The organism is Chitinivibrionia bacterium (assembly GCA_009779925.1).
GTDB lineage: Bacteria > Fibrobacterota > Chitinivibrionia > Chitinivibrionales > Chitinivibrionaceae > WRFX01.
The window spans coordinates 1-55,155 of the sequence record WRAZ01000011.1; the positions used below are offsets into that span (position 1 = coordinate 1).

The following is a 55,155-nucleotide window of genomic DNA, read 5'->3' on the forward strand; positions in this document are numbered from 1 at the left end:
CAAAATAAGTTCCTGCTTCCGTCGGTAAAGTGCCGTTGGAAAATTCGCCGCGGGCAGTTCTCGACCACAAAATAACTTCGTTCCCGCCGCCGATATTTCCGACAATTTCAAGCCCGTCTCTTGTGGTGTAAGTCAAAGTCGGAGAAATTTCCGCTCGGATAATGCTGAAATTTCTTGTCGCACCCGTCAAATTTATATTCGGATTACCCGCCAAACTTGCGGTAGCCGTATAATTCCCGACATCTTTGGTCGCCTCGCTTGTAATTGTTATCGGCAACATCATTCCGTTTTTCGTTCTTGCGGTTGCGGCAGGCATTTGGATTGCGCCGTTATATGCAAAACTCGTCCTTTCTTCCCAGATTACTTCGATATCTTCGGGCTCACCCGCAACGCCGTGCGCAATAAGATTTTTGAACGAAAAAGTTATAGGAGAAGTATATTCATAAGGTCTGAATCTAAATCCGATAACATTTTTGGTGAGAACGCTTGGTCTTACTCTTTGCCAATTGCTACCACCTATAATCGGTTCAAACATTCCTAATTCAAAAAATCCTAATGGTGAAAAACTTGTTTCATCAGCAGCCGGAATCTCAGTGCTTTTCGGTTGCCCCCCTTGAGGAAAAGGAATTTCTCCTTGCGTAGTTAAGAGCGAAAAGAGCCAGCTTTCATCGATGAATGCCTCAACAAATTCAAGACCTCTGTATCCGCTCCAATCGCCTGCAAATTCGTAATCCACGTATGCGTCTGCGGCGTTAATCGTGAATGTGAAAAATTCTTGGTCTCTGCCGTTTACCGTTGCATCTCCGCTTGTCTTCCAACCGTCAATATCATTTGTCAAATCGCGTTTTCTGGGGTCTTGTTCAAGTCCGTAAACAGTAAATTCAAAAATTTCCGCAGTCGTGCCGACGCCCCATAGATGCGTGTTCGGCATAAAAATAATCCCCGACAAAGCTCTGAACCTGCTATCTAAATTTGTCTGCAATATCGGAAGGGAATTAATCCAATCGGGCTGCCTGAAGTCGCGCGGGTTTAATATTGCAGTTCTCGGAGTTGGAGAGGCAGGCAAAATTACTTCAAAACCGCCGGGGTGCCCCACATCAGCCAGCAATAAATGCAGATTTCGGCTTGATGTATAAGTTATCTTCATTCCTGTAACTTTGCTCCAATCCCCGTCTGTTATATGCTCCACGGGAGCCCACGCGTGCTTCATCTCGCATCCGTCCCAGCCGTGAATCCTGCATTCGCCACTCGGAAGCGACGGAGTGCCGTCGCAACTTTGATTTAAGGCATAAAAAAAGTCCATTTTCATACTTTCGCCGTTGCGTGTCATTGTGGTATGCGAACCGAGACCGTCAATTCCGTCAGGACCGCGAAGAGACAAAGGGTGGTCGATCCATTTCGCATCCAGCAAATTAACTCCCGCACCCGCATTAACACTGCCGCTCGCAAAATTTGCGACAAGTCGTGTAATTTCGGCAGTTGCAGTTCCTCCTGCGGGATTGAGTGCAGAGTTAAACGCTAACCCTGTAATATAATTTAATATGCTTCCCAAAGGTTTTATTAAATGCGGGTGATTTACTTGAACCCAAGTATCTTGTCTGAAACTCCACAAATCAAGCGTTCTTGTGTGCGTTCCTGCAGGTAATTCTACTGCAAAATTGTGTCCGATGGCTCCATCGTCATCAACAATGGTGAGGATAATATTGGTGCTTGCAGTGTAAGTTATCTCAATACTTCTGAGATTGCTCCAATCCTCCGCCCCATCGGAAATAAAGACATTTCCCCAAGGGGCATTAGTCCAATCAGAACTGAAAGGTTGCCAAGTCGCGCGCCACGCAACTTTGCCGCTCGAGAGAAACTTACCTCCAACGGTATCAAGAGGAACTAATACCATATCAGGGTGAGGAGCCACATTGCCTCTACCCGAATTACTCAACCATTCTCGACTCCCGTCAAGCAAATCCACTCTTCCCGTGAGCATCTGCCGCTCACCGCCAAAAATCACACTCGCGACAATCCCTATTGCCGCAAAGACCTTAATTAGTTTGCTCATAAGAACAACCTCCTTTTTAAGTTATGTTGAAAAATATATTGAAAAAACGAATATCTGCTATTTGTGCTTTTTACCCACATAACACACCCCGCTTCTATATACCGTAGGTATATAGTATAGATTTTTTGCAGAGTGGTGAGATATGGGCGAGTATTAAGAGAGAGAGAGAGAGAGAGAGAGAGAGAGTAATTTCGACCTCTCGCTGTTGTCAAGGGATTTCGGCATTTTTGTGCATTTTGCATTCTTTTCTCCTCGGTTTTTGGTTTTTACTTTTTTCTCAAATTTCTTGATAGATAAAATATATTGTGGCGAGGGTGAAGTGGGGGATTATTTTTGGTTTTGGTGAAGATTGTGGGGGAAGGGAGAAAATGTGTGAAAAAGGCGCAGAGATAATCTTTGCGCCGCTGGTTGGTTTGGTGGGGTCAGTATTGCAAACGCAGAACGTCGTCGATGAAAAGACCTGTATATCGCGCTACGGTGTTGGCATCCACGCCGTCGTTCAGCATATTTACGGCAACTTGTCGCATTCCTTGAGTTATTCCTTGAGTTATTCCTTGAGTTATTCCTTGAGTTATTCCTTGAGTTATTCCAAGTTGCATTCCACGCGCTCTTTCTTCATCGCCGCGCACTCTCAAAGCATCTTCTGTTTTCCATTCTGTTAACAACATATTTATAACCTCCGATCCTTTATCGTTGAAATAAGTGTTTAATATGTTTTTCTCCAAGCAGTCCATTATCGCCTTTTTTATTGCCTCGTCTCTACTCATATTTTTTTCATAATTGCGAGCCATTGCTATGAACATTTCGTATCCTTTCAATGTTTCGCTTCTTTCCGCAAACTGAGGGTTTTTGCCTTCGTTTATATTGTAAACTTTGACAATTAGTTCAAGTTCCGACAATGCTCCTTCTTTTTGCTCAAACATATCCGACAATTTAAGCGTTTCTTCGTCAGGGTAATCCGTTTTTCCGTTGTATAAAACAATAAATTCGGGGCGCGGAATAGTAATTCTGTTTTGTTTATACAAAGTTTCCGCTTCTATTATCTTCTCATAAACCCGTCCCATATAAAGCAACATTCTAAGCGGCATATTCGGGTTTATTGTCGATTGGTGCTCTATTAAAACAACGAATTTGTTGTCTATTACAAACGAAATATCGTTCATCTGTTCCATATACAGCACGTTTTCCAACGTTGTTATTTGTATCTCCGTGTCTTCTCCGTAGTTGGTATTTTGTATCGCATTATACAACTCCAAAAGTTTATCTTTTTCGCCGAACAAACTTGTAAAAACACTGTCTTTATATTCCCTGTTTGCTTTTGCGCTCATTTTTTCTCCCTGAAATTATGCCGTCAATATGTAAAAATACATTATTACCGCAACAATTTACGAAAAAATCTTGAAAAACGGAGAATTTACGATGTTTATATGTTTGTTTGCGCGCGGATGTGTTTCTCACAAAAAAAACTTAAAATTCACGATTTTCTAAAAAAAGATCTCACATTATCCGCGCAAATAGTATTTTTCCTTGCAAATTGTTGTATTTTTACAAAAAAACGGAGAAAAGAAATGTTTCGCCCCGAAATTAAAGTTTACGATTGCACTATTCGCGACGGCGGTTTGATGAATTCGTCGAAATTCTCGCACGAGACCGTAAGAAACGTTTATAAAGCGTGCTGTGAAGCGGGAGTTGATGTCGTGGAACTCGGATATAAAAACAGTAAAACGATGTTTTCGCCCGAAGAATACGGTGCGTGGCGCTTTTGCGAAGACTCGGATTTGATGAAAATTATTGACGGGATAGATAATCCGAAAGGCACGAGAATTGCCGTTATGCAGGACGCGCACAAGGCGTTTGCGGAAGACGTGGCGCCAAAAAGCGAAAGCCCTGTCGATATAATTCGCGTGGCAACTTACGTAAAAGATATAGACAAAGCGATACATTTGGCGAACGAGGCACACAAAAAAGGCTACGAAACAACCATAAATATAATGTCGGTTTCGACGGCGATTGAGCGGGAGCTCGACGAGGCGTTGGCGCAAGTTGCAAAAGAAACAAACGTTTCGGCGTGTTATATAGTGGACAGTTTCGGCGCGCTTTACTCGGAAGACATTGATTATTTTGTCGATAAATTCAGCGGAATTTTGGGCGATATAAATAAGGTTGGAATTCATTGCCACAATCAACAGCAACTCGGATATGCAAACACGATTGCGGCGATAATAAAGGGAGTAAATCACCTTGACGGAGCGCTTTACGGCTTCGGAAGAGCGGCGGGAAACGCGCCGACGGAACTTTTGATTGGCTTTTTGAAGAACCCTAAATACAATATTCGCCCGCTTTTGGACGTTATAGGCAAAGAAATTGTAGGGCTTCAGGAGCAAATGAAATGGGGATATTCTATTCCATATATGGTCGGCGGACTTCTTAACAGGCACCCCGACGCGGCAATGAAGATGATGAAAATTCCCGATACCGACCCGAATAGGTGTGATTTTGCTCGCTTTTACGACGAAATGGCTAAGGAAGATTTTTGATTATTTGTTATTAAAATAAATGCAAATTGTAAACTACTGAGGTAGTTTGAATTTTGCAAGGCAAATTTTCGGGGGTGTATAGGCTTTCGACGGTTTGCGGGCTCTTTGAACTGTATGTAGCAGATGATGGTTGGCTGCTTTAACAATCCGTCAAAAAATAACTGCAGAAGACTATTCTTACGCGGTAGCGGCTTAATATTAGCCGTGCGTCTTGCAGGGGATTGGCGTTCGTTTCTTGTGGGACGTAAAAACTAAGGACGATCGGCGGTAAGGTACATCGGGTTATCGCTTAAATAAACGATGTGTGAATATTATCAAGCGTGTCAATTCGCGTGGTTTTATTCGAGATTAAAAGATTGACTAAACATATAGTAGTTCACTGAAAGCGCATATCGGACAGGGGTTCAATTCCCCTCACCTCCACCACTCCTTGCCGTCTCCTTGCCGGAGGGGCTGTTTGTAGCCGGGATTGGTTTTTGAACGGCTTGGTTGCAGAATTTGGAGTTTTGGCTTAGAGACAGCAAAGATTTGCGAAGTTTTCGGGGCATTAGCGCAGTTGGTAGCGCACCTGCATGGCATGCAGGTGGTCAGGGGTTCGAATCCCCTATGCTCCATTTTTTTTGTTTTGTTATTTCCAACTATTTTCTAATAAAATCCGCAAAAACACTGCTTAAAAACAACAAAATCACGAAAAATCATTCAAAACCGCAAAACGCGTCGTCAAAATATTATTTTAGTAGTGATAATTTTTCACTTAACACAAAAAGAGAGGTTTATATGTCTAGCTCAGTTTCACTTAAATCGCCTGTCCAACGCAAAATTTTGGTTATAAATTGCGGGTCGTCGTCGCTCAAATTCACGCTTTACGACACCGACAAGGAAGGTTTCGCCGCAAACGGTCAGGTTGACAGAATAGGTACGGGAAAGCCGATGGGGCTTATATACGACAATGTAATATTGGAAATAAAAGACGACATTCAAGCGGGCAATCACGCAGATGCATTCGCCGCAATGCTGAAAGAATTGACAAACTGCAATCACGGCGTAATAAGCGACCCGAGCGAAATTGACGCGGTCGGACACAGAGTTGTTCACGGCGGAGACGCATTTTTTGAAACCACGCTCATAACAGACGATGTTTTGGCGAAGCTCGAAGAAATTTCGGGACTTGCGCCGCTTCATAATCCTGTAAATATTATCGGCATACACGAGGCTATGAAAGTGTTTCCGAACGCAAAACAAGCGGCGGTTTTCGACACGGCTTTCCACAGCACAATGCCGAAACACGCGTTTCTTTACGGGCTTCCTATCGAATACTACACCGAAAAGAAAATCCGCAGATACGGTTTCCACGGGACGTCGCACTATTTTGTTTCGCTTAAAGCGGCGGAATTTGTCGGCAAAAATCCCGAGGAGCTCAAAATTATCTGTTGCCACCTCGGAAACGGCGGCTCGGTTTGCGCAATCGACGGCGGAAAATCGGTCGATACTTCAATGGGGCTTACTCCCGCGGAAGGCATAATTATGGGAACAAGAGCGGGAAGCATAGACCCTGCGATTTTGCTTCATTTAATGGACGCCTACAATATGTCGAGCAAAGACCTTAACGCAGTCCTTAACAAAAAATCGGGACTTTTAGGACTTTCGGGTGGAATTTCAAACGATATTCGCGACATTAACGCCGCCGCCGCGGAAGGAAACGAAAAAGCTATAACCACGCTGAGAACATTCGGCTACAGCATTAAAAAGTATATCGGCGCATATTTGGCGGCTTTAGGCGGCGCGGACATACTAATTTTCACAGGCGGAATAGGTCTCTGGAACGACGCAGTTCGCGCAGAAGCAGTAAGCGGACTTGCAGGTTTGGGAATAGAATTAGACGAAACAAAAAACAAAAGCGCCAACGGCACCAAAACAGTAGCCGAAGCGTCAAGCGATAAATCCAAAACAAAGATTTTGGTTATCAGAACAGACGAAGAATTGGTAATAGCAAGCGAAACTTTGGCGAAGTTGTAATTTGCGATATGATAATAGGGCGAAAGATTTTTCGCCCAAAGAAAACAAATAATACGCGCTGATGAAACTCAAGAGAACAAAAAAAACACACCCCGCAAATTCAAGCGAGGTGTGTTTTTTTATTATCCACAACTCAAAGAAAGAGCCAAATACCAGCAGCAATTAGTTTGAATTGTGGGAGAAAGCGATGCGAAAGCCGCCGCAGTTTGCCCGAACAGCAGAGCCTCGTAAGCCACGATTAGCCACACGCCCCCAAGATGCTTCGATTAAAAAACTGCCGCCGCGTGTTCCACCAAGATCGTTCCATAGAGTACTCGTAAACTCCCAAACATTGCCGCTCATATCGTAAATACCTAATTCATTCGGAGCAAGCCCGCCAACAGGTTGTGTCATTGCTGTCGGTCTATTGCCGTTATGCCAAGCAACATCATTCGCTGTATTACTTCCCGCCCAGGTAAAATCCGTACCGCCATTATTGCCGCCGCGCAAATTTCCACCACGCGCGGCAAATTCCCATTCACTATCTGTCGGTAAACGACCGCCTACGCGCTCTAAGAAACCGTCGGCTGCATTTATATCATTCCAACTTACCCTTTCCACAGGATTATCTGGTAAGTTAGTAGAGCCGACTGCCGCCCCACCTCTAAAAAACGACGGAGTAGCGCTTAATGTAGGGTGCCCTGTCATTACAGCTTGATACTGCGCTTGCGTTATGGGATACTTACCTATCCAAAATCCGGTGCTTATTGTATTGCTGAAACCGACTGTAATAGGAGTTGTTGTGATACAGGCGCCAGCCATGAAAGTTCCGGGCTCTACAAAGATGACCTCTATTGAAGTTCCACTTACAGTTATTGTTGCCGCTTGACCGTTCACTGGGTTTGACGGAAGCGTGTTAGGTCCATCGCCACCGCCGCCGCCTCTGTTATCATCGTCATCTGAACACCCAGTCCAGAACATACTTGCGGCAAACACCGTTGCCAAAACCAAGAATTTTTTGAAATTCATAAAACACCCCTTAAATTAAAATTAAAATAACCATTAGTTGCAAATTTATACGGAATGTTTCAGAAAAACTCAAAGCACACCCCGTTTGTCATAAATTCCTGTGATACGAGGTTATCTCCAAAACCTATTTAGTCAGAAATATATGAGAAAAGGGTGTGCTTGCTATGCAGATACACACGCTATCTCATTTTCTCACTAAATTGAACATTGGAGATATTCGTATCAGAGAAAATGAAAAAATCATTTTTTAGTCAAAGAACAGAGAGAAAATACTATTTGGGCGATAGTTATGTGAGTGAAGATTTCTACAATTGCGGATTTTGTTGCTATATTGTTTTGGCAAATGATATTTTTATTTTAGAAAAGGAAGAAAATTATGCCTAACATATTTGAATATTTGGGAATCGTGCTGTATTTTTATTCAAGCGAACACGAGCCAATTCACTGCCACGGCAGATACGGAGAATTTGAAAGTAAAGCAGAGTTTTATATAAGCAACGGCGAAATAACCGAAGTAAAAATAAAAGAAGTAAAGGGTATGAAACCGCTCAAAGGCGCAAAATTAAAAGACTTTAAGGAGTTTCTTAAAAATCATTCGCCGCAAATAGTTGCAAAATGGGTGGATTTCTTTGTTTATCATAAGGATGTTCCTTTTGAAAGGATAGAAAAGCATCTATGAAAATAACCGTAGAATACAACAGTGATAACTCTTTTTTTCTCCCACAAATAAGGCAAGCCGATTTTGCGGGTGCTTATTCGGTTTTGCTTACATTTAGCGACGGTGTAAAAAGAAAAGTGAATTTCGGCGGATTTTTGAAAAAATCTCTGCATCCGACAATTCGTTCTTATTTAGACGAAAATAATTTCAAAAAATTCAAAATTGAACGCGGAAATATTGTTTGGGGTAAGAACTGGGATTTGGTTTTTCCTGTAGAGCAATTATACGAAGGTAAAATAAAAGTATAAAAAAATAAAATTTACTGCGAAGAATAACAAAAAAAGACGGTCGGAAATTCCCCAGCCGTCTTTTTTATTTACAATGCTTATTCAACTTACTTAAAGGGCAAGAATGAAAAGTCGGGGCTTATTCCGACAATTCAAACTTTATCGCACCTACAAACTCCGCCAAACAGCAGATTTTTCTGTATTTTGCCATTTTCCCACAATTTTTCTTCGCTCTTGACAACAATATCGGCATTTTATTATTTCAACCACTGTTTTAATCAGTGATTAAATCGATGATTGAATTTGTTTTTTTTATATAGTTTCGGGCTTTGGGGAAAATGAAGAAAATTACAGAAGTATTATAAACACTTGATTTATTCGGTGGCATTTAATTATTTTATATATGATTGAATTCCTAAAATAATTAAGGAGGGCATTATGTTTTCACTTCAAAAAAACGTAAAAACAAACACTAATACAAAAGACGGCAATTTGCTGGCAAGCGTTCTCCGTTTGCAGATTTCGCGCCCGGTTAATTATGACTGGAAAAAAGATTATGCCGAAGCATTGGGAGAGAAATATGCGCGTATTCATTGATGCAAATATAATTATTGACGTTTTGCTTAACAGGCAAGACCTTTACGAAGACGCTTCTAATGTTTTGAGAATTTGCGAAGAAAAGAAAACTGCGCTTGCTCCGCATACCATTTCAAATATATTTTTTATTACGAGAAAAGATTATACGCCCAAAGAAAGAAAATCAATGTTGCTTGGAATTCTTGAATATATAGATATTGTCCCTACGGGGAAATATCAAATTGTTCAAGCGCTGAAAAACGAAAACATAGACGATTTTGAAGACGCTTTGCAGCTTGAATGCGCAAAAGAATTTAATGCTGATTTTATCGTTAGCAGAGATGTTAACGGATTTTCAAATACCGATATTGAAGTAATTACTCCGAAAGAATTTGTAAGAAAATTCGGTTAATTGTAAAAAGTGCGGGATTTGTATTTATTTTAATACAGTTTTGGGCTTTGGGGAAAATGAAGAAAAAAATACAAAAATTTACAAAAAAAGACGGTCGGAAAATTCCCAACCGTCTTTTTATTTATTTGAACTTCAACTTACTTGTTGATAATCCACTTTTTATTCCACATCACAAGAATTGCGCAAGCGATATACAATGACGAGAATGTTCCGATTGTGAAGCCGAAGGTAAGCGCCGCGGCGAAATTTTCCAGAACGTTGCCCGAGTTGAAGAACACGAAGAATATCGACAAAACAACCAAAAGCGTTGACCCGGTCGTTACTATGTTTCTCTTGAATGTCTCGTTTATACTTTTGTTTACAAGGTCGTCAAAACTCATTTTCTCGAACGCTTTGTCGGCGAGATTTTCGCGAACGCGGTCGAAAATAACGATGGTTGAGTTTATCGAGTAAGCAACAACCGTAAGAATTGCCGCAAGAACGGGAATAGAGAATTCCCAACCCGTTATCGCGAAAAGACCTACCGTAAGAAATGCGTCGTGAGCAAGCGCCACAACAGAGGCAATTCCGTATTGATACTTAAAGCGAATTGCCAAATACAAAACTATTACGGCAATCGAAAGAAGTATGGCTTTAAGCGCGTCCGCCTGCAATTCGCGTCCGATACGAGGTCCGACGGTTTCTACTCTCAGGACTTCAAAGGGCTTTCCTTCAAAGTTTTGCGCCAAAACGTTTGCTACTTGCTCGCGCACGTTAATGCCCTCGCCTTGCGCTTTGAGCGTTATTTGCATTTCTGTTCCTTGTGTTTCGCCGATTGAGCGAACGAGGCGTACTTCGGGAGTTCCCAGACCTAAGGTCGATACTTCCTGACGAATTTTGCCTATATCGGAGCGAACGTCGTCTTGAAAGTAGATTTGCAATTCTGTTCCGCCGACAAAATCCACCGAAAAATTAAGTCCGCCGCGTGCAATCAGGGCAATTATTGTAATCGCAATAAGTATGCCGGAAATAGCAAAGGCAATTTTTCTGTTCCCGATGAAATTTATGTTGGGAACTTTGAAATTTGTAGTAGTTTTTTCCATTTTTCTTCTCCGTTTCTCTTATATGCTCAATTTTTCAACCTTACCGCTTGCTGTTGCAACACGGAAAACGGTTTTGGTGAATGTGAGTGCGGTGTAAAGCGACACCGAAATACCAATCAACATAGTCAGCGCAAATCCGCGAATTGGACCCGAGCCGATATTATACAGAATAAGCGCGACAAAAATCGTTGTGATATTCGCGTCGAAAATCGCTCTGAACGCTCTTGCGTATCCTGCTTCTATGGCAGTGCGCGGCGCTTTTCCGACTTGCAACTCTTCGCGAATTCTTTCGAAAATCAGAACGTTTGCGTCAATCGCCATACCTACTATAAGTATTATACCTGCAATACCGGGAAGCGTTAAGGTCGCCGATAATCCCGCCATAATTCCGAGAACAAAAAGAACGTTGAGAACTACCGCGATAATTGCGACAAATCCCGAAAGTTTGTAGCGGTAAAGCATAAATATCGACACCAAAATAAAGCCGATAAGAAGCGCCCACGAAGCCCGCATAATAGAATCGAAACCCAGAGAAGGACCGATTACGCGCTCCTCAACAATTTCGATTGGAGCGGGAAGCGCACCTGCCTGCAACACAACCGCGAGCGCGCGCGCTTCCTCGATGGTGAATTGCCCGCTGATTTGCGCGCGACCCAAAGAAATTCTTTCGTTGATTGTCGGCGCGGAGTAAACAAAATCGTCGAGAACGATTGCCATTCTTTCGCCTACGTTGCGCGAAGTTATACGCTCAAACTCTCTTGCGCCGCGATTATTGAAAACCAAACTCACCACGGGGGCGGAAGGTCTCATAGGGTCGCTTGACATCTCCTCGCGCGCGCTTTCTATATTTTCGCCGCCCATAGCCGCTTCCGCTCTTACAAAATACAGGCTAAAAAAGCGCTGTCCTGTTCCTCTGTCCGCCGAAGCTCTGTTGCTGCGTAAAAATCTTGAAGTCCCGAAGCCGCCGCGCCTGAGTGCGTCAATTACGTCTTGGCGCGCCAAAATTTCCATAACCGCGCTTATGTCGCGCTCGCGAACTCTTACATCGCCGCCGTGTCCGAACAAATAATCGGAAAATCTGCTGACCTGCGCTTCTTGCTCTTCGACTTCTTCATCTTCGCGAGCGGTGGCTCCTGCGAATAATCTTTCTGCAAGGCGCTGTTCTTCGCCGACTGCTTCCGTAGGCTCTTGGGCATTTTCGATTACCTCTTCGCCTTCGCCGCCTGCGCCTGTAGCTCCTCTTGCCGCCATTTCGTTGCGCAACGCCCTGTCAATTATGCCGACCGCGTTCATAAACTCCGCGTCGGAGCGCAAAACGTGAAATCTCAGCTGAGCGGTCGATCCAAGCACCTCGCGGGCAATGGTTTCGTCGGTCAAGCCGGGCAATTCAACTATAAGACGGTCGCGCCCCTGCTTTTGAATATTCGGCTCGCTCAACCCCAAACCGTTGATACGGTTTTCGACAATCGTAAACGCTCTGTCGAGCAAATCGTCGTCGTGTTGGTTTTCGCGTGTTCGCTGAACTTCCAGAACAAGTCGCATTCCCCCCTGCAAATCAAGCCCCAGATTTATAATTCTGTTGCGTAGTTGCGGGTCCTCGTTAATAATTCTTCGTTGCTCTTCCGCCGAATGACCGTAAAGTCTAATGGACGGATAAAGCGTATAAATCGAAGCGCCAATAAAAAAAACTGTGAGCATTATAGCCCAGATACTGCTTTTTCGCATAGATAAAACCTCTCAATTTTCAAAAAAACAACGCCGTTTTCACGGGTAAAATATTAAATCGCAAAGGTAAAATGCGGTATTAAATGAAAATGTGAGGTATTTTGTGTGAAATTTGTAGAAAATTAAGAACAAAAAACGGCAAATAGTAATTTAACACCACAAAAAAACTTCTTCACTGTATAGTTTTCTCTAATTTTTATGAAAACTAATTTTTCACCATTTATAAAATCGTCGTATAACCCCATATGCTCCCCATTATCCAAGTAATCCATTTTTTTTGTTTCAAATAACGGGAAGAAAATACATTATACAGAGAGGCAAATATTATTTTTCTTAAAAAAAGGAAAATAAATGACAAAAAACAAAAATGAAATTATTATTTATCAAAGCGAAGACGGGCAAACAAAGGTTGAAGTTTTACTTAACAACGATAATGTTTGGTTGCCGCTCGATAAAATCGCACAAATTTTCGGACGTGATAAATCGACTGTATCAAGACACATAAAAAACATATTTGAAGACGGCGAACTTGACAAAAAAGCAACTGTTGCAAATTTTGCAACAGTTCAAACCGAAGGCACAAGGCAAGTTATGCGGGACATAGAGTTCTATAACTTGGATATGATTATTTCTATCGGCTATCGTGTAAATTCACAAAACGGCATTCTTTTTAGAAAATGGGCGACCGAAATATTAAAAGAATATATCCGCAAAGGTTTTGCAATGAACGACGAACTGCTGAAAGAAGCGGGCGGCGGGAATTATTTTAAGGAATTGATTAGCCGAATTAGGGATATTCGTTCAAGCGAGAAGGTTTTTTATCGTCAAATTTTGGATATATACGCCACAAGCGTTGATTATGACCCAAAATCCGAAACTTCAATCGAGTTTTTTAAGTTGGTGCAAAATAAAATGCACTATGCGGCACACGGAAAAACTGCCGCCGAATTAATAGTCGAACGCGCAAGTTCCGAATTACCGTTTATGGGATTAACCGCCTTTAAGGGCAAAAAACCAACAAAAAATGAGGCAATTATCGCAAAAAACTATCTAAACGAAAAAGAAATTAAGGCGTTAAATTTAATAACTTCGATGTATCTTGATTACGCGGAACGTCAAGCGCAGAAAGAAGAAGTGATGTATATGAAAGACTGGGTTGTCAAACTTGACACATTCTTAAAAAACAACGACGAAAATATTTTGCAGAACGCAGGAAGCGTCAGCCGCGAATTTGCAGTTGAACACGCAAACAACGAGTATGATATTTACAGAGAAAAAACAAAAAACGAATTAACTCAAGTCGAGCAAGATTTTCTTGAAACCATTCGAGCAACTTATAAATTGTTAGAAAACAAAAATTAACGCCTCGGCAGTCGGCAATGAAGATGTTTGGTATTTTTTGCAATTTTGCCCAAAAACAACATTTTTACAACAAGCAAATATTATTTTCCAGATAACCACAAAGAATGAATTGGTGAAGTTTTTCTGTAAAACTTTGTCAATTTGTTTGATTTTTAACGCTTGAAAAAGCGTGATTTTTTTGTATGTTGCAACAAAACGACTTATGGTCGTTCTGTTTGGAGTTGTAGCATACACGTCTTTCCGACAAAGGCAGTAGCAGTAATAGTATCAACGTTGTTGGCAAATGGGGAGTGGAAATTTTTGGAGAAAGATTTTATATGTTTGAATTCACTGCCAACAAAATGTATTTCCTTGATGATGAAACCGGTGAAAGAGACTACGATGAAGAAGCTGCAGATTATAAAATCGAAGGAAGTAAAATAATGTTTGGAGAAGGAGGAACGTGGTTTGAACTCGGGACTTATTCCAACGGAAAAATAGCATTATCCGCAGCAACTTTCGGGATGTCTTTTGAACTCGTTAAACTAAATTAAGTTTACTGCAAAAAAGTTATTAAATAAAATCAGAAATCATAGGGGCGGGAAAATTTCTCACCCCTTTTATTTTGGCATTTAGTATTTTTGAAGCATAAAACCAAAAAAGAGGAAATATGGAACAGAAAAACATAGTCATCAAGGGCGCTCGGGTACACAATCTTAAAAACATTGACGTGGAAATTCCGCGGAATAGTTTTACCGTGATTTCGGGGCTTTCGGGGAGCGGAAAGTCGTCGCTTGCGTTTGATACGCTTTATTCGGAAGGACAACGCCGCTATGTCGAAAGTTTGTCTGCATACGCGCGGCAGTTTTTGGGGCTTATGGAAAAACCCGACGTGGACAGTATCGAAGGGCTTTCTCCCGCGATTTCAATTGAGCAAAAAACGGGCGGGCACAATCCGCGCTCTACCGTGGCAACCATCACCGAAATTCACGATTATTTGCGCCTGCTTTACGGAAGCATAGGCGAGCCGCATTGCTATAATTGCGGAAAGCCGATAAGCAATCAAACCGTGCAGGAAATGTGCGACGCAATTCTTTCTTTTGAGGAAGGAACAAAAATCCAATTGCTCTCCCCTATTATAATAGGAAAAAAGGGCGAACACATCGACATCATAAAACACCTGCGCGAAAACGGCTTTGTAAGGGCGGTAATCGACGGCGAAACCAAAATGCTCGAAGACGAAATTACGCTCAACAAACAGCAAAAACACACGATAGAGGTCATTGTCGATAGATTGGTAATGAAAAAAGACATCGGACACCGCCTCACCGACTCGGTCGAAACCGCGCTTAAACACTCCTGCAACGCGAGTTTAATTGTGGATAAAAATGGCGAACGCGTGCTTTTTTCCGAAAATCTTGCCTGCCCCGACTGCGGAATAAGTTATGCCGAAATTTTGCCGCGAAATTTTTCGTTCAATACACCTTTCGGCGCGTGCCAGAGTTGCAGCGGGCTTGGATTTGTCAATGATTTCGACTTGGATTTGGTTATCACGAGCAAAAAAAACCAGCTTGTGCATTCTATTGCTTCTTGGAACGGAATTAGTTATGCGGCGAGTTATAATCGGCAGATTTTTTATGGGCTTTGCGATACATACAACATAGACAGAAAAGCGAGCTGGAACGATTTAACCGAAGCGCAGAGAAACATTATTTTGCACGGAAGCGGTTCCAAAAACATAAAAACTTCGTGGAGCAACAAGCCTTTTGAAGGGGTAATTCCAAACCTGCACAGGCGCTACAAAGAGACCGAATCTGGCGCAATTCGCGAGTGGATTGAGGGTTTTATGATTCAAAAAACTTGCCCCGATTGCGGCGGATTTCGACTTAACAAGGAGTCGCTTTCGGTTTTAATCGGCGGCAACGTAGGGGCGAAAAATTCGTCTCCGGCGATGAATATCGGCGAATTGTTGCACAAAAGCGTCGATGACGTAAAAATTTTCTTCGATAATCTTAATTTGGACGAACGACAACAATTTATCGCCAAGCAGATTTTGCGTGAAATAAATTCGCGGCTCGGATTTTTGGTAAATGTCGGGCTTGGATATTTGACATTAGACAGAATGGCGCAAACTCTCTCGGGCGGCGAAGCACAGCGCATACGGCTTGCCACGCAAATCGGGTCGCGGCTTACGGGGGTAACCTATATTTTGGACGAGCCGAGCATTGGACTTCACCCGCGCGATAATTCCAAACTTTTGAGCACGCTTTTGTCGCTTCGGGACTTAGGAAACACGGTTGTTGTTGTAGAACACGACGAAGAAACGCTGAAATCCGCCGATTATTTAATCGATATAGGACCGCGAGCAGGCAGACACGGCGGCGAAATTGTCGCGGCAGGCACTCCCGCCGAGGTTATGGCAAACCCGAATTCGCTTACGGGCGGCTATTTGTCGGGGCGGCTGAAAATAGAATTTCCGAAAGAGCGAAGGACAGGAAACGGCAATTCCATTAAAATAATTAACGCGAGCGGCAACAATCTCAAAAACGTAAACGCCGAAATTCCGCTTGGGACGCTTACGGTCATTACTGGCGTTTCGGGAAGCGGAAAATCCACGCTCATAAACCACACGCTTTATCCTGCGCTGTCAAAATTCCTGCACAAAGCAAAAGAGCACCCCTTGGAGCACGAAAAAATCGAGGGAATGCAGTTTTTGGACAAAGTTATAAACATAGACCAGTCGGCAATCGGGCGCACACCGCGTTCCAATCCCGCGACATACACAAAATTATTCGACCTTATTCGCGATTTATACGGCTCGCTTCCCGAAAGCAAAATTCGCGGCTACGACAAAGGGCGCTTTTCCTTTAATGTAAAAGGCGGGCGTTGCGAAGCGTGTCAGGGCGACGGCGTAAGCAAGATTGAAATGCACTTTTTGCCCGACGTTTTTGTGGAGTGTTCGGAATGCCGCGGAAAACGCTACAACCGCGACACATTGGCGGTAAAATTCAAAGAAAAAAGCATTGCCGACGTATTGGAAATGACGGTTGACGAAGCGTTGGAATTTTTTCAGGCGCTCCCCTCTTTGCGCAAAAAAGTCGAAGTTTTGTCCCGCGTAGGACTTGGCTATATTCATTTGGGACAGCCCGCGACAACGCTTTCCGGCGGCGAAGCGCAACGCATAAAACTCGCCTCCGAACTAAACCGCCCCGCAACGGGAAAAACGATTTACATTCTGGACGAGCCCACAACAGGACTTCACTTTGAAGACGTAAAAATGCTTATGCGCGTATTGCAAGAATTGGTAGATATGGGCAATTCGGTGGTGGTTATAGAGCACAATTTAGACGTAATAAAAAGCGCCGATTGGATAATAGACCTCGGTCCCGAAGGCGGCGGCAAAGGCGGTCGAGTAGTCGCCGTGGGTACTCCCGAAGAAATCGCGGGGAATATGGCGAGCACGACGGGGAAGTATTTGGGGTGAAAACAAAAATGAATAATAAAAAACAAGAAATAGTAATTCGCAACAGCACTGCGGAATTTTTAACTTTTGCCTATCAATCAAAAGGCGACGACGTAGAAGTCCGCGTTCAAGACGGAAGCGTTTGGCTTTCTCAAAAAAGTTTGGGGATGCTGTTTGAAACAACACCTGAAAACATACTTGTTCATCTTAAAAACATATTTAAAGACGGCGAACTTGATGAAAATTCAGTTGCTAAAATTTATTTAGCAACTGCCTCAGACGGCAAAAAATATAACATAAAACACTACAATCTCGACGCGATTATCGCTGTCGGTTATCGGGTAAATTCCGCTCGGGCAACTGCGTTTCGTCAATGGGCGACTACCGTTTTGCGCGACTTTACTCTTCGCGGCTATATAATCGACCGCAAAAGAATGGAAAACGGCGCGTTCCGCTGACAATGGCGGATTGGGCTAAACACTTGGACTTAATTTTACAGGCAAACGGCAAAGATATTTTGGAAGATACAGGCTCAATTACAGCCGCATTGGCAAAACAACACGCAGAAAACGAATTTGAGAAATATCGCCCAATTCAAGACAAGTTATTTCAGTCGGATTTTGACAGGGTCTTGAAAGAATTGGAGTAGATTAAACAATTTGGTATTATTAAATAATATATATTTTTGATTTTTCCCCTCACTTTCATTGTGCCAAATATTATATTTGCGAACAGAAAATTGATGCCGATAAAAAAATAATAAAGATGGGCAAAATGGCAAAAAATGGGCTAAACACTTGTAAACACTTGACTTTTGCGATGGACAAAACGTATTTTATACTATATACATTTGTATATATTCTCGCTGTCTCGCTGTCTCGCTGTCTCGCTGTCTCGCTGTCTCGCTGTCTCGCTGTCTCGCTGTCTCGCTGTCTCGCTGTCTCGCTTCTAAGCGAAAAATAATTTTTCAGAATTTTTTTTATAAATTTGAGCGCAAGGCCAACTCTTTGCGCTTTTGGGTATTTAGTGTTTTTTTTAACTTTAATTTTTTAAGGAGGACGTTTTATGAAAAAAGCGTTTTGGTTATTAGGTTTATTGATTAGTGTAGCGTTGTTTGTAGGCTGTTCAGACAACGACAAAGGCGGTGGTGATACTGCTTTAGGATTGCCTTCAGTCCCCAATGCGACAGGTGGAGAATTAACAGCGCGTCCTACTGCACCAAATGTGGTAGTAAATGAAAGCAACTTAAACGATTTTGCCGAAGCGTTCAGTATGATGATGGCAAGTGGTGGCTACTACTCGCCTGAACAAAACTCTACGAACAAAGCAAGATCTGTTAATACTAACAGAAGAGCAAGATTAGGGGCTACAAACTCTGACAGAACTGCAAGGTCTTGGAGCCCTGTCTATTCTGATAGTGGCGAAGAAACAGAGCTAGGAGATTATAGTGGACGAATTGATATCGTTTGGACGTATAATATGAGATATAAAGAAACTGCTAACGGCGAAGAGTGGAATGCTAACGGCACGGGTATGGCAAGATTCTTTAACTTTTCACATAACGGCAACCTATTTCTTGGCGGCGCATTAGGTGCTGCATTTTTAGATAATGGCTATGAAAACGAAACAGGCTGGGGTGATACATTAGAAGACAAAGTTAACGGAACGCTTCGATTTAACGGTGCATTTGAAGGAAGTATTACTTACAACAATGTTCACATAAGACAAACTTGGGGCTATAGTTATATAACCAATGATTACACTGACGATTTCAAAGTACTTGGCGGTTCGTTAACTATAAACAGCGGTGGCAGAACCTTTAGTATTGACGCTGAAGAATTCAAAGATTTTTTCTCGTTGATGCATTTTTGATTGACAACTGTTTTTTTTATAAGCAGTTTTTTAATCGGGTAGCCTCAAAAGAGACTGCCCTTTTTTGTATTTTTTCTTCCGTAGAGACGCAATGCTTGCGTCTCAAACGGTCGGTTGGGCAGGGTGGTTGAATTACAATAATCGTGCAAAATCGCCTATCTGCCTGACACCGTCGTTTTTTCATTAGTTGTTTTTGTGGTTTTTTTTAATTATTAACGATTATCTATCGCCACGGCAGGGGTAGCCGAGCGCGTTAGAATATAGTTTGCTTGGTAATATTATTAAATAAATATATTTTTTATTTTTTTCCTCACTTTCACTGTGGATTCACAAGAAGCGAGTTCATCGACCTTTGGCGCGCGAGACGGTATGAGCAGAGAACATTGCGGAATGGCGTGGGACTTGTGGGATCCAAATGATTGCGGCGACGATGACTGAGAACGGCTACGTTTAGCAGTTTACTTAAAGGGGACGAGGTTTTTCTCGTCTCATTTGTTTGTTTGCGGAGGGGGGGGGAATCGACCTATTTGGTATTATTGAAGCAGATTTGAAATAGCGTATAACGGATAAATTTCGACATTATCAATCCGACCGAAATTTTCGATAGAAGTTCTTATTCCAAGCGCGCTTTTTTTCTCTTCCATAAATAATCGCAAACTCGGCATCGCGCCTTTGCTTCCCGATTTTACCTCTATCGGAATAATATTGTTGTTCTTTTGTATAAGATAATCGACTTGCGCATTGCTTTGTTTTTTTTCTCTGTGCCAACAATATAATTGACACGGTATATGACACGATGACGCTTTAAGTATTTCCAAACCGACAAACATTTCTGCCAAAGCGCCCATATTTATGGTCTTAAAATCTTGTGCTATAATTATTTGGGAAGAGTCAAATCCAAGCATTCGCAAAAACATTCCCGTGTCTAAAAGCAACATTTTTCTTCGCTTGTAATTTGCTTCTGCGCCCAAAGGAATACCATTTGCCGAACTATGCACAACAGGAATTACAAGTCCCGCCATTATCAATAATTCAAGAGATTGTTTTACTTGGTTGTTATTCAAATTTGAGACCTTTTCATAAACAAACTTAGAGTCAATTTGATTGGCAACCGATTCAAATACATTTTCGATATGAATGCCGGACATTCTTTTTTTGTATTTTGCAAAATCGCTTCTGAATGTGGTTATCAAATCGTCAATTACTGTCTGACTTTCAAGCAAACTGTTTGTTGCAATATATTTTGCAATTGCTTCGGGCATTCCGCCGGTAATAAGAAAAATCTTGAATATTTTTTTTAATTCGTTGTGTATAATATCGGAAAGCGGTTTTTGCGAACTTGCCTTTCTGTAAGCTTCAACAAGCATTTTTTCTTTTTTTGCGAACATAAATTCTTCAAACGAAAAAGGATACAGAAACAACGAACGTATTCTTCCAACTGCGAAAGACGGCATTTCTTCTATGGCGAATTCCAGCAGAGAACCTGCGGCTATCAAATGCAACTCTTGGTATTTTTCATAGAAGTATCTCAACTTTGCCAAAGCCGCAGGACAACTTTGTATTTCATCAAAAAACACAAGTGTTTGCCCTGCCGTGATTTCTTTCTTATAGAACAAAGATAGCTGTTCACAAATTTCTTGCGGTGAATTAAACTGCTCAAAAAGTATATGGACAGCTTTATCGTCGTCAAAATTTACTTCGATATATGTTTTGAACGATTTTGCCAAATTGCGAACAGCAGACGATTTACCAACCTGACGAGCGCCTCGTAAAAGTAGCGGCTTTCTATTTTTCTCATCAGCCCAAGAGCGTAAAACCACGTCGATTTTTCGTTCAAAATAAGTGTTTTCTATCATAACTCCTCCTGTTTCTACAAAAAGTCAAGGTGAATTTCATCAAATATACACAAAAAGTCAGGGTAAATATAATACAATTACTGCAAAAAGTCAAGGCAAAACGCGAAATAGTTTATTTTTATTTAATTTTCCCCTATCCACTTTCGGCATAATGTATTTTATGCCGCACATTTTGGGATTTTTTGGAGATTTTTTAGTGATTATTACCATCGACGGACCTGCGGGAAGCGGGAAGACCAGCACTTCTAAGGCAATAGCCGAGAAAATCGGTTTTCAATGTATTGACACAGGGGCGATGTATCGTGTTATTACGTTAAAAGCGTTGCGTGAGAATGTTGCGTTTACCGACGAAGACAAAATGGGTGAATTGACGCGAAATACCAAAATCGAATTTGAGGGCGTTGTTCCTAATGTAAGAGTGATTATGGACGGCGAAGATGTGTCGGAGGCTATTAGGTCTGATGAAATTACAAAGAACGTTTCCGATTACTGCGCGGTAAAAATTGTGCGTGAATTGCTTGTGGAGCAACAGCGAGAAATCGCAAAGGGCAAAAATTCCATAGCCGAAGGACGCGATATGGGAACTGTTGTTTTTACGGGAGCGGAACTTAAAATTTATATGATTGCAGACGTAGCGACAAGAGCCCAAAGAAGACAAATGGATTTTGAAAAATTGGGGATTAAAAAAACGGTTGAAGAAATTGCGGCGGATATTGAAACGAGAGACAAAAAAGACAGCTCGCGCGCAAATTCACCGATGACAAAGCCAGAAGACGCAATAGTAATTGACACTTCGAACTTGAAATTTGACGAACAGGTGGAGAAAATTATTGCATTGGCAAAAGAAAAAGAGAGTTTTTGATATTTTTTACTATTAACCTTAACCAAAAATTGGAGAGCGCCTATTATGGCTAAAACCAAAAAAGTTTTAAAAGCAGTTGACGCAAATGGCAACAATGTGGACTTGAAAGAATTCGAAGAAGGCTTTCACAGCACGGAAGAAATCACTCGTATTTTGAACGAGTACAAAACAAAAGGCGACGAAATCGGCTCGGTAGTTGATATTGTTCCCGGCGAAATCGTGAAAGGAAAAATCCTTCAAATCAACGACAAAGACGTATATGTGGGTATCGGATATAAATCCGACGGAGCGGTTTCTACTGCTGAATTCCGCAACTTGGAAGACCTCAAAGTCGGCGACGACATCGAAGTTTATGTCGAAAAACTTGAAGACAGCGACGGAAATTTGGTGCTGTCAAAATCTCGTGCAGACTTCTTGCGCGTTTGGGACAGAATTAACGAAGCGCACGATAACAAAGAAATCGTTCAAGGTAAACTTACAAAAAGAGTTAAAGGCGGAATTGCCGTTGACTTGTTTGGTGTGGATGCATTCCTTCCCGGCTCGCAAATCGACTTGCGCCAAATCCCCGACTTGGATTCTATTTTGGGCAAAACTTTCGACTTGCGCGTAATTAAAGTGAACAAAACTCGCAGAAATATCGTTGTTTCACGCAGGGCGCTTTTGGAAGAAGAGCGCGATAAGCAACGCGGTGAAGTTATCGCAAAAATCGAAAAAGGTCAGGTCAGAAAAGGTATCGTTAAAAACATTACCGATTTTGGTGTATTTATCGATTTGGGCGGCGTAGATGGTCTCCTTCACATTACAGATATGTCGTGGGGCAGAGTGAACGACCCGAAAAATCTTCTTCAGCTTCACCAAGAAGTCGATGTTATGGTTTTGGATTTCAACGAAGAAAAAGACAGAATTTCGCTTGGTCTTAAGCAACTTCAAGACCACCCTTGGAAAGACATTGACGACAAGTTCCCAGAAAACTCGCACGTTAGCGGAAAAATCGTTTCGGTAACAGAATACGGCGCATTTATGGAGCTCGAAAAAGGCATAGAAGGACTTATCCACATTTCCGAAATGTCTTGGACACAGCACATTAAACACCCGTCGAAAATCGTTTCGGTTGGCGACATTGTTAAGGCTGTCGTTCTTAAAATCGACAAGGAAGCAAACAAAATTTCACTCGGTCTCAAACAACTTATGGAAGACCCGTGGAAAGGTGTGCGCGACGAGTTCCCGATTGGCAAAATAATGAAAGGCAAAATCAGAAATCTTGCGGCATTCGGCGCCTTTGTCGAGCTTAAAGACGGAATTGACGGTCTCATTCATATTTCGGATATTTCTTGGATAAAGAAAATCCTTAATCCGGGCGAAGTGTTCAAAAAAGGTCAGGAAATCGAAGTTAAAGTTATCGACATCGACGAAGACAAACACAGAATTTCTTTGGGTATCAAACAACTTACCGAAGACCCGTGGAACGATTTGGCGAAAAAATACAATATCGGCACAAAATGCGAAGGCAAAATCGTCAGAATTCTTGACAGAGGTATTGTTGTTGAATTTGAAGACGGCGTAGAAGGCAACATTCCGACAAAAGAAATCGGCTCGCAGGTGGAACACCCCGCGCTTATTTTCTCAATCGGCGACAAAGTTCCCGCAGAAGTTATCGAATTTGACTTGGACGGACAAAAAATCGTACTTTCGATAGCAGAATATTTCAAAGGAAACGCAGGCGAACTCGAAAAGTTCAAAGCCGCGCACCCAATTAAAAAAGGCTTGACTTTGGAAAAAATCCGCGCTGACGAAGAAGCGGCAAGAAACGCTTTGGAAGCAGACGATGACGACGAGGACTAAGAAAGTTGAGGCGTAATAGCTTAAACTGAAGAATAATCAGACCGTATATCGGTCTTTTAAGAGGCGCAGGAGAATTTCTGCGCCTCGTTTTTTTTGATAATTTCGCCAAACCACAAAACACCAAATTCACCCCTCAAGCATAATCTTATTACTCGTATGTTTAGCCGCTAAAATGTCCTTTTGCTTTGCCGTGGAGAAACTCAACAAAAAATCACTAAATCCCACAAAACCAACCATCGGCGCAAAGATTATCTTTGCGCCTTTTTTCACACGTTTTCGTGTATTTTTTACATTTTCAAGATTTTTCCGCAGGTTGCTGTGGGAATATCGTATATTACCTCTGCCAAAAATTGAGATTAGTAGGGATTTTTATCCTTATTTTTCGTTATTAGTTGTATTTGTCTATCTGTAGAGATAGTCAGCGAAATAATCCTTTGGGGTTGTTCTGCCTGACTGGCTGTTTTTTCAACTAAAACGATAAGGTATAATTCTCAATTTTTGGCGAAATAAGAATTTCGGCAGAACAGCCTTGCTGTTTTTCTGCGTTAAGCTTGGAAAGTTGGTTTATAACAATATAAATTAGTAAAGAGAGGTTGTTAAATGGGAGAAATTACAGTGAATTCTTTTAGCGAGTTTCATCAAGCGATTCAAAAATTAAGGCGCAAAAAATCTCTGATATTTCGTGGCTTATCGGACGTTAATTATGAACTTATTCCGTCTATTTGCAGAGATGGATCAAAAGCCGAACGATTAAAATTAGTAGAGAAAAGATTGTTTAACATGTTCAAAAAATCAGCGATTGCATATATTAAAACGGTTCTTCCTTCCAATGATTGGGAATGGCTTGCGCTAGCGCAACATTACGGATTACCAACAAAATTAATGGATTGGACTTATAATCCGTTGATTGCGCTCTTTTTTGCGATTGAAGAAAAGGAAAAGGGGGTAGATAGATGTGTGTATGTCTCTTGGAATTATGAAAATTTAATAAATATGGATATTAATCCATTTAATCTTAGCGACAAAATAAATAAAACCCAATACTATATTTATCAGCCGCCATATTTTACAGAACGGGTTATTACACAATCCAGCGTTTTTACGATTCACCCGTTAGATAATTATGGGTGTAATACAAACGACATTTGCAAGATAGTAATAAAAGAGGATTGTCGGGAGGAATTAATGGACTCAATTATAAGATACGGAGTAGATTATAAAACTATTTTCCCTGATTTGGGCGGCTTATGCAAGGATATTACGCTATTTTCTTATCGTTGGGAAAAAGAATCGTAAAAAAACAGAAAAAGGAGCGTGGTATGAAAAATGAAAAAAAGGAAATCAAAAACAATGCAAGATTAAGACGATCAGTAAAAGCAAGTTGTCGCATCGCATATTCTTCGCAAATTAACACAATCTCAAAGGAATCAGACATTGTTGAACATGAAAAGGTTGCTTTTGTTGCAGACAATGCCAAATCTGTTAGAAAAGCCAAGAAAAAACACAGTGCAGCAATCGCATATCACTGTTCTCAAAAGGCAAGAGTAAAAAAACGTAGTAGATTTTTGGTAGAAGCACAGTCGTCAGAAGAAACTGTCAAAACTTCCGTGGATATTTTGAAAGAACTAAAAGGAGGAGAGTAATATGCCAAATACAGCCGAGTGGATAATGGCTATAGCCTCAATTATTGCTAGTATTGGAGGCATATTAGCAGCTTTAGTTGCGGTATGTCAGATTCCTCAATTAAAGAAACAACTGGAGAACGGTAATAGTGAATTAAGGAATGCTAATTTGCAATTGAAAAACACTGTATTGACCAACATTCTGTCGTTAGAAACAGAAATGAATATCAGAAAAGAAAAGGTAGATGAGGTGGGCTTCGAGTATGAAAAACTTAAAAATGCGGGAAAACTGACTGATAATCTTAAAAACGTCTATAAAAGTCGCATTAATGCGGCTCTTGAAAACTGGTTTAACTCTATTGACAGATTATGTTTTTGTATAAAAAACGAATATTTGATAGAGAAAGACTGGAAAGCGGAGTATAGAGATTATATCATTGATGTTGTTAAAGGACACGAAGGTAAATTTGGTGTTGCGTCGAAGTATAAAAACATTGTTGATATAAACGAAAAGTGGTTGAGGGTGTAAGATAAAAAAAACAAAAATTTAACAGCGTTAAAAAACGCAGAAAAAAGAGGTTGGTATGGTTAAGATTAAAGTGTTTTTATTGGCGGTGATGGTTTTCGCAAGTGTGGTGTGTGCAGGTGTTGGCGATGAGGTTTGGTCGCAGGATGGCGATATTGAATGGAATATTCACAATTATGTGCTTACTATTCGCGGTGATGGAAAGATGCCTAATTATAACTTTCAGGAAACTGCACCTTGGAATTCACATATTTTTTCTTCCGCGATTATACAAAATGACGTAACAAGCATAGGGGTAAATGCTTTTAGTGATCATCGCGGATTAAGAGAAATATCTATTGGGAACTCTGTTCAAACTATTGGAAACTATGCGTTTTTCGGCACCAACTTAACTTCTGTAGTTATCCCAAACTCTGTAATGACTATTGGAGACTATGCTTTTGCCACTCTTAACAATTGGACTATGCCTTTGACTTCTGTGGTTATCCCAAACTCTGTAATAACTATTGGGGTTGGAGCTTTTTCAGGTAGCAATTTAAAGGAAATAACCATTCCAAACTCAGTGACACGTATTGAACGGTCCGCATTTTTGGGCAACACTAACTTGACAACATTAAACTTAAATGCCGATAATGTTAGTTTTGGATGGGAAGCATTTGGTAATACCCCTAATTTAACACGGCTTAATATTGGTGCTCAAGTAGCAACGAGACCAGTAAGAGAACTGTTGAGATTACCTAATTTAACTTATATTAGCGTAGATGCTCAAAATATTGCACTAAGTTCTTATGATGGCGTTTTATTTAGTAAAGAGAGAGACACTCTGATGAGATTTCCTAATGGTCGACAAGGCGCTTACGTTATTCCTAATTCGGTAAACACTATTGGAACTATAGCATTCGAGGCTGCTACCTTATTAACAGAAGTAACCATACCAAATTCGGTAAACACTATTGGAACTATGGCATTCGAGGCTGCTACCTTATTAACAGAAGTAACCATACCAAATTCGGTGACTAGTATTGGCGATCGCGCGTTTGCGAGTATGCCAAATTTAACAACGGTAAATTTTAATGCTGTAAATATTGCTCACAATAGATTATTATTTTCAGGTAGCAACAGCATAACGCAAGTTAATATCGGCGACCAAGTGACAAGAATCCCTGGTTCTGCTTTCAGTAGGCTAACCAACTTAACAGAAATCATAATCCCAAATTCAGTGGTTAGTATTGGCAGTAGGGCGTTCGAGATGACTGGTTTAACTAAAGCAACAATAGGTAATTCAGTATCTTCTATAGAAGATATGGCTTTTAGTAATACAAATTTAACAGAAATTACAATTCCCAACTCTGTAATAGATATTGGTAATAGTGCATTCGCGAATACAAATTTAACAGAAATTACAATTCCCAACTCTGTAATAGATATTGGTAATAGTGCATTCGCGAATACAAATTTGACAGATGTCTCCATTCCCAATTCAGTAACAAGTATCGGGCGGGAAGCATTTGCAAATAACACTAGTTTAAAAACGGTATATTTTAATGCTAACTTAACAAGTGTTGGTTGGGGTATGTTTTCGGGGGCTAATAGTATAGCACGAGTTAATTTCGGCGACGAAGTAACTACAATACCAAGTATTTTTAGAGGGGTAAACAGTTTACAAGAAGTCATACTTGGTAATTCGGTAACAACCATAGAAAACTTTGCGTTTGAGAATACTGGATTAACCGAAATCACCATTCCAAATTCAGTAACAACCATTGGATACGCCGCGTTTCGTGGCACGCCAAACTTAACAACTGTAAATTTTAATGCAGAAAATATTACCAATATGGCGGGTAATGTGTGGCGTATTTCTAACCATGTTTCAGAGCTATTCAATACAAGTATAACCACCATCAATATCGGAGACAATGTAACGGTAATCCCAGCTAATGCTTTTGTGGATCTACGAGGGATAAATGAAATAGTTATTCCCAATTCAGTGACGACTATTGGAAGTAGGGCGTTCGACGGTGCCACTAATTTAACAGAAATTACAATTCCCAACTCTGTAATAGATATTGGTAATAGTGCATTCGCGAATACTAATTTGACAGAAGTCTCGATTCCCAATTCAGTGACGACTATTGGAAATGGTGCGTTCGACGGTGCCACTAATTTAAAAGAGATTACTATCGGTAATTCTGTAACAAGTATTGCGCCTTATGCATTTGTTCGTACAGGTCTGAGAATAGTAAACTTTAACTCAAAAAACATGGTTGAAGCTATGAATTTGGTATGGGGTGAAGGCGAAAGTAATATACCTGCAATTATTCAAGTAAATATCGGTGACAGTGTAAAAGTAATTCCTAGTAATGCTTTTCGCAATTTATCAGAGTTAACAGAAGTAGTTATTCCTAATTCAGTAACAAGGATTGGGGCTATGGCTTTTGCAAATACAGGTTTGACGGAAATAACTATTCCCAGTTCAGTGGCAGATATTGAATATCGTGCATTTTGGGGAACATCTTTAACTTTAGTTAGAAACACGGCAGAATCTCCGCAACGTATTAGCCAAGATGTGTTTTTAGACTTAGATATAGCAAGTGCAACACTTTTTGTTCCATATGAGAGTTTAGTTGCTTACAGAATGGCGCCTATTTGGCAAGATTTCGGAAATATTGTTGCTCTAATCTATGATTGGAGCGAATGGAGTGAATGGAGAACAACCGTTATGGCAAGTTGTGTTCTGGCAGGAAGCAGAGAAAGAATAAGGATCTGCCGTACGCATAGTATACAAGACAGAGAAATTGAAGTCATTCCTACTCTTAACCACAGTTTTCTCGAAACTTGGACGACAATAACTCCTGCAACTTGCAACACTGCAGGCTTAGAGCGCCGAGAATGTTCACGCTTTGCAACTTGCGGTCATTACGAAACCCGTCCAATCGCTCCGCAACCTTGCGGTGGTACATATTGCAATATTTGCAATCCCAAATGCGGAAATTACCCCCGCACTTGCGGCAGAAGCGACTGCAACGAGCCACACTCTTGCAATGATGAAAATTGTATGATTTGCAGACCTAATTCAATCCGCCCCCGCGAAACGGAAAACCGCCAATACGGCATTATCCTCGAAGAAAATCCCGTCTCCGATTCTGCGGTAATCTTTATCCGAACTCCCGAACAAGCAACAATAACCTTGCGAATTTTGGATAATTTGGGCAATGTCGTATTCACGGAAACCGCTGCGTACGGGCGGGTTGGGAGACAGGGTCTCCACTTCGTATCAAACCCGCCCATACAAAACGCCGTCGATAACGCAATCATTTGGAATTTGACCAACCCCTCAGGCAGGTTTGTCGCCAACGGCACGTATTTGGTGGTGGTGGAGGCGACAGGTATCAGCGGAAAGGTGTACCGATATTCGGCAAGAATCGGCGTGAACAGGTAGAAAAATGTTTTTTTAACACGTTTTTTCAAGGGCGAAGAGAAATACTTCGCCCTTTTTTATTTATCCAGATAGCATTATTTGCAGAATATAAACAGGAAAATTTATTTATTGTTGCACGAGACGTGTGGATTAAATTATTTTACTGTGTTAATTTAATGTAAAACTTTATTAAACCGAAAACGGGAAAAGGTTGTATGAGCGAAGAAGTTATAGAAAAAAAGCGAAAATACGCGCGAAATTTGAAAGCTAAACGAGAAAAATTCGTAGGATTTATGAAAAGAACAGTCAATAACATTATTGTCTTAAATGAAAAGAATGTAAAAGATATGCCGAAAACTCATTTGCTTGCTTGTTGCGCGCACAGAAGCCATTTGGACTATCTTGTTCTGGGATTGAAAATTCCCGAATTCGGCGCGTCTCAAATTCGATTTGCCGCGGGCGACAATCTTACTCGCATACCGTTTCTGGGAAGTTTGTTTCGCTCGGTCGGCGCGTTCTCGGTTTATCGCGGAAAATCGTCGCAAAGAACTTATTTAATGCAACTTACCCATAAAGTAAAAATGATAGTTGCAAACGGCGATACTGTTATAGTGTTTCCCGAAGGCGGACGAAGTTATAACGGAAAGATGGGCGATATAAAGTCGGGCATAATTTCGGCGGGCGTTTTGGCGCAGAAAGAAAATCCGAAGCAACCTATTTACTACCTGCCTTGCGGTATAAATTACACAAACCTTCCCGACATCCGTGCATTCGATTTGCTTTTTAAGGCAAAAAAAATACGCGATAATTCCGAAAATGTATTCACTAAAACTTTGGGGAGTATTCTTTATTATTGGGCGGACATAAAAGTGTTTTTGGGCGATTGGATTTTCAAAAAAAAGACTGACATATATCTTAACGTAGGAAAACCTGTCGCATTATCGAGTATTACCGACGTCGAGAGCAAATATCGCGCAGAGGGAAAAACGGCGATTGCGGCAAACAAAGACGCCATAAACGATTGCGCAACTTGGCTTGAAAAACGCTTTTACGAAATTTTCCCGATACTTCCGCTGAATATTACGGCGTATCTCTTCAAAAAATACGGACGAAAAGGCTTAAGGGAAGAGCAGGTCGAAAAAATGCTGACCCAAATCAAAAAAATGTCGTTTTGCGTGGATGCTTTGAGCAATATGGACACTAAGCAAATCCTCAGAACGGGAATTTCACAGCTCAAAGAAAACGGAGCTACAGGCGGGATTTATCACGTTCGCTTAAAAAGAAAAAATCGTCTCGATTATTTTGCGGCGTTTTTGGAATCAGCAATAGAATATTACGAAAAACAGAGCGAGGCGTAATATGGCATTTCGTAATTATTTGATAAGCGACATTATTCTGGACGTGGACAGCGACTTCAAAGACGAAGCGTTGGACTTTGTTGTCAAAAGAATGTGCAAAAAAGCAAAGATTGCGAAATACAAGCCGATTATCGACGAAATTTTGGAGCGCGAAGACAACGTGTCTTCTTTTGTAGGGCAAGGCGTAGCCATTGTAAAAGCAACCGCCACCATAGAAAACGATTTTGCAATAATGGTCGCCCGAAATTGCGAAGGAATAAGTTATGACGCCGCCCGAAAAGCAAAAGTAAATATTTTAGTGGTGGTTCTTATAAATAAAAATGTCAGCGAGGAAAAAGTTATAGAATTAACCGCAGACATCGCAACATTTTTTAAGGATATTACGATTAACGCCGCTGTAAAAAGCGAGGAAACAGACACTATTTCGGAACTTTTCCGTGAAAAAAACGAAGAAGAAGACGGCGAAAAAAAGACAACAAAAGAGCCGCTTTTATCATCTGCCGCAGCCCTTGCCCGTGAAATAAACGCAAAAGCGATTTTGATTTTTGCCGACGCTAAACAAGATGTGGAATTTCTCAGAAATATCCGTATCCGCAAGCAAATAATAATTATAACGGCAAACAGAAGCAGATTTCCCGAAAACCTGATAGATTACGATTTTGTGCAGGCGCCGGCAGGAAAGGCGAGTGGAATGGGTCAGATAAAAATCGGAATAATGCTCGCCCTCTCTCGAAATTTAATAGCGCGCGAAGACACTGTCGTTTGCATTGCAGGAGCTCCGGGAAAAGATGTATTTAATCTTATTTCGGTAGTCGATATAGACAAAGAATTTGACTTTTTCTTCACACACACGCGCTCGCTTACTCCGCCCGACGTAAAGCCCGAAGTTTTGGAGCGGGTCTTGGGACTTGCAACCGAAATCGGACTTGAGGGGCGCGAGGGCAGGTCGATAGGCACAATTTTTGTTTTGGGCGACAGTGAAAATGTGGATGACCACATAACGCAACTCATAATAAATCCGTTTAAGGGCTACAAAAAGAGCGAGCGAAATGTGCTCGACCCCGCAATAGAAGAAACTATAAAAGAATTTGCCAGCATCGACGGCGCGTTTGTGGTCGATGGAGGCGGCGTAGTGATTTCGGCGGGAACATATCTGAACCCCACTTTCCCCGACACGGGAATGATACCCGAACTTTTGAGCGGATTGGGAGCGCGGCACGCGGCGGCGGCTGGAATTACCGTCTGTACCAACGCCATAGCGATTGTCACTTCGGAATCCACAGGACAAGTTACGGTTTTCAAAAACGGCTCAACTGTTTTGACACTTTCTAAACAAGGCGGACTGTAAGAATGAAGCTGAAAATGAAGAAAAGAGTTCTCGTTTTCAAACTTATTATCGCGGTAGCAATTATCGCGGTAGCAGTCGTCAGTGCAAGACCTATCAGAGCGATTTTTTTTGACAGAGCGCAAACAAAAAGCATAATGAAAAGCAAAATCGCCGAAAAAGATTCGCTTCAAAACATATTGCGAGGAATAAAGGAAGACCCCAACAATTTGGAAAGAGTTGTTCGCAACAGCGGTTATTCACGGAAAAACGAAACTATGTTGAAAATTATAGCCCCCGACCGAGAAAGCGAAAACAGAAGAATTGAAACAGGTTTATTTTTGGGAATTGCGGCGGCAACAATAATTTTGCTTATAATACTTTTTGCCGTTCCCGTAAAAACCAAAGAAGAAAAAAATAAAGAGGAAGAACGTCCGTGCAATCAGACGGATACGCAAGAATAAAAGAAGAAATCCTGAAAAGAGCGGACATCGTATCTACGATAGAGCGTTATGTTCCGCTTAAAAAATCAGGAAATTCCTATATGGGTTTATGCCCTTTTCACAACGAAAAATCACCGTCATTTTCTGTCAGTCCCGACACAGGAAACGGTGGAATGTACTACTGTTTCGGTTGCCAAAAAGGCGGCGATATTTTTAATTTTCTTATGGAAAAAGAGGGTTTTTCGTTTACGGAAGCATTGAAATCTCTCGCAAGCGAGTACGGAATTCCGTGGAATATAGAAAACAGCAAAAAAGAAGGGGACGAATACACCTCGACTTCTAATCGTTTTACTCTGCTTAAAGCGAGTGAATTTGCCGCCAATTTTTTCTACGACGAAATGAAAAAAAGTGCGTTTGCCAAAGAATACTTTAAGAGCCGCGGCATTTCGGGAGAAACTGCCAAAGAATTTCGCCTCGGATTTGCTCCAAACTCTTACGACGCACTACTTTCGGCGGCGAGAAGAGCCAAATTTGACGAAAATTTGCTTATAGAAGCCTCGCTTATAAAAAAGAGTGAATGGGGCGTTTATGATTTTTTCAGAAACCGCGCAATTTTTCCGATATTCGACACTTCGGGCAGACCCGTTGCTTTCGGCGGGCGGGCAATGGGCGACGAAATGCCGAAATATCTGAACTCTTCAAACTCGCCGCTTTACGACAAAAGCCGAATTTTTTACGGATATTATCAGGCGCAGAACGAAATTAAAGCCGAAAAAACCGCGATTTTGGTAGAGGGTTATATGGATATGATTTCGCTCTATCAGAACGGAATAAAAAACGCCATCGCCCCCTGCGGAACAAGTTTTTCGCAAGAACACGCTGTTTTTTTGAGCAGAGTATGCCAAAAAGCCATAGTTGTTTTTGACGGCGACAAAGCAGGAATAAACGGCGCAAAAAAGATTATAGAAAAACTTCTGCCTCTAGAAATCGATGTGCGCCACGTTTTAATTCCAAACAACCAAGACCCCGACGATTTTGTGCGAAAGAACGGAAAAGACGCATTTTCAGAACTCGTAAAACATTCGCAGGACGGATTTTCTTTTTGTGTAGAGCAAATAGAAAAAGAACGAAACGTTGCCACTCCCGTCGGAAAAAGCAAGGCGCTCAAAGACATAACACCAATGCTTGCAGAGATTAAAAACGAAATTATTCTGTCGGATTTTATCACAAATATTTCGATGCGGTGGAAAATCGCCCCTACCGAAATTAAGCGCAGTATTTACAATTTGCCAAAGAACCCAAACACTGCCGCGCCCGCGTCCACATCTGAAAACTTCAACTTTCAGGACGAAAACAAGCGTGTTTTTTATACTGAAGAAGGTAGAATATTGCAACTTCTTTTTTGCTACCCAAACATTCTTGCTGAAATAAAAAACGAAACAGAAGACGATTTATTTTGCGAAGCCCTTGTAAACAGATTATTTTTACTTATGAAGCGCGGTAATCTTGACAAGGACAACTTCCTCAGAAATGAAAATTTATACGGTCAGGAAACAGCGTTTTTGCTTACATTGACAAGCGAAGAAAGCGGCGTGCAAAACGAAGATGAGGCGAGAGAACAGGTAAATATTAAGTTAAACAGATTGCGAAAAATTGACCTGCAAAAGAAAAACGAACGCTTAAAAGACCTGATAAGAGAAGAGAGCGACGAAGAAAAAAGAATAAATATGCTTGCAAAGTTAGCAAAAAATCAAAAAGAAATCGCTGCCCTGCAAAAGAAAAAAACGGAGTTAAAATGAGTTTGAGTATTGACGAAAAATTAGAACATTTGTTGAAATACGCAAAATTGCAAGGTTTTGTGGGCATTTCGCAAATAGAAGAAATAGCCGACAATGTTGAGAATGATGAAAATATTTTGCGCCAAAAATTGACGGACGCAGGCGTTGAGATAAACGTTTTTTTGCGCACTCCAACACCAAAATTCGGATACAGAACAGCTGTATATCACGATAAAAAAAGGACTTCTTTCTCTCTGACAACCCGAATTGACGAAAAAGGAAACACTTCTATTTTAACTCCGCAAAAAGAAAAAGAATTATTCCAAAAAATGACTTACGCACGCAATGAAATTTTGAAATACGACTCCGAAAACACTGAAATCAGCGAAAGCGCACAAGCAAAACGTAATAGTATGAAAGAAGAATATTCCACATATAAACGTGAAATAATAGAGGCAAACATCCGCCTTGTTTTCAGTATTGCAAAGGAATACAGCGCCGCACACAAAGGAATTTTAGACATAAGCGACATAATTCAGGAGGGAAATATAGGACTTATAGACGCGGTCGAAAGCTTTGACTGCGAGCGAGGAATTAAATTTTCGTCTTGGGCGGTTTGGTATATCCGAAGGCAAATTTGGACAGCGGTAAATTCTTTTAAGAAGGGTGTTTATGTACCTGCAAAGACATCCACACAATTACATAAAATTTCGATTTTTGAGGAAAGATACAAGGCGCAAAAAGGCGAAAACCCGTCTGTTTACGAAATTGCAGAAGAACTTGGCTTAAAAGAAAAACATATAATGGCGCTTTTGGCTTATGATTTCGGCGAACTAAGTCAATCCAACGAATTTGCAGGTATTTGTTTTAACGATTTAGAAAAAGCTGACGAGCAAACAAACGACCCTTTCAACATTTTGGCGCAGAGAGTGCTTAAAGAAAACATAGACAAAATGCTGTGCGAAATTCCCGAAAGAGAGAGGCAAATGCTGATACTCTACTTCGGTTTATCGCCCGACAAAGAGCCGATGAATATGGCGCAAATAGGAACTATGTTCGAAATATCACGCGAAAGAGTGCGGCAGATTATAGATAATTCGTTAGAACAAATGAAAAAGCGCCAAAACACGCTGATAAAAGAATATCGCTGAAATCAGTTAGGCAAAAACCGTCTGAAACCCGAAAGATACTTTCCCCAGTAAATGTCGTTGAGCGGATTTATGGCAACTCCTCTTGTTGATGAGGAGTGAATAAAAGTTCCGTCGCCCAAATAAATTCCTACGTGGTTAATTCGGTTGCGGTTGCGCGGATTTACAAAGAAAACCAAATCGCCCTTTCTTATATTGTTGCGTGCAACCCGCGTTCCTCTGTCATACATCGTTTGAGCGTTGGTGCGTGCAAAATCGGTATGTCCCAAATCCTGATAAACCCGCCACACAAATCCCGAGCAATCAAATCCGTTTCGGGTGCTTCCGCCGAAAAGATACGGGACGCCGAGGTATCTTTCGGCGGCGCGCCTTATTCTTCCCTGACGAGGACTTTGCACTGTTTCGCGATTTTCTTCTTGTGGTGGCGGAGGTTGCCTGTGTCTTACCTCAAAAACAGCTGTTTGCTCGGCAACTGCGACAATTTCCTGCAACACCAAAGTATCTTCTTGTACCGATACGTTTGCCGCTTGATTTTGTCGGACTTGTTCTCGATTAAAGGACGGGCGAATTCTGCCGCTTACGTGTATTTCTCTGATATAATTCTCGTCGAAAGACGGACGAACATTTCTGCCTTGCAAAGTGCAACCGCTTAATATAAAAAACGCAAGAAAAAAGATTTGTTTAGTTATTGCTTTTTTCCAATTCTTTGGAGACGGCATAGGCATATTCTCCTTTGAAATTCGGCGCCATTATCTGTATTCCTATCGGCAACCCGTCGATTTTACCCATTGGAAGCGCAACGGCAGGACAACCCACCAAGTTTGCGGAAACTACATATTTATCGTTGAGATACATCTGCACAGGGTCTAAAATTTCTCCGATTTTGAACGCAGGGGTCGGCGTTATAGGCGACAAAATAATATCGCATTCTGCAAACGCTTTATTGAAATCGGCAATTATAAGCGAGCGAATTCGAGCCGCCTGCAAATAATATGCCTCGTATTGCCCCGAGCTTAAAAAGTAAGTTCCGAGCATTATTCTGCGCTTTACTTCCTCGCCTAATCCTTGGGCGCGCGTAAGTTTATACATTTCGTCGAGCGTCTTTGCTTCCTTGCTTCTATAACCGAAACGAACACCGTCAATGCACGACATATTTGATGACGCTTCCGCCGTCGCTAAAACGCAATATGCGGAAACCGAATGCTCTGTGTTTTCGAGGGAAATATCCACGAATTTTGCGCCGTTGTCTTTTAGATATTTTACTTTTTCGTCAAAAAGCGCGCGAACATTTTGCGGTAAATCGCTCGTTAAATATTCTTTCGGCAGACCTATAACTGCACCGTTTATTTCTTTTTTAGCAAATCCTACGAATGCTTTCTGACAATTTGTAGCATCTCTCTTGTCGGCGGTGGCAATTACCTGAAGCAAATATTTTGCGTCATCAATCGAATTTGCCATAGGACCTACTTGGTCAAACGACGAAGCAAGCGCGCTTACTCCGTATCGGCTGACAAGCCCGTAAGTCGGTTTTACTGATACTACTCCGCAAAAAGACGCAGGCTGACGAATTGAGCCGCCCGTGTCGCTTCCCAACGCCAAAGGCACCATTCCTGCCGCAATTGCCGCGGCGCTTCCGCCCGAACTTCCGCCGGAAACTCTTGTTAAATCATACGGATTTTTCACACAGCCGAAGAATGACGTTTCGTTGCTTGAGCCCATTGCAAATTCGTCCATATTTGTTTTTCCGACGATGATTGCGCCTGCTTTTTTGAGTTCTTCTATGACGTGCGCGTCGAAAGTCGGTATATAGTTTTCGAGCATTTTTGAGCCGCAGGTTGTGCGAATTCCTTTTGTGGAAATATTATCTTTTACGGCAATCGGAATTCCGCATAAAGACATTTTTTTCTTTTCGGCGGGACTTAATTTATCCAATTCGGAAGCGGTTTTGCGAGCATAATCGTCGCAAATCGTAATAAATGCGTTTATTTCGCCGTTTTTCTCGTTAATTATTTTAAGCGATTTTTCGACAAGCGATATTGCCGTTATCTCGCCGCTTTGTACCGATTTTACAACTTCTTCGACACTATTTTCAAAAAAACTCATATTTGCCTCGCAATTTTACTTAAACCAACGGTATGCCCACAGCGAAACTATGACGCCTACTATAGACATTGTATTTATGTTCATTTCAAAACCGAACTGAAATTTTATCGCCTGAATGTCAACGGAAACAGGATAAGGATATCCCGCCGATATAGGCAAGAAATTGAATAAGAACAAATCTCTGACAACGTTCGCGTCTCCAGGGATTTGACCTATAAGCAAGCCCAAATAACTTCCGATGATAAGCCCTATTACACTAACGAAAACAAGTGTAGATAATTTTTTTTCCACAAGCAATTTTGGCATAAACCAACTCCTTTTCTCAAAATTTTGACACAAAAATACTATATCGCGCAAACCGAATGCAAAAACTACCAATATTTTCCGACAAAAAAACAAAAGAACTTGGTGCAGATAGTATTTTCAGTAAAAATAAAGGAGAAAAACATAAAAAAATGACCAACGAAGACTTTGACATCGCTTATGCCGTTTTAAAAGAGCATTTTGAGAACAACAAAACGCCCGTAATCGATTTAATGGCAATCGAAGACGGAGACCCGTACAAAATACTTGTCGGCTCAATCCTTTCGACGCGCACAAAAGACGAAACCACATCAACTGCCTGCAAAAAACTGTTTGAAAAAGCGGATAATCTTGAAAAATTGGCGACGCTTTCTACCGAAGAAATCGAAAAACTGATTTTTCCCGTTGGGTTTTACAGAGAAAAAGCGAAAAACTTAAAGCAAATACCGCATATTGTTAACGAAAAATTCGGCGGCGTTATCCCAAAAACCATTGATGAACTACTTGAATTTCCCGGGGTCGGGCGAAAAGTTGCAAATTTGGTTGTCGCCGCCGCATTCAAATTACCCGCTATTTGCGTTGATACTCACGTTCACCGAATTTTTAATCGTCTCGGCTACATAAAAACAAAAAATCCGTTAGAAACCGAAATGGCGTTGCGAAAAAAGCTCCCCGAAAAATACTGGCTCGGCGTAAACGGATATATGGTATCTTACGGACAAAATATCTGCCGCCCGATTTCGCCCAAATGCGAGATTTGCAAAATATCGGAAATTTGTGAGTTTACAAATAAAGAAACTTTGCAAAAATACCACAAAGCAATAAGCGAAACGCAGTTTGCGGGTCAAAGAGCAGGCATAACTCCCGAAATTATCAACGATGTTATTAAAGAGTATCGAAGAGAAAAGAGAATATAACAAAAAATAATAGACTTCTTGCGAAATCATTGTAGGGGCGGGTTTCAAACCCGCCCTTTTACTGTATCAAACACGAGATTAAACACAGGTGGGCGGTGATTTGGGCGGGTTTGAAACCCGCCCCTACAGAAAATCGTTCGCGTTTTTTTAGATTTCGCAAGAAGTCTAATATTCTCCTCGTATATCAAAAAAAAGAACAGACGGCAACAACTCCGTCTGTTCTTTTTTGGATAAGGGACAAGCACAAAATAACAAAAAAAGTGCCTGTCCCTATGAAGATGGTGCAAAATAACAACAGAAAGCACCGCCCCCAATAGAGCGAATATAAAAACATGGAATACACTCGCTCCTTTTTTGGAGTTTGCGCAACATGGAGAGTGCGCTCCCTCCGATAAAGAACAGGCGGCAACAACTCCGCCTGTCCTTTTGGAAAAATAACAAACTTAATATCCAAGTTATCTGAGCAGTGCCAACACGCCTTGTGTTGAAGCATTCGCTTGAGACAACATAGAAGTTGCAGACTGCACCAAAATCTGATTTGTGGTAAATTTGGAAGCTTCGCTCGCAAAATCCACGTCTCTGATTTGGCTTTCCGCCGCTTGTTGGTTGACAATCGAGGTTGTAAGATTGTTAATCGTGCTTTCGAGACGATTAACCAACGCACCAATATCCGAACGAGCGCGGCTTACTTCTTCAATCATATCGTCCAAAACCCCTATAGCGGCAATCGCACTATCGCCTGTAGAGCCGCCAATACTTGCCATTCCTTTTGCGAAAGTAATTGCCGTGTAGTCCACTGTGATAGAGTCCACTCCAACTACATCATTCGCACCAATCCACAAGTCTCTGCCGTTAAACATACTGTCGCCGCCTCTTGAGCGTGTGTCAAAAATCTGATGAGGTATATTACTCACACCATTGATATTAAATTCAGCCATATCCATCGCGGCGACTGCATCTCTTCCCTGTTTTCTAACAGCATCGAGCTGTGCATTGGTAAGCGTAAGGGCGGTTGTATTACCACCTGCGCCAAAGTCGTGCCCATCAACATCTACACCGGCACTTCTGAGAGCATTTCGCTGAGTTTCGCTCAAATCACCCAAGGCAGTTGTAGAAGCAATCGACAATCCGTTTACTCTATAATCAGAGTTACCCAATGTTCCAGCAGTAGTCCGAGTAATATTGGGGTTATTACCCAAGAACTCAAAACCACTGTTAAACGTAGCCCCTACTGCAGCATAACCTCTGTGTATTTGGGTAGTATCGGGAATAGTGAGGACATTACTAGCCGCAGAAGCCAAGAGAGAGCGCTGTTCTACATCTCCCATCTGAGCGTCGATAATACTTGTAGCCATCGCTCGAATATCATTTCTCCAAGCAGTGTGCGCATCACTAAGAGCCCCCGGTATCCCACTATCCCGAGCGTCTTGTGCTGCCCGACTATTTTGAAAACTATGGACACCACCACCAGCATTTAACTGCCTCATAATATCTGTAGCCAATAACTCTATCGCATCATTTCTGAAATTTATCAAAGCATTAGCTCTTTCATTTCTATTTGTTAAAATCTCTTGGTTTGACGATTGAGGTCCTGTGAGTAATTTAATGCCGTTGAAGTTTGTTTCGTCGATAATTCTCTCGATTTCTTCTGCCAATGCCTGAAATTCAGAGTCCATATACGAACGCTCGGTTTCGCTGTAAGTGTTCGTTGATGCCTGAATTGCCAACTCTCTTTTGCGTTGCATAATGTTGTGCAACTCGTTCATTGCTCCTTCGGCAATGTTCAATGCGCTGATACCATCAAGCGCGTTTCTTTTTGCTTGTTGTGCCCCCCTTACCTGCGTTCTCAACCCTTCCGATAACGCCAAGCCTGCCGCGTCGTCGCTTGCTCTGTTAATTCTGAGACCCGTTGACAATTTTTCCAAATTGTTTGAAACTTGTCTGTTGTTCATAAACAAAGCACCTTGAGTGTGCAATGATGAAATGTTGTTGTTAATACGCATAAAAGCCTCCTTGCTTTTGCCGCCTTAGCGGCTTCGTTTATATTGTTTTTTAGTAGCACTTCCTTGGCTACATTTTGAAATATCGTCCTTGCTTGCTTGCTTGAAACTTTAGTGTTTTGTTAAAAAAGACTAAAGTTTCAAGCAAGCAAGCAAGTGTTTTTGAGATTTTTTTGCATTTTCTTCCGCTTGGCTGTGGGAGTTCGGCTAAATTGAAGGAAAAAGACTTTTTTTTTATTTTTTTGTTTTTTTTTGAAAAGATTGAAAAAAAATTTGCGTTTAAAAGCGGAAAAAAACTATTTTCAGCATTATTGCATCGCTGAAAAGACAACGGAAATTCCCCGTTTTTATTTTGTTTTATGTATTATAATAATATTATGGTGATTTTGCCGGTTGTTATTTACCGAATATCTGTGATTTTATCGAAACGCAGTTTTTTATTTTCGCGAGGAAATTGTGTTTCGGCGGAATATCCAAGCGCAACAATAGAAAGTACTCGGTGATTGGCAGGAATGTTAAGAAGTTCCTGAACATATTTTTCGGCGGTAGTATCATTATTGTGATTTCGCCCCCTTACTTGCACCCAGCAACTTCCAAGTCTCAAAGAGTGTGCCGCCAATTGCAGAATTATGGATGAAATGGAGGCGTCCTCAATCCAGACGTCGCAGATATTTTCGTCGCCGCAGATTACTACCGCCAATTTTGCGCCGTTTATAAGCGCCGAGCCGTCTTCCTTGCAGTGTGCCAATTTTTGAAGCAGTGCAGGGGTATGAACAAAATAGAAATTCCACGTGTCGCGGTTCCTTGAAGTGGGCGAGTAAAGCAACGCTTCTTTTAGCGCGGCAATATCGGTTTGCGAAATATCTTTATCGCCAAATTTTCTTACACTCTTGCGAGTTTTTATAGTTTCTATCGTTTCCATACATATAAAAATATTATATAGCAATAAACAAAAACAAGAAAAATGTGTTTTTTTGATTTTGTGCCGCGAAAATAAAGTATTTTTACCGGCGTTAAACAATACAATGCATTGTGGAGAAGTGTTATGAAATTAACTAAATTTTTTACCTGCCTGTTTTTTTGCTTTTGGGTCGCAGTCGCCTCGTCTATTTTCTTGCCTGACTTGAATTCGGATACTCTTACCGCTGAGCAAAAACTCCACATAACAAATTTGGTGCAGGAGCGCAGAAATCAAGACTTGGGGCTTGGGATAATAGGCGACGCAAGAGGCGGCAACACAAACAACCTGTCGAATTTGTCGAGAATTTTTATGGAAGACAGTCTTGAAATTGCCGCAAACGCTATTATAATAAGGTACGCAACGTTTTTACCGTCGCTGAATATTCCCCTGCAACCCGTTCGTCCGCTTATTACCGAAATTTTTTCCATAACGAATTTACTCAGAACAGATAACTTCGCAGTATTACTTGACGACGGAAACGCTACGCGAAACGGCGACACCATAAACGTTCCCGATGAAGGTTTTGCAATAATTCGCCACAATAACAATTACAGAATCACGCTTCATCCAAACACAAGGGTTGTTATTGCGCGCTCGCACATTTCGCTTATTGAAGGAGAATTGTCAATTTCACTGTCGGACAACATATTTCCCGACCAAGCCACAGGTTCGCTCAGAATAAATACCACAAACGGCAATTTCAACTTAAACGGAAGCGCGTTTATTTCATCGCGAGACACGACCGTTATGCAATTATACAGCGGAACTGCAATATTCGGAACGGACAACAGAACCCAAAGCATTACGGAAGGCAACGCAATGCTCGTTTTTTGGCAGGAAGTGATTGACGTAAGACCAATTCCGACCCTTCCGCAATTTCCGATAGCCGAAAATGAAGCTATACTTCCGGGCGACCCCGTAATTTTCGCAAACACAAGCGCCTTTCACCAACGACTTATAATTGCCGACGAAGAAAATAATAAAATAGCAGACACTATTATAAACGTTGACACCTTAAATCTAATGCTTGATTACGGTAAAAAACAATTTTTCTTACAGGACATTGACACTCTCGGGATTTTTTCAGATTGGGCGCACATAAACGTGGACTTGCAAAGAAAAAGCGGACTTAAATCGCTCGAAATTTTTAGCGACACGCTTTTTTACACCACCGACCACCGCTTCTTCACATTCAACGGCGTTGCGGAAACAAGCGTAAGAGTTTTTGTAAATTACGACGAACTGACACTCTCCCAAGACGGAAATTTCAGCCACAGAATAAAGTTGCAGGATGAGCTGAACCATCCCGACGTAGTTATATTGTACAGAGATTTGAGCGCAGACACAGTTTCGCCTGCTATTTTTTACACAGGATTTGACGAAAGAATTACAATGAACGACTTGATTATGGACTTGCCGGCATTCACCGTAAGCCGCACATACAAATGGCGAGGCACGGCTCCGACCGCCACAAGAGTTTCAGTAAACGGCTTGAATTTGGAAATCGGCGAGGACGGTTTTTTTGAGAGGACATTACGTACACGCGCTTTCATAAATCACCCCGTAATAATGGAAATAGATTTTGAAAACGGAAACAGCAAGGTATTCGAGAGACACGTAAGTAGAAAACGATACACAAGTTCCGGAGAAATAGGATTTCGCGAAGCAATGATTTCGGTAGTCGCCGCACTTTGCGTCGGCTCATTATTGGCGACATCTTTGTTAGCGCAACAAAGATAATTTTTTTTAATTTACAAGTCGTATTTATATATATATTGTACGTACGCGGCGTAAAATTTCATATTTGGAAAGGATTTTGGCACTTATTATGGCTAATTTTTTGTTTTTTTTGTCGGGCGCGTCGTCGCTCATTTATCAAATTTGTTGGATTAGATTATCATCACTCATTTTCGGCTCTACAATAGCCGCTTTATCTATGACCACAGCCGTTTTCTTCGGCGGAATGGCTCTGGGAAACTATTTAATAGTGCGAAAACCACGAGAATTTACACCAAAATTATACGCAAAATTAGAATACGCGCTTGTACTTTTGGGACTTGTAAGTATTGTATATTTCAGATTTGCCGCAACTTTGCCCTTTAACGACAGTTTTTTAGGATTTCTGCCGCAACTTTTGCTTATGATTGTCGCCGTCGGACTTCCCGCAATAATTATGGGCGCGTCGTTCCCCGTAATGGTCGGTCTTACAAAAGAAAATTCGCCCGAAAAGAAAATATCGGGAGTGTATTTCATAAATTCGCTCGGCGCGGTTTTCGGAACTGTTCTTTGCGGATTTGTCCTTTTGCAATTTATCGGAATAACAAGTTCCATATTTGCCGCCGCCGCAATCGGTCTTTTTATTGCTGTCTCGGTGAGATTTGTATTTAAAAACAGTGCGACCCCCGCCCCCGTTTTACCCGCCGCTCCCCTACCGCTTTTGCCGATAGTTCTTTTTGCAATCGTCGGATTTAACGGAATGTTAGCCGAAATTGTAGCAAACAGATTTTTGGCACTCATTATTACAAACACTATTTTTGTTTATACGCTGACTATCGCTTTCGTAATTTTAGGTTTGTCGCTCGGAGCGGGAATTTTCGGAAAAATTATGGAGAAACTGCCCAAAGATTACAACTGGTTCGGCATTTTGGCATTTGCTTGGGCGGCTGTTTTCGGCGCGATTTTCTTTTTACTTCCCACCCGTTTTTGGATGACAACCACGGCAGAACAGACAATTTCCTCTATTGTATTTATAACCGCCATTATCGCGTTTATTCCCTCTCTTATATCGGGAGCAATGTTTCCTGCGGCAATCAGAATGACAAACAACAAATCGAGCGAGAAAATTGCGGGGGTTCTGTCGTCCGTAAACACACTCGGCGGAATTTGCGGCTCGCTTTTGGCAGGATTTGTGCTTTTACCGACAATCGGGGTTGCCAATACCGTTCTTTTGGCTATAATTATTTCCGTATCGGTCGCATTTTTTGCCATTTACAAATATTCGCCTAAAAAAATCACGCTCATTTTAGTTTTACTGCCAATCGCCGTGCTATTTTTCGGGCATACAAATTACAGAGATTTTATAAGAAATTATCTGTCTTTCGGCAAACGCCAAACCCTTTTGGTTTACAAAGAAGGGCGCGAAGCTGTAGTTTCGGTTTTAACGGCAGGCGGCGTAAAAACAATGGAAATCGACCGCTTGTGGCAAGGTGAAAACCGCAAAACGCGTCAGATTATGGCGGCGCACATTCCCGCAATAATCTCAAGAGACGACCCGAGAAATGTTCTCATTATAGGTTTCGGAACAGGACTTACGGCGAGCAGATTTTTGCATTACGACATAGAAAATCTTGTTGCCGTCGATATAGAAAGAGCTGTATTCGACTTCGCAAAAAGTGAATTCGGCGCAGATTTTCTTTACAACGACAACGTTAGAATACTTGTTGAAGACGGACGAAATACTCTTAGGCGCCAAGATTTAAAATACGATATAATTTCAGTGGAAATCGGACAAGTTTTCCGCCCGCACTCCGCAGGATTTTACACTCGCGAATTTTACGAAGCCGCTTCACTCAGGCTTACCGAAAACGGAATTATAAGCCAATTTGTGCCGATAGCATCGTTTAACTTCCATAAATTTAAATCGGTAATAAAGACATTTATCAGCGTTTTCCCGAATGCTCAATTATGGTACAACGGAAGCGAATTTTTACTGCTCGGCACAAACGGCGAATTTTCAGATTTGAGCAGTGAACGAGCAACAAATATATTCACGCAAAACCAAAGTGTAATAAATGATTTGAAGTGGAGTTATTGGGGCGGCGCTCTTTATCCGCTTTCCGACAGACGAGTTCTTGCGGCAAACTTCCTTATGGGACGCCACGATTTGGCGTCAGTCGCAATGGACGGCATAATTTTTACCGACGACCTGCCGATACTTGAATTTTACGCCGCCGTTAATCGTCAAAACCCGCCTTTTATTGACTCTTTGCAAAGATTTCTTTCTCCCGTGGAATTGATAATCCCCGAAATTATAGACCGAGACGACCTATTGGGAATAGAAGGAATACGCAAAAGCAACATTGGCGACATAATCGCGAGCGAACTGTTTTTTGCGTATATGAACCAAATACACCCCGTCCCCGCACTTTTGGAAGAAGCGTTAAAGCATAACCCGCTGAACTTGCACGTATTATCGGAACTCGCAAGCATAAAATATGAACAGCGAGACTTTCAAAACTCGGTGGTATTTTTCAATATGGCATTAAGACTAAATCCGCACAACACCTTTATGCGCCGACAATTCGCCCTCGCTTTAATACAAGTTGACGCGATAAATCCCGCTATAGAAAATCTTCTGATAACCATAGATATGGCGCCCGACGATTTCATAGCGCACACCATACTCGCAGGTCTTATGATACAGCGCCAAAATTTTGAGTTGGCAATGGAGCACATAGAGTTTGCTTTGCGAATAAGACCGAATTACTCGGAAGCATTGCGTATGCACGAGTATTTGAGCACCCTGTTTCAAATGCAGGACACGCTTCGATGAGCGTTAGATATAAAGCGGGAAGTTTTGAATGCGGCGGCGGTTTTGTACGCAGTATTCTTCGTGAGAAAACAAATGGGGACGAACAAATTTTGCTTGTAAATACAAATAAAACTTATTCGTCTCCCGACGACGCCGCAATTCTTGCCAAAACCGATATTGAACAATCGCTCGCTTACGCTCAAAGCGGCAAATTTCAAAGCATAGACCACGCGCTCAGCGCAACAGGCTATCAACAAATAGTTGAAGAAAAAGAGTAAGGGCAGGTTTTTTACAACCTGCCCTACATAAATTTAACCAAACAAATTGCAGAAGATTAAAATCTTACCCCTGCGCCGAGAGTAATCGCTGAGCCCAAATTATTTACAAGCCCAAATCCGCCTTCAGCCCAAAAGTTTATTCTTGGTGTGAAGAACCAACGAATACCCGGTCTTGCCATAACAACAAAATCCGTATTGGTACCATCATCTCTGGAAACTCCCGCTTGCCAGCTCCAACTATGAATTCTTAAACCTGCGCCAACTACTACATACGGGTCAAGAACAGTTGCAACTGTTATATTGCCTTTGGTAGCAGGAATACCGAACGGGTGAAATCCAAAGCGAAAAGCAGGTGTAATGTATGTGTGCTCCCATTCTGTAAGAACTCTTCTATAACTATGCTGAAATAAACCGAACTCTGCTCCCGCTGAGAACATATCAGTTATCATACGGTCATACACAAGCGTAACACCTGGACGGGTTTTGTCGTAGCTATTGTTTTTGTCATTGTAAAGACCTGTGTTAAGAGTGAGACCTGCATTAAAAGCATTGTCTCCCGCTCCAATCGCCAATTCGCGTTGAGCAAACGCCACTGTTGCTACAAGAAAAAGCACAAAAAACATCTTTTTCATAAAAAAACTCCTTAAAAAAAATTAAAATTGTTATCTATTTAAAAACCACCACTAAAATAATATCTGCCGACTGCATAAATCAGCAAAATCTCACATAGAGGCTTAATTTTCAAATAATAAAAGGCGATAACAATAAATTATCGCCTTAAATAAATCCTCGTTTACGCTGTAGCTCTTACTTTTTCCACTACAGCTTTGAACGCGGTAGGTTCGTTTACTGCAAGGTTTGCAAGAACTTTTCTGTCTAATTCGACATTGTTCTTTTTGAGACCTGCGGTGAATGTTGAATAATTAAGCCCGTGTTCGCGAACTGCCGCGTTAATTCTCATTATCCACAAAGCGCGGAACTGTCTCTTTTTCTGTTTTCTGTCGCGATAAGCATAAACGCCCGCGCGCCAAACTGCGTCCATTGCGCTGACTATCGCATTTTTTCTTTTGCCGAAATATCCTTTTGCGGCGTGGAGCACTCTTTTTCTTCTTGCTCTGGAAGCAACCCTATTTTTAGCTCTTGGCATTTTTTCTTCCTTTCCTTATGCAGCAATCATTGCTTTAATTTTTTTCTCTTGCGATTTGTGAACAAGCGCCGACCCGCGAAGATTTCTCTTTCTCTTCGGACTTTTCTTGGTCAAAATGTGGTTTTTAAACGCCTTACTGCGTCTTACTTTTCCCGTTCCCGTCAAACCAAACCGTTTTTTCGCGGCTTTTCTGGTCTTCATTTTAGGCATAACCTTCTCCTTTGATAATATTATTTTTTGTTAAACTCTAATTTTCCACTTTTTTGGGCGGGCTTACCCCGCCCACGACACCGATAAAATTTTATTCTTCAGTAGTTTCTGTGATTTCGTCGTCGTTGTCGTCAGTCTCCTCCACAGGCGGTTTTTGTTTGCTCAAAGTTGCAAATTCTTCAGGGTGCTCTTTTTCGTACAGCTTTATCTTTTTGGCGTCGGGCATATAATTTGACATCATACTCTTGCCTTCCAAAAAGAATTTTCTCTCGGCTGTTCCCAAAACTTCCAAGTCTTTATCGACCCTCTTCAAAACTTCTGCGCCCAAATCCTTATACATATTCTCGCGCCCGCGAAAAACAAGCGTTATTTTTACTCTGTGTCCTTTAATCAAAAACGCCTTTGCGTGCTTCATTTTAAAATCGTAGTCGTGCGTATCAACTCTCGGAGCAAGTTTTATCTCTTTTACGGTAGTTTTTGCTTGTTTTTTCTTGTTGTCTTTCTGTTTTTTAGCCTGCTCATACTTGTATTTTCCGTAATTCATAACCTTGCAAACGGGCGGAGTGGCGGCTTCCGCAATCAAAACCAAATCCAAATCTCTGCCCCTCGCAACATCCATTGCATCGCGCGAAGACATAACTCCCAACGGCTCGTTGTCCGCTCCGATTACTCTAACCTCCGAAAAACGTATCATATCGTTAATCTTCGTTGTATCCTCTTCTCTTTGAGGTCTCTGAAATCTGTTTCCGGCTATTTTGCCCTCCAGTTTTATGGTTTAATAAACTCAATATCCCGATTTTTCGGATACCTGTTTTTGCAGTTTTTCAATAAATTTGTCTATCTCCTGCGCGCCCAAATCTCCCTGACCGTGAAGCCTGACGGAAATATTGCCCGCGCTCTGCTCTTTTTCGCCTATAATCAGCATATAAGGAACTTTATTAACTTCCGCGTCCCTAATCTTAAAGCCGATTTTTTCGTTTCGAGTATCCATTTCCACTCTAATTCCCGCTTGCTTTAGTTTCCCAAAAACTGTTTCGGCGTAAGGCAAAAAGTTGTCGCTGACAGCTATTATTTTTGCTTGGACGGGAGCAAGCCAAAGCGGCATAAATCCTGCGTAATGTTCAAGCAGAATTCCGATAAATCGCTCCATTGAGCCCAAAAGCGCGCGGTGTATCATAACGGGACATTTTTTTTGTCCGTCGCTGCCCGTGTATTCCAATTCAAAGCGCATAGGCATACTGAAATCCAACTGAATTGTGCCGCATTGCCAGCTTCTTTTAAGGCAGTCGCGAATATGAAAATCAATTTTAGGTCCGTAAAACGCGCCGTCGCCCGGGTTTAATTTGTAGTCGATTTTGCGGTTTTCGAGAACGTTTTGCAATGATTTTTCCGCGATTTCCCAAACGCTGTCGTCGCCGATGTACTTTTCGGGTTTTGTCGATAATTCAACAAAAAAGTCGCTGAAACCGAATGTCTTATACACGTCGAATATAAATTCTATAACATCGTTAATTTCTGTTTCGATTTGCTCGGGCATACAAAATATATGCGCGTCGTCCTGAGTAAATTGGCGCACCCTGAAAAGCCCGTGAAGCGCCGACGATTTTTCGTGCCTGTGAACAAGTCCGAATTCAAAATTACGGATAGGCAAATCGCGGTAAGAACGAACGGTGTTTTTGTAAATCAGAAGTCCGCCCGGGCAGTTCATCGGCTTAATCGCATAAGGCTGTTCGTCGATTTCGACAAAATACATATTGTCCTTATATTTGTCCCAATGTCCGCTTTTATGCCACATTGTTTCGTTCAGAATAACGGGCGTTTTTATTTCGCCGTAGCCGCGTTTTATATGCTCCGCGCGGCTGAATTTTGCAACTTCGTCGTAAAGCGTCATTCCCTTGGTGTGCCAAAACGGGAAACCTATCCCCTCTTCGTGAAAACTGAACAAGTCCAATTCTTTGCCGAGTTTGCGGTGGTCGCGCTTTTTCGCCTCTTCCAAAAGCGTAATATATTCGTCCAAATCTTTCTTTTTCGGAAACGAAATCCCGTAAATTCTCTGCATCATAACAGGATTGTCCTTATGATGCTCGGGACGCCAATGCGCCGATGAAGTCGCAAGCAATTTGAACGCCTTAATATATCCCGTATCGGGCAAATGCGGTCCGCGGCACATATCCTGCCAAGCACCCTGAGTATAAAATGACGGGTCGCCGACAATATTGCTTTCGAGCAGTTCTATTTTATATTTTTCGCCCTTGCTTTCAAAGTATTTTTTTGCCTCTTCGCGGCTCATAACGGAGCGAGTATATTCTTTTTTCTGCAATGATATTTCAGTCATTTTTTTCTCAATAGCAGTCAAATCTTCGGGCTTAAACGGCTCCACGTCTCCAAAATCATAATAAAAACCGTTTTCGATTGCAGGACCTACCGCCAATTTTGCGTTCGGATACAAGTCCTGCACCGCCTGCGCAAGCAAATGCGACGAAGAATGCCAAAACACCTCTTTACCCTCGGGCGAGTCAAAAGTAATGACCGAAACCTTGTCGCCGTCGGACAATTTATAATTCAAATCGACTAATTCACCATTCACGCAACCCGCGAGCGCATTTTTTGCAAGACCTATGCTTATTGTCGAAGCAAGTTCGGCAACGGTAGCATTATCGGCAATTTCAATCCGAGTTCCGTCGGGAAGAAATACTTTCATTTTTTATCCTCTACAATCTGACACAAAAAAAAACCAAAAGTTTCGCTTCTAATCATAAGCATTACGCCCAATCCCTGCGGTGCGAAAATAACCTTGGGATTTGTAAGTTTTTCGTGGTGGGCAACAGCAGACTCGAACTGCTGACCCCTTGCATGTCAAGCAAGTACTCTAACCAACTGAGCTAGTCGCCCACAAAATTCGGGAGGAAAATAATATATTCCCAAAGCAAAATGCGGTTTTTGATACGAAAACGTGAAATTTTCCTGTTTTTTATGGGAATGAGCTCAAAAATAGGGCAACCTCAAGGGTTGCCCTATACAAGAAATTATCGGCTTACGCCAATTCTTGCAGAATACAAATATCGTCTTCCGCTGATACCTGTTGCCTCTGCGATAATCAAATATGTGCCGTTGGCGACAAATCTGCCTGAGGGGTTGGTTAAATCCCATATAATCGCGTTATCATCGGCGTTTTGTAGGGGCGGGTTTGAAACCCGCCCGTACGCGGAGGTTTCCGAAAACACAACATTGCCCAAATTATCTAAAATCACCAAATTCACCGTTGCTCGTTCAGGCGTTATCACCGAAATCCTCGCAAAATCCGACACTACCGCGTTTTCGAGAATAATCCCGTATCTGCTATCGCGCAATGCATTTTGGCGAATAAAACTTGGACGAAACTCATCCGTTCTTATAAAAAACTCCGTTGCTCCGATTTGGTAGTTTTCTGCAAGCATTCCCTCGGTTTCTATTCTCAGCAGATACAATCTGTATCTTACAAGGTCGTCCGAACGTCCGAAGCGAGACGAAGCTTCTATTTCTGGTTCGGGAATATCGATAATTCTTACCGTGGGGCGCTCTGTGCCGAAAACGCTTATGTCGTCGGTTTGTCCGTCGGGGTCTGTTGCAAAGTTATTAAAACCAAGCAATGTGGAAATCAGATTTTGCAAATTTGCCCGATTGGGAAGCAAATCAGGGGCTAGGGCTACATTCACGGTATCTCTTTCTGTTGTGCTTAGCGCTAAACTTACTCTTTCGTCTCTTTCGGCTTCTATTACAATGTTTATCTGGCGTTTCCGTATTGTGTAGGCGCGGGTGTTTTCGCGCAATATATAATTTCGACGAGTTGCTTCGTCTTCTATTATCGCCAAAACAGGGATGTTTTCTCCCGCTCCGCTTCGAAGTCCCGAAACGTGCAGGGGAATGTCGGTTTCGCCGTCGCTTACGCTTGCCGCGGGTACTTGTACCGTCCAATCAAAAGTAAACGGTCCGAGATTTGTCCATTGAACGGTTAATTCTTTAGGGTTAATTGTAAAAGGCATCACATGATTTCTAAGCATTACATTAGGATACTCCCCAACTAATTGAGCGACGGCGGCATGGCTTCCCGCATTACTTTGTCCGCCCACTATCTTTATCTCATAATCGCCCGCGACGCTTGCCGAAGGAACCTGCAAAGAGCCGTCGTATATAAAAAAGGTATTGCCCCAATCGACGTTTATAATCATTATTCCGGGTGCAACAATCGTAAACATGGCGGTAGCCGTTCCCGAATAATCACTGATACCCTTAACCGTGACCGTAGCCGAGGACGATACGGCAATGTTATTTGTAAACTCAACCGTATAATCTATATCACGCTGCAAAATAATTCCGTTTACAACAACCTGAACATCCGGGCGGATTTCGCTGCCGTTATGAATCTGCACATTTATCGGAGTTATGGCGTTTGGCGGAATAGGGGTTACGCTTACAGGCGGGGTGTTTGACGTCCAGCGGGCGTAAAGCGTGATGTTTTCGTTGACAATATCGCTATCGAAATCCCAAGCCGTGGTTAGTCCCAAATCGAGAAACCAGCCGCCGAAAGTAAAGTCGCTTCGGGTGGGAGCGGAGGGGGCGGTGATTTGGGAGCCCGGGCTGATGTTGCTAAGGTAAGGGATTGCGGAGCCGCCGTTGGAGTTGAATACAACTCTGTGGAATGTGATGTTGCCGGCGTTAATGTGGCGCAAAAACGGAAAGCCGTCATTTATATTGGCGTTAATTCCCCAAATTGTGGTGAAGTTCCAGTTGGTAAAGTATGATTGCTGGCGCATTTGTGTAGTGGTGAGCGGAACTCCTCTGCCGTCGTTGTCGGTTCTGCCGCTGGTTTGGCTGTTGAAAAAGGAGTTGGCGACAGTGCCGGAGTTGCTGCCGACTAAACCGCCGATGTTGCTTACGGAGCCGACAATCAAGCCGGCTGAGTAGCTGTTTTCGATGGTACCGAAATTGGCGCCGACCAAGCCGCCGCCGCCGGTGCTTGCAATTGCTGTTGCTACTGTTATTGCTAGTAGCAAGAGGATGAATTTGTGTTTGTTTTGTTCCATTTCATATCTCCTTTTTATTTTGTTTTCCTCACCCCAACCCTCTCCATTTTGGAGAGGGAGTTATTAAAATGCACTGTCGGCTTTCAAGCCGGTTTTTTGTCAAATGCCTCCCTGCAATATTTAAATTGCGGGAAACACCACGCGGAAACCGTATTGGTTGTTGCGAGCCATCCAATTGTCGTAGGGATGGGCCGCTACACGAGCACTACGCACAAAAGACATCCAACTCCCTCCGCGTAACACGCGTCCACTACTAAACGGTGTACTCGTCCATTCCCAAACATTACCGCTCATATCGTAGATCCCTAACTCATTTGCCGCTAAACCTCCAACAGGTTGAGTGCTTAGTGTCGGTCTATGCTGGTCATACCAAGCAACATCGTTTGCTGTATTGCTACCCGCCCAAATAAAATCTACTCCTCCGTTATTTCCTTGCCGACGATTTCCGCCGCGGGCTGCAAATTCCCATTCGTGGGCTGTCGGAAGCCGTGCGCCAACACGTGCCAAAAAACCATCCGCTGAAGTTATATCATTAAAATTTACCATCTCCACAGGATTGTTGGGACGACCGCTAAAATTCGACGGAGTAGCACTTAAACTTGGGTGCCCTGTCATTACCACCTGATACTGCGCTTGCGTTACAGGGAAACGCCCTATCCAAAACCCTTGACTTATTGTCTGACTTGTGCCTGCCGTACTGTTTTGCGCACAGAAACCAAACATAAACGTACCCGGTGCAACATAAATTAAATCAATGTGAATACCGCGCACTAAGAGCCGTACACCTTGACCTTCTACAGGATTTGAAGGAAGAGATGTAACAATAGGAAATTCGGGAAGATCAACTTGCACTCTTGTTTCAACCAAAGAAAATGAATTTCTTATAGTTCCTCTGTTTTCTGCTACCAAACCGCCAACACTTGGTGCGGCTACTACACCAGAAGCGCGAACTTCCTCAATTGTTCCTCGATTTACCGCCGCAATCGCACCTGCCAAATTAACGCCGATAATATTTATATCAACAGACAAATTCCGCACTACTCCACTGTTGCCAATAAAACCGAAAAATCCAAGATTACCGTCTGCGCTCAAGTTGTTTATTACTACGCCGCTGACGGTTCGTCCGTTTCCGTCGAATGTTCCTTGAAATTCCGGTATCGGCACCCACTCTCCTGTGAGAGCGATGTTGTTAGCAAGACGATAATGCGCCGTTAAGTTGTTGCGCACCACGTTCAGGTGTTCGGGCGTTGAGATGACGAACGGGGCGGCGGCGGAGCCGTCGCCGTTGGTGAATGCCCATAGGTTTGTGGCGATAGATAGTGCTATCGCCAATGGTTTGAGTAGGTTGTTGGTTTTCATTTTTATTCTCCTTTTTGTTTTTATTGTACAACAACTTATACAATTTATTCAAATTTCTAAACCCATCTTTTTTTTCTTCATTTTTGTAATGTAATTTACAAATCAACTTTGATAATTTATAAATTATTACAAGAACAATAATTAAATGCACGCACGCAAAAACACTAAATACATTAACATTAATTTTATCGTCTATCAGTGGAAAACTAATAGCAGTAATGTTATTGGCAAACATTATTATTATCATAATTATTGTAATGCCTACAAGAAGTACTGCAATACCAACAAGTATTGAGTCTGTAAAAACTCCAGTATCAGCATCATTACCCATTCAACTTACCCCCGTTAAAATCAGTTTCTTTCTTCACTGTTTCCCACACCTCTTTACCAACCTGTGCCATAGATTCCAATATTGACTCTTTAACAGCAAAATATTCTTTATCATTTTTTACATTGTCTAACTTGATTACGAGCATAAACATCATTTGGTGCTTATTTTCGTTTCTGTTAAGTTTTGATAAAACAAGTGCTCTTGCTTTGTTGTATTTGTAATTATATTTATTTTTTTCCTCTTCGGTATTAGCGTTTCGCAACACATCTATAGCCCCAAGCATAACACCAATATCGTCATATAAATTATCCATCCAATCTAACCTATGCATAGAAACCGTTTGTGAATAATTTTGTTGGCTTGAAGATTTAGAGACGATAAGGCTACTGATTATCGCTAAAACTAAACTGATAAAGATTGTAAGCATATCACTCATTTCAAGCATAATTCACCCCCCTTGCCCAAACCAACCAAAGACCGCCCAATCTCCTTGAGCCACCCAAACAACAACACAAAACCCCTCTCAAAAAAGAGGTTTTCATAAATATATCCTGAAGTTTGACTTCGCGTATTACTTTTAGCTGATGCGCGTAAGCACCTGCAAATCAACGACTTATACGTGTGTGGGGGGGGGGGGGGGAAAACCAAGCTTTATTTGCTAATTTTTCGCCGGTTGTGGGGGGGGGGTGAGGTGGTGGGGTTTTATATAAGCCCAGTGGGGGGAAGGTGTAACTTTTGAGTTTCA

46 protein-coding genes, 2 tRNA genes, 1 other RNA gene and 1 pseudogene are annotated in these 55,155 nt (G+C 41.8%); 28 read left to right on the forward strand and 22 right to left on the reverse strand.

The window, feature by feature from the left end; all coding sequences use genetic code 11:
• The coding region (locus tag FWE23_04980) for a hypothetical protein (protein MCL2844790.1) at nucleotides 1–2,053 on the reverse strand (2,053 nt) is incomplete at its 3' end.
• Between the two features lie 422 nt (nucleotides 2,054–2,475).
• A complete protein-coding gene (locus FWE23_04985; protein ID MCL2844791.1) occupies nucleotides 2,476–3,381 on the reverse strand; it encodes an Rpn family recombination-promoting nuclease/putative transposase in 906 nt (301 codons plus the stop codon).
• Nucleotides 3,382–3,621: 240 nt separating this feature from the next.
• Here FWE23_04985 and FWE23_04990 point away from each other — a divergent pair, with 240 nt between their 5' ends.
• The 4 genes from FWE23_04990 to FWE23_05005 all read left to right on the forward strand — a co-directional run bounded on the left by FWE23_04990 (nucleotide 3,622) and on the right by FWE23_05005 (nucleotide 6,606).
• The gene (locus FWE23_04990; GenBank protein ID MCL2844792.1) at nucleotides 3,622–4,590 is read left to right on the forward strand and encodes an aldolase catalytic domain-containing protein; all 969 of its coding nucleotides are present in this window, start codon (nucleotides 3,622–3,624) and stop codon (nucleotides 4,588–4,590) included.
• A 70-nt stretch (nucleotides 4,591–4,660) separates the two neighbouring features.
• Nucleotides 4,661–5,016, forward strand: a transfer-messenger RNA (tmRNA) gene (ssrA, locus tag FWE23_04995).
• Nucleotides 5,017–5,131: 115 nt separating this feature from the next.
• A tRNA-Ala gene (locus FWE23_05000) sits at nucleotides 5,132–5,204 on the forward strand.
• Between the two features lie 163 nt (nucleotides 5,205–5,367).
• Nucleotides 5,368–6,606 carry an acetate kinase gene (locus FWE23_05005; GenBank protein ID MCL2844793.1) on the forward strand — a complete coding sequence of 413 codons (1,239 nt, stop codon included), beginning with the start codon at nucleotides 5,368–5,370 and terminating at the stop codon, nucleotides 6,604–6,606.
• Between the two features lie 162 nt (nucleotides 6,607–6,768).
• Here the strand turns inward: FWE23_05005 and FWE23_05010 are convergent, their stop codons facing one another.
• Complete coding sequence (locus FWE23_05010) at nucleotides 6,769–7,614, reverse strand: formylglycine-generating enzyme family protein (protein MCL2844794.1); 846 nt, start codon at nucleotides 7,612–7,614, stop codon at nucleotides 6,769–6,771.
• A 376-nt stretch (nucleotides 7,615–7,990) separates the two neighbouring features.
• Here FWE23_05010 and FWE23_05015 point away from each other — a divergent pair, with 376 nt between their 5' ends.
• From FWE23_05015 to FWE23_05030, 4 genes are all read left to right on the forward strand, one after another.
• Nucleotides 7,991–8,293 (forward strand): DUF4160 domain-containing protein, encoded by a 303-nt coding sequence (locus FWE23_05015; protein ID MCL2844795.1) that lies wholly within the window; start codon nucleotides 7,991–7,993, stop codon nucleotides 8,291–8,293.
• Nucleotides 8,290–8,580 (forward strand): DUF2442 domain-containing protein, encoded by a 291-nt coding sequence (locus FWE23_05020; protein ID MCL2844796.1) that lies wholly within the window; start codon nucleotides 8,290–8,292, stop codon nucleotides 8,578–8,580. The genes FWE23_05015 and FWE23_05020 overlap by 4 nt, the downstream gene beginning before the upstream one ends.
• A 417-nt stretch (nucleotides 8,581–8,997) precedes the next feature.
• Nucleotides 8,998–9,156 (forward strand): hypothetical protein, encoded by a 159-nt coding sequence (locus FWE23_05025; protein ID MCL2844797.1) that lies wholly within the window; start codon nucleotides 8,998–9,000, stop codon nucleotides 9,154–9,156.
• On the forward strand, nucleotides 9,140–9,547 hold the full coding sequence (locus tag FWE23_05030) for a PIN domain-containing protein (GenBank protein ID MCL2844798.1): 408 nt from the start codon (nucleotides 9,140–9,142) through the stop codon (nucleotides 9,545–9,547). The genes FWE23_05025 and FWE23_05030 overlap by 17 nt, the downstream gene beginning before the upstream one ends.
• Nucleotides 9,548–9,684: 137 nt before the next feature.
• Here FWE23_05030 and secF read toward each other — a convergent pair whose 3' ends face one another.
• Together secF and secD are read right to left on the reverse strand one after the other, a co-directional pair.
• The gene (gene secF / locus FWE23_05035) at nucleotides 9,685–10,629 is read right to left on the reverse strand and encodes a protein translocase subunit SecF (GenBank protein ID MCL2844799.1); all 945 of its coding nucleotides are present in this window, start codon (nucleotides 10,627–10,629) and stop codon (nucleotides 9,685–9,687) included.
• An 18-nt stretch (nucleotides 10,630–10,647) separates the two neighbouring features.
• A complete protein-coding gene (gene secD / locus FWE23_05040; protein MCL2844800.1) occupies nucleotides 10,648–12,354 on the reverse strand; it encodes a protein translocase subunit SecD in 1,707 nt (568 codons plus the stop codon).
• A 351-nt stretch (nucleotides 12,355–12,705) separates the two neighbouring features.
• Between secD and FWE23_05045 the strand changes: the two genes are divergently transcribed.
• The 5 genes and pseudogenes from FWE23_05045 (at nucleotide 12,706) to FWE23_05065 (ending at nucleotide 19,030) form a co-directional block, all read left to right on the forward strand.
• On the forward strand, nucleotides 12,706–13,716 hold the full coding sequence (locus FWE23_05045) for a virulence RhuM family protein (GenBank protein ID MCL2844801.1): 1,011 nt from the start codon (nucleotides 12,706–12,708) through the stop codon (nucleotides 13,714–13,716).
• 317 nt (nucleotides 13,717–14,033) lie between these two features.
• Nucleotides 14,034–14,249: a hypothetical protein gene (locus FWE23_05050; protein MCL2844802.1), complete on the forward strand. Its 216-nt coding sequence runs from the start codon at nucleotides 14,034–14,036 to the stop codon at nucleotides 14,247–14,249.
• A 116-nt stretch (nucleotides 14,250–14,365) separates the two neighbouring features.
• Entirely contained in the window at nucleotides 14,366–17,179 is a 2,814-nt protein-coding gene (gene uvrA, locus FWE23_05055; GenBank protein MCL2844803.1) for an excinuclease ABC subunit UvrA, read from the forward strand.
• An 8-nt stretch (nucleotides 17,180–17,187) separates the two neighbouring features.
• Nucleotides 17,188–17,807: pseudogene (locus FWE23_05060) on the forward strand (virulence RhuM family protein).
• Between the two features lie 446 nt (nucleotides 17,808–18,253).
• Complete coding sequence (locus FWE23_05065) at nucleotides 18,254–19,030, forward strand: hypothetical protein (protein MCL2844804.1); 777 nt, start codon at nucleotides 18,254–18,256, stop codon at nucleotides 19,028–19,030.
• A 533-nt stretch (nucleotides 19,031–19,563) separates the two neighbouring features.
• On the opposite strand, the gene FWE23_05070 is transcribed toward FWE23_05065, so the two are convergent.
• Nucleotides 19,564–20,886, reverse strand: a complete 1,323-nt coding sequence (locus FWE23_05070; GenBank protein MCL2844805.1) for an AAA family ATPase — start codon at nucleotides 20,884–20,886, stop codon at nucleotides 19,564–19,566.
• Nucleotides 20,887–21,046: 160 nt separating this feature from the next.
• Here FWE23_05070 and cmk point away from each other — a divergent pair, with 160 nt between their 5' ends.
• Together cmk and rpsA are read left to right on the forward strand one after the other, a co-directional pair.
• A complete protein-coding gene (gene cmk / locus FWE23_05075) occupies nucleotides 21,047–21,748 on the forward strand; it encodes a (d)CMP kinase (GenBank protein MCL2844806.1) in 702 nt (233 codons plus the stop codon).
• Nucleotides 21,749–21,793: 45 nt separating this feature from the next.
• Nucleotides 21,794–23,590, forward strand: a complete 1,797-nt coding sequence (gene rpsA / locus FWE23_05080) for a 30S ribosomal protein S1 (GenBank protein MCL2844807.1) — start codon at nucleotides 21,794–21,796, stop codon at nucleotides 23,588–23,590.
• Between the two features lie 126 nt (nucleotides 23,591–23,716).
• Here rpsA and FWE23_05085 read toward each other — a convergent pair whose 3' ends face one another.
• Nucleotides 23,717–23,860: a hypothetical protein gene (locus FWE23_05085; GenBank protein ID MCL2844808.1), complete on the reverse strand. Its 144-nt coding sequence runs from the start codon at nucleotides 23,858–23,860 to the stop codon at nucleotides 23,717–23,719.
• 330 nt (nucleotides 23,861–24,190) lie between these two features.
• On the opposite strand from FWE23_05085, the gene FWE23_05090 reads away from it, so the two are divergent.
• The 9 genes from FWE23_05090 to FWE23_05130 all read left to right on the forward strand — a co-directional run bounded on the left by FWE23_05090 (nucleotide 24,191) and on the right by FWE23_05130 (nucleotide 35,210).
• Entirely contained in the window at nucleotides 24,191–24,886 is a 696-nt protein-coding gene (locus FWE23_05090; protein MCL2844809.1) for an FRG domain-containing protein, read from the forward strand.
• A 23-nt stretch (nucleotides 24,887–24,909) separates the two neighbouring features.
• Entirely contained in the window at nucleotides 24,910–25,233 is a 324-nt protein-coding gene (locus FWE23_05095; protein MCL2844810.1) for a hypothetical protein, read from the forward strand.
• 1 nt (nucleotide 25,234) lies between these two features.
• Entirely contained in the window at nucleotides 25,235–25,741 is a 507-nt protein-coding gene (locus FWE23_05100; protein MCL2844811.1) for a hypothetical protein, read from the forward strand.
• 460 nt (nucleotides 25,742–26,201) lie between these two features.
• On the forward strand, nucleotides 26,202–29,177 hold the full coding sequence (locus tag FWE23_05105; GenBank protein MCL2844812.1) for a leucine-rich repeat domain-containing protein: 2,976 nt from the start codon (nucleotides 26,202–26,204) through the stop codon (nucleotides 29,175–29,177).
• A 194-nt stretch (nucleotides 29,178–29,371) separates the two neighbouring features.
• Complete coding sequence (locus FWE23_05110) at nucleotides 29,372–30,514, forward strand: 1-acyl-sn-glycerol-3-phosphate acyltransferase (GenBank protein MCL2844813.1); 1,143 nt, start codon at nucleotides 29,372–29,374, stop codon at nucleotides 30,512–30,514.
• Nucleotide 30,515: 1 nt separating this feature from the next.
• The gene (locus tag FWE23_05115; GenBank protein MCL2844814.1) at nucleotides 30,516–31,862 is read left to right on the forward strand and encodes a diadenylate cyclase; all 1,347 of its coding nucleotides are present in this window, start codon (nucleotides 30,516–30,518) and stop codon (nucleotides 31,860–31,862) included.
• A 2-nt stretch (nucleotides 31,863–31,864) separates the two neighbouring features.
• A complete protein-coding gene (locus FWE23_05120; protein ID MCL2844815.1) occupies nucleotides 31,865–32,302 on the forward strand; it encodes a hypothetical protein in 438 nt (145 codons plus the stop codon).
• Nucleotides 32,275–34,080, forward strand: a complete 1,806-nt coding sequence (gene dnaG / locus FWE23_05125; GenBank protein MCL2844816.1) for a DNA primase — start codon at nucleotides 32,275–32,277, stop codon at nucleotides 34,078–34,080. Before FWE23_05120 ends, dnaG begins: the two co-directional genes overlap by 28 nt.
• Nucleotides 34,077–35,210, forward strand: a complete 1,134-nt coding sequence (locus FWE23_05130) for a sigma-70 family RNA polymerase sigma factor (GenBank protein ID MCL2844817.1) — start codon at nucleotides 34,077–34,079, stop codon at nucleotides 35,208–35,210. Before dnaG ends, FWE23_05130 begins: the two co-directional genes overlap by 4 nt.
• 2 nt (nucleotides 35,211–35,212) lie before the next feature.
• Here FWE23_05130 and FWE23_05135 read toward each other — a convergent pair whose 3' ends face one another.
• The 3 genes from FWE23_05135 to FWE23_05145 are packed head-to-tail and all read right to left on the reverse strand — an operon-like array spanning nucleotide 35,213 to nucleotide 37,616.
• Nucleotides 35,213–35,926 carry a C40 family peptidase gene (locus tag FWE23_05135; GenBank protein ID MCL2844818.1) on the reverse strand — a complete coding sequence of 238 codons (714 nt, stop codon included), beginning with the start codon at nucleotides 35,924–35,926 and terminating at the stop codon, nucleotides 35,213–35,215.
• Complete coding sequence (gene gatA, locus FWE23_05140) at nucleotides 35,889–37,310, reverse strand: Asp-tRNA(Asn)/Glu-tRNA(Gln) amidotransferase subunit GatA (GenBank protein MCL2844819.1); 1,422 nt, start codon at nucleotides 37,308–37,310, stop codon at nucleotides 35,889–35,891. Before gatA ends, FWE23_05135 begins: the two co-directional genes overlap by 38 nt.
• 15 nt (nucleotides 37,311–37,325) lie before the next feature.
• Complete coding sequence (locus FWE23_05145; GenBank protein MCL2844820.1) at nucleotides 37,326–37,616, reverse strand: DUF4321 domain-containing protein; 291 nt, start codon at nucleotides 37,614–37,616, stop codon at nucleotides 37,326–37,328.
• 149 nt (nucleotides 37,617–37,765) lie between these two features.
• On the opposite strand from FWE23_05145, the gene FWE23_05150 reads away from it, so the two are divergent.
• Nucleotides 37,766–38,530 (forward strand): endonuclease III, encoded by a 765-nt coding sequence (locus FWE23_05150; protein ID MCL2844821.1) that lies wholly within the window; start codon nucleotides 37,766–37,768, stop codon nucleotides 38,528–38,530.
• A gap of 455 nt (nucleotides 38,531–38,985) precedes the next feature.
• On the opposite strand, the gene FWE23_05155 is transcribed toward FWE23_05150, so the two are convergent.
• Nucleotides 38,986–40,533, reverse strand: a complete 1,548-nt coding sequence (locus tag FWE23_05155; GenBank protein ID MCL2844822.1) for a hypothetical protein — start codon at nucleotides 40,531–40,533, stop codon at nucleotides 38,986–38,988.
• A 397-nt stretch (nucleotides 40,534–40,930) separates the two neighbouring features.
• Nucleotides 40,931–41,452 (reverse strand): nitroreductase family protein, encoded by a 522-nt coding sequence (locus FWE23_05160; GenBank protein MCL2844823.1) that lies wholly within the window; start codon nucleotides 41,450–41,452, stop codon nucleotides 40,931–40,933.
• 123 nt (nucleotides 41,453–41,575) lie between these two features.
• Between FWE23_05160 and FWE23_05165 the strand changes: the two genes are divergently transcribed.
• The 3 genes from FWE23_05165 to FWE23_05175 all read left to right on the forward strand — a co-directional run bounded on the left by FWE23_05165 (nucleotide 41,576) and on the right by FWE23_05175 (nucleotide 46,300).
• The gene (locus FWE23_05165; protein MCL2844824.1) at nucleotides 41,576–43,231 is read left to right on the forward strand and encodes a hypothetical protein; all 1,656 of its coding nucleotides are present in this window, start codon (nucleotides 41,576–41,578) and stop codon (nucleotides 43,229–43,231) included.
• An 88-nt stretch (nucleotides 43,232–43,319) separates the two neighbouring features.
• A complete protein-coding gene (locus FWE23_05170) occupies nucleotides 43,320–46,043 on the forward strand; it encodes a fused MFS/spermidine synthase (GenBank protein MCL2844825.1) in 2,724 nt (907 codons plus the stop codon).
• A complete protein-coding gene (locus FWE23_05175; GenBank protein MCL2844826.1) occupies nucleotides 46,040–46,300 on the forward strand; it encodes a hypothetical protein in 261 nt (86 codons plus the stop codon). The genes FWE23_05170 and FWE23_05175 overlap by 4 nt, the downstream gene beginning before the upstream one ends.
• A 56-nt stretch (nucleotides 46,301–46,356) precedes the next feature.
• On the opposite strand, the gene FWE23_05180 is transcribed toward FWE23_05175, so the two are convergent.
• The 10 genes from FWE23_05180 to FWE23_05225 form a co-directional block, all read right to left on the reverse strand.
• The gene (locus tag FWE23_05180; protein ID MCL2844827.1) at nucleotides 46,357–46,932 is read right to left on the reverse strand and encodes a hypothetical protein; all 576 of its coding nucleotides are present in this window, start codon (nucleotides 46,930–46,932) and stop codon (nucleotides 46,357–46,359) included.
• Between the two features lie 161 nt (nucleotides 46,933–47,093).
• Complete coding sequence (gene rplT, locus FWE23_05185; protein MCL2844828.1) at nucleotides 47,094–47,447, reverse strand: 50S ribosomal protein L20; 354 nt, start codon at nucleotides 47,445–47,447, stop codon at nucleotides 47,094–47,096.
• Between the two features lie 15 nt (nucleotides 47,448–47,462).
• Complete coding sequence (rpmI, locus tag FWE23_05190) at nucleotides 47,463–47,657, reverse strand: 50S ribosomal protein L35 (protein ID MCL2844829.1); 195 nt, start codon at nucleotides 47,655–47,657, stop codon at nucleotides 47,463–47,465.
• A 91-nt stretch (nucleotides 47,658–47,748) separates the two neighbouring features.
• Complete coding sequence (gene infC / locus FWE23_05195; GenBank protein MCL2844830.1) at nucleotides 47,749–48,351, reverse strand: translation initiation factor IF-3; 603 nt, start codon at nucleotides 48,349–48,351, stop codon at nucleotides 47,749–47,751.
• Between the two features lie 90 nt (nucleotides 48,352–48,441).
• Complete coding sequence (thrS, locus tag FWE23_05200; GenBank protein MCL2844831.1) at nucleotides 48,442–50,358, reverse strand: threonine--tRNA ligase; 1,917 nt, start codon at nucleotides 50,356–50,358, stop codon at nucleotides 48,442–48,444.
• Between the two features lie 114 nt (nucleotides 50,359–50,472).
• Nucleotides 50,473–50,549, reverse strand: a tRNA-Val gene (locus FWE23_05205).
• Between the two features lie 134 nt (nucleotides 50,550–50,683).
• Nucleotides 50,684–52,720: an InlB B-repeat-containing protein gene (locus FWE23_05210; GenBank protein ID MCL2844832.1), complete on the reverse strand. Its 2,037-nt coding sequence runs from the start codon at nucleotides 52,718–52,720 to the stop codon at nucleotides 50,684–50,686.
• Between the two features lie 120 nt (nucleotides 52,721–52,840).
• Nucleotides 52,841–53,443, reverse strand: a complete 603-nt coding sequence (locus FWE23_05215) for a formylglycine-generating enzyme family protein (protein ID MCL2844833.1) — start codon at nucleotides 53,441–53,443, stop codon at nucleotides 52,841–52,843.
• A gap of 466 nt (nucleotides 53,444–53,909) precedes the next feature.
• Nucleotides 53,910–54,410: a hypothetical protein gene (locus tag FWE23_05220; GenBank protein ID MCL2844834.1), complete on the reverse strand. Its 501-nt coding sequence runs from the start codon at nucleotides 54,408–54,410 to the stop codon at nucleotides 53,910–53,912.
• Complete coding sequence (locus FWE23_05225) at nucleotides 54,403–54,855, reverse strand: hypothetical protein (GenBank protein ID MCL2844835.1); 453 nt, start codon at nucleotides 54,853–54,855, stop codon at nucleotides 54,403–54,405. Before FWE23_05225 ends, FWE23_05220 begins: the two co-directional genes overlap by 8 nt.
• Nucleotides 54,856–55,155 lie beyond the last annotated feature (300 nt).

What these genes read in the sequence shown, in the direction of transcription:
- FWE23_05180 (MCL2844827.1), bottom strand. Translation starts at nt 46,932, where the DNA reads ATGAAAAAGATGTTTTTTGTGCTTTTTCTTGTAGCAACAGTGGCGTTT.
- FWE23_05210 (MCL2844832.1), bottom strand. Translation starts at nt 52,720, where the DNA reads ATGGAACAAAACAAACACAAATTCATCCTCTTGCTACTAGCAATAACA.
- FWE23_05030 (MCL2844798.1), top strand. Translation starts at nt 9,140, where the DNA reads ATGCGCGTATTCATTGATGCAAATATAATTATTGACGTTTTGCTTAAC.
- FWE23_05220 (MCL2844834.1), bottom strand. Translation starts at nt 54,410, where the DNA reads ATGGGTAATGATGCTGATACTGGAGTTTTTACAGACTCAATACTTGTT.
- FWE23_05050 (MCL2844802.1), top strand. Translation starts at nt 14,034, where the DNA reads ATGTTTGAATTCACTGCCAACAAAATGTATTTCCTTGATGATGAAACC.
- FWE23_05105 (MCL2844812.1), top strand. Translation starts at nt 26,202, where the DNA reads ATGCCTTTGACTTCTGTGGTTATCCCAAACTCTGTAATAACTATTGGG.
- FWE23_04990 (MCL2844792.1), top strand. Translation starts at nt 3,622, where the DNA reads ATGTTTCGCCCCGAAATTAAAGTTTACGATTGCACTATTCGCGACGGC.
- FWE23_05155 (MCL2844822.1), bottom strand. Translation starts at nt 40,533, where the DNA reads ATGCGTATTAACAACAACATTTCATCATTGCACACTCAAGGTGCTTTG.
- cmk (MCL2844806.1), top strand. Translation starts at nt 21,047, where the DNA reads ATGCCGCACATTTTGGGATTTTTTGGAGATTTTTTAGTGATTATTACC.
- FWE23_05015 (MCL2844795.1), top strand. Translation starts at nt 7,991, where the DNA reads ATGCCTAACATATTTGAATATTTGGGAATCGTGCTGTATTTTTATTCA.
- FWE23_05135 (MCL2844818.1), bottom strand. Translation starts at nt 35,926, where the DNA reads ATGCCGTCTCCAAAGAATTGGAAAAAAGCAATAACTAAACAAATCTTT.
- FWE23_05170 (MCL2844825.1), top strand. Translation starts at nt 43,320, where the DNA reads ATGGCTAATTTTTTGTTTTTTTTGTCGGGCGCGTCGTCGCTCATTTAT.
- rpmI (MCL2844829.1), bottom strand. Translation starts at nt 47,657, where the DNA reads ATGCCTAAAATGAAGACCAGAAAAGCCGCGAAAAAACGGTTTGGTTTG.
- FWE23_04985 (MCL2844791.1), bottom strand. Translation starts at nt 3,381, where the DNA reads ATGAGCGCAAAAGCAAACAGGGAATATAAAGACAGTGTTTTTACAAGT.
- FWE23_05045 (MCL2844801.1), top strand. Translation starts at nt 12,706, where the DNA reads ATGACAAAAAACAAAAATGAAATTATTATTTATCAAAGCGAAGACGGG.
- secF (MCL2844799.1), bottom strand. Translation starts at nt 10,629, where the DNA reads ATGGAAAAAACTACTACAAATTTCAAAGTTCCCAACATAAATTTCATC.
- FWE23_05165 (MCL2844824.1), top strand. Translation starts at nt 41,576, where the DNA reads ATGAAATTAACTAAATTTTTTACCTGCCTGTTTTTTTGCTTTTGGGTC.
- FWE23_05020 (MCL2844796.1), top strand. Translation starts at nt 8,290, where the DNA reads ATGAAAATAACCGTAGAATACAACAGTGATAACTCTTTTTTTCTCCCA.
- FWE23_05115 (MCL2844814.1), top strand. Translation starts at nt 30,516, where the DNA reads ATGGCATTTCGTAATTATTTGATAAGCGACATTATTCTGGACGTGGAC.
- FWE23_05175 (MCL2844826.1), top strand. Translation starts at nt 46,040, where the DNA reads ATGAGCGTTAGATATAAAGCGGGAAGTTTTGAATGCGGCGGCGGTTTT.
- secD (MCL2844800.1), bottom strand. Translation starts at nt 12,354, where the DNA reads ATGCGAAAAAGCAGTATCTGGGCTATAATGCTCACAGTTTTTTTTATT.
- FWE23_05025 (MCL2844797.1), top strand. Translation starts at nt 8,998, where the DNA reads ATGTTTTCACTTCAAAAAAACGTAAAAACAAACACTAATACAAAAGAC.
- FWE23_05100 (MCL2844811.1), top strand. Translation starts at nt 25,235, where the DNA reads ATGCCAAATACAGCCGAGTGGATAATGGCTATAGCCTCAATTATTGCT.
- FWE23_05215 (MCL2844833.1), bottom strand. Translation starts at nt 53,443, where the DNA reads ATGTTTGGTTTCTGTGCGCAAAACAGTACGGCAGGCACAAGTCAGACA.
- FWE23_05110 (MCL2844813.1), top strand. Translation starts at nt 29,372, where the DNA reads ATGAGCGAAGAAGTTATAGAAAAAAAGCGAAAATACGCGCGAAATTTG.
- FWE23_05160 (MCL2844823.1), bottom strand. Translation starts at nt 41,452, where the DNA reads ATGGAAACGATAGAAACTATAAAAACTCGCAAGAGTGTAAGAAAATTT.
- FWE23_05095 (MCL2844810.1), top strand. Translation starts at nt 24,910, where the DNA reads ATGAAAAATGAAAAAAAGGAAATCAAAAACAATGCAAGATTAAGACGA.
- rpsA (MCL2844807.1), top strand. Translation starts at nt 21,794, where the DNA reads ATGGCTAAAACCAAAAAAGTTTTAAAAGCAGTTGACGCAAATGGCAAC.
- FWE23_05010 (MCL2844794.1), bottom strand. Translation starts at nt 7,614, where the DNA reads ATGAATTTCAAAAAATTCTTGGTTTTGGCAACGGTGTTTGCCGCAAGT.
- uvrA (MCL2844803.1), top strand. Translation starts at nt 14,366, where the DNA reads ATGGAACAGAAAAACATAGTCATCAAGGGCGCTCGGGTACACAATCTT.
- FWE23_05070 (MCL2844805.1), bottom strand. Translation starts at nt 20,886, where the DNA reads ATGATAGAAAACACTTATTTTGAACGAAAAATCGACGTGGTTTTACGC.
- FWE23_05090 (MCL2844809.1), top strand. Translation starts at nt 24,191, where the DNA reads ATGGGAGAAATTACAGTGAATTCTTTTAGCGAGTTTCATCAAGCGATT.
- gatA (MCL2844819.1), bottom strand. Translation starts at nt 37,310, where the DNA reads ATGAGTTTTTTTGAAAATAGTGTCGAAGAAGTTGTAAAATCGGTACAA.
- FWE23_05130 (MCL2844817.1), top strand. Translation starts at nt 34,077, where the DNA reads ATGAGTTTGAGTATTGACGAAAAATTAGAACATTTGTTGAAATACGCA.
- FWE23_05150 (MCL2844821.1), top strand. Translation starts at nt 37,766, where the DNA reads ATGACCAACGAAGACTTTGACATCGCTTATGCCGTTTTAAAAGAGCAT.
- FWE23_05225 (MCL2844835.1), bottom strand. Translation starts at nt 54,855, where the DNA reads ATGCTTGAAATGAGTGATATGCTTACAATCTTTATCAGTTTAGTTTTA.
- FWE23_05120 (MCL2844815.1), top strand. Translation starts at nt 31,865, where the DNA reads ATGAAGCTGAAAATGAAGAAAAGAGTTCTCGTTTTCAAACTTATTATC.
- rplT (MCL2844828.1), bottom strand. Translation starts at nt 47,447, where the DNA reads ATGCCAAGAGCTAAAAATAGGGTTGCTTCCAGAGCAAGAAGAAAAAGA.
- FWE23_05145 (MCL2844820.1), bottom strand. Translation starts at nt 37,616, where the DNA reads ATGCCAAAATTGCTTGTGGAAAAAAAATTATCTACACTTGTTTTCGTT.
- thrS (MCL2844831.1), bottom strand. Translation starts at nt 50,358, where the DNA reads ATGAAAGTATTTCTTCCCGACGGAACTCGGATTGAAATTGCCGATAAT.
- FWE23_05005 (MCL2844793.1), top strand. Translation starts at nt 5,368, where the DNA reads ATGTCTAGCTCAGTTTCACTTAAATCGCCTGTCCAACGCAAAATTTTG.
- infC (MCL2844830.1), bottom strand. Translation starts at nt 48,351, where the DNA reads ATGATACGTTTTTCGGAGGTTAGAGTAATCGGAGCGGACAACGAGCCG.